At 29.6% G+C, this 57,671-nt stretch carries 59 protein-coding genes (2 of these 59 running past the window's edge); 37 read left to right on the top strand and 22 right to left on the bottom strand.

Translation table 11 applies throughout. The features are described 5' to 3' along the window. Both DIS07_RS06975 and DIS07_RS06970 read right to left on the bottom strand, forming a co-directional pair. Nucleotides 1–1,168 carry the 5' portion of a hypothetical protein gene (locus tag DIS07_RS06975; RefSeq protein WP_109404496.1) on the bottom strand. Its footprint begins 116 nt before the window's first position, so 1,168 of the gene's 1,284 nt are visible here — the first part of the coding sequence; it begins with the start codon at nt 1,166–1,168; the stop codon falls past the left edge of the window. An 80-nt stretch (nt 1,169–1,248) separates the two neighbouring features. Then, nucleotides 1,249–2,238, bottom strand: coding sequence for an FAD:protein FMN transferase (locus DIS07_RS06970; protein WP_109404495.1), 990 nt, complete (start codon nt 2,236–2,238; stop codon nt 1,249–1,251). A gap of 116 nt (nt 2,239–2,354) precedes the next feature. On the opposite strand from DIS07_RS06970, the gene DIS07_RS06965 reads away from it, so the two are divergent. Beyond that, nucleotides 2,355–3,200, top strand: coding sequence for an OmpA/MotB family protein (locus DIS07_RS06965; protein WP_109404494.1), 846 nt, complete (start codon nt 2,355–2,357; stop codon nt 3,198–3,200). A gap of 196 nt (nt 3,201–3,396) precedes the next feature. Then, complete coding sequence (locus tag DIS07_RS06960; protein ID WP_109404493.1) at nt 3,397–4,158, top strand: RDD family protein; 762 nt, start codon at nt 3,397–3,399, stop codon at nt 4,156–4,158. A gap of 40 nt (nt 4,159–4,198) precedes the next feature. Here DIS07_RS06960 and DIS07_RS06955 read toward each other — a convergent pair whose 3' ends face one another. Then, a complete protein-coding gene (locus tag DIS07_RS06955; protein ID WP_109404492.1) occupies nt 4,199–4,564 on the bottom strand; it encodes a Na(+)-translocating NADH-quinone reductase subunit F in 366 nt (121 codons plus the stop codon). 3 nt (nt 4,565–4,567) lie between these two features. Further along, entirely contained in the window at nt 4,568–5,920 is a 1,353-nt protein-coding gene (locus DIS07_RS06950) for a DEAD/DEAH box helicase (RefSeq protein WP_109404491.1), read from the bottom strand. Between the two features lie 112 nt (nt 5,921–6,032). On the opposite strand from DIS07_RS06950, the gene DIS07_RS06945 reads away from it, so the two are divergent. After that, the gene (locus DIS07_RS06945) at nt 6,033–6,797 is read left to right on the top strand and encodes a TatD family hydrolase (RefSeq protein ID WP_109404490.1); all 765 of its coding nucleotides are present in this window, start codon (nt 6,033–6,035) and stop codon (nt 6,795–6,797) included. 4 nt (nt 6,798–6,801) lie between these two features. Next, nucleotides 6,802–7,896 (top strand): hypothetical protein, encoded by a 1,095-nt coding sequence (locus tag DIS07_RS06940; RefSeq protein ID WP_146190715.1) that lies wholly within the window; start codon nt 6,802–6,804, stop codon nt 7,894–7,896. A 109-nt stretch (nt 7,897–8,005) separates the two neighbouring features. On the opposite strand, the gene DIS07_RS06935 is transcribed toward DIS07_RS06940, so the two are convergent. Further along, nucleotides 8,006–8,947 carry a DUF4382 domain-containing protein gene (locus tag DIS07_RS06935; RefSeq protein WP_109404488.1) on the bottom strand — a complete coding sequence of 314 codons (942 nt, stop codon included), beginning with the start codon at nt 8,945–8,947 and terminating at the stop codon, nt 8,006–8,008. Nucleotides 8,948–9,145: 198 nt separating this feature from the next. Here DIS07_RS06935 and DIS07_RS06930 point away from each other — a divergent pair, with 198 nt between their 5' ends. The 4 genes from DIS07_RS06930 (at nt 9,146) to DIS07_RS06915 (ending at nt 14,232) form a co-directional block, all read left to right on the top strand. Continuing rightward, nucleotides 9,146–9,637, top strand: a complete 492-nt coding sequence (locus DIS07_RS06930) for a methylated-DNA--[protein]-cysteine S-methyltransferase (RefSeq protein ID WP_109404487.1) — start codon at nt 9,146–9,148, stop codon at nt 9,635–9,637. Nucleotides 9,638–9,699: 62 nt separating this feature from the next. Further along, on the top strand, nt 9,700–13,077 hold the full coding sequence (locus DIS07_RS06925; RefSeq protein WP_109404486.1) for a hypothetical protein: 3,378 nt from the start codon (nt 9,700–9,702) through the stop codon (nt 13,075–13,077). Between the two features lie 57 nt (nt 13,078–13,134). Beyond that, nucleotides 13,135–13,659: a DUF3575 domain-containing protein gene (locus DIS07_RS06920; protein WP_109404578.1), complete on the top strand. Its 525-nt coding sequence runs from the start codon at nt 13,135–13,137 to the stop codon at nt 13,657–13,659. A 75-nt stretch (nt 13,660–13,734) separates the two neighbouring features. Then, entirely contained in the window at nt 13,735–14,232 is a 498-nt protein-coding gene (locus tag DIS07_RS06915) for a DUF3575 domain-containing protein (RefSeq protein ID WP_109404485.1), read from the top strand. A gap of 78 nt (nt 14,233–14,310) precedes the next feature. On the opposite strand, the gene DIS07_RS06910 is transcribed toward DIS07_RS06915, so the two are convergent. Then, nucleotides 14,311–15,852 (bottom strand): glycine--tRNA ligase, encoded by a 1,542-nt coding sequence (locus DIS07_RS06910; RefSeq protein ID WP_109404484.1) that lies wholly within the window; start codon nt 15,850–15,852, stop codon nt 14,311–14,313. A 127-nt stretch (nt 15,853–15,979) separates the two neighbouring features. Here DIS07_RS06910 and DIS07_RS06905 point away from each other — a divergent pair, with 127 nt between their 5' ends. The 3 genes from DIS07_RS06905 to DIS07_RS06895 all read left to right on the top strand — a co-directional run bounded on the left by DIS07_RS06905 (nt 15,980) and on the right by DIS07_RS06895 (nt 19,193). Then, entirely contained in the window at nt 15,980–16,666 is a 687-nt protein-coding gene (locus tag DIS07_RS06905) for a ComF family protein (protein ID WP_109404483.1), read from the top strand. Between the two features lie 56 nt (nt 16,667–16,722). Further along, a complete protein-coding gene (locus DIS07_RS06900; protein ID WP_109404482.1) occupies nt 16,723–18,336 on the top strand; it encodes an Ig-like domain-containing protein in 1,614 nt (537 codons plus the stop codon). Nucleotides 18,337–18,401: 65 nt separating this feature from the next. Beyond that, nucleotides 18,402–19,193 carry a THC0290_0291 family protein gene (locus tag DIS07_RS06895; RefSeq protein ID WP_109404481.1) on the top strand — a complete coding sequence of 264 codons (792 nt, stop codon included), beginning with the start codon at nt 18,402–18,404 and terminating at the stop codon, nt 19,191–19,193. A 78-nt stretch (nt 19,194–19,271) separates the two neighbouring features. On the opposite strand, the gene DIS07_RS06890 is transcribed toward DIS07_RS06895, so the two are convergent. From DIS07_RS06890 to DIS07_RS06880, 3 genes are all read right to left on the bottom strand, one after another. Next, a complete protein-coding gene (locus tag DIS07_RS06890) occupies nt 19,272–20,450 on the bottom strand; it encodes a cystathionine gamma-synthase (RefSeq protein ID WP_262503125.1) in 1,179 nt (392 codons plus the stop codon). Between the two features lie 110 nt (nt 20,451–20,560). Further along, on the bottom strand, nt 20,561–21,016 hold the full coding sequence (locus DIS07_RS06885) for a DinB family protein (protein ID WP_109404479.1): 456 nt from the start codon (nt 21,014–21,016) through the stop codon (nt 20,561–20,563). 15 nt (nt 21,017–21,031) lie between these two features. Then, nucleotides 21,032–21,463: a hypothetical protein gene (locus tag DIS07_RS06880; RefSeq protein WP_109404577.1), complete on the bottom strand. Its 432-nt coding sequence runs from the start codon at nt 21,461–21,463 to the stop codon at nt 21,032–21,034. Nucleotides 21,464–21,520: 57 nt separating this feature from the next. Here DIS07_RS06880 and DIS07_RS06875 point away from each other — a divergent pair, with 57 nt between their 5' ends. Beyond that, nucleotides 21,521–21,868, top strand: a complete 348-nt coding sequence (locus tag DIS07_RS06875; RefSeq protein WP_109404478.1) for an arsenate reductase family protein — start codon at nt 21,521–21,523, stop codon at nt 21,866–21,868. Nucleotides 21,869–21,886: 18 nt separating this feature from the next. Here the strand turns inward: DIS07_RS06875 and DIS07_RS06870 are convergent, their stop codons facing one another. From DIS07_RS06870 to DIS07_RS06855, 4 genes are read right to left on the bottom strand one after another with little or no spacing between them, the layout of a single operon-like run. Further along, nucleotides 21,887–22,363, bottom strand: a complete 477-nt coding sequence (locus DIS07_RS06870) for a DUF4252 domain-containing protein (protein ID WP_109404477.1) — start codon at nt 22,361–22,363, stop codon at nt 21,887–21,889. Between the two features lie 53 nt (nt 22,364–22,416). Next, nucleotides 22,417–22,890 carry a hypothetical protein gene (locus tag DIS07_RS06865; RefSeq protein WP_109404476.1) on the bottom strand — a complete coding sequence of 158 codons (474 nt, stop codon included), beginning with the start codon at nt 22,888–22,890 and terminating at the stop codon, nt 22,417–22,419. A gap of 25 nt (nt 22,891–22,915) precedes the next feature. Then, the gene (locus tag DIS07_RS06860; protein WP_109404475.1) at nt 22,916–23,896 is read right to left on the bottom strand and encodes a glycosyltransferase family 4 protein; all 981 of its coding nucleotides are present in this window, start codon (nt 23,894–23,896) and stop codon (nt 22,916–22,918) included. A gap of 17 nt (nt 23,897–23,913) precedes the next feature. Further along, nucleotides 23,914–24,699 (bottom strand): hypothetical protein, encoded by a 786-nt coding sequence (locus tag DIS07_RS06855; RefSeq protein WP_109404474.1) that lies wholly within the window; start codon nt 24,697–24,699, stop codon nt 23,914–23,916. A 100-nt stretch (nt 24,700–24,799) separates the two neighbouring features. On the opposite strand from DIS07_RS06855, the gene DIS07_RS06850 reads away from it, so the two are divergent. The 10 genes from DIS07_RS06850 to DIS07_RS06805 all read left to right on the top strand — a co-directional run bounded on the left by DIS07_RS06850 (nt 24,800) and on the right by DIS07_RS06805 (nt 32,107). Further along, the gene (locus tag DIS07_RS06850) at nt 24,800–25,423 is read left to right on the top strand and encodes a thymidine kinase (RefSeq protein ID WP_109404473.1); all 624 of its coding nucleotides are present in this window, start codon (nt 24,800–24,802) and stop codon (nt 25,421–25,423) included. Continuing rightward, the gene (alr, locus tag DIS07_RS06845) at nt 25,416–26,525 is read left to right on the top strand and encodes an alanine racemase (RefSeq protein WP_109404472.1); all 1,110 of its coding nucleotides are present in this window, start codon (nt 25,416–25,418) and stop codon (nt 26,523–26,525) included. The genes DIS07_RS06850 and alr overlap by 8 nt, the downstream gene beginning before the upstream one ends. Nucleotides 26,526–26,655: 130 nt before the next feature. Next, nucleotides 26,656–27,063, top strand: coding sequence for a large conductance mechanosensitive channel protein MscL (gene mscL, locus DIS07_RS06840; protein WP_109404576.1), 408 nt, complete (start codon nt 26,656–26,658; stop codon nt 27,061–27,063). 135 nt (nt 27,064–27,198) lie between these two features. Beyond that, a complete protein-coding gene (locus DIS07_RS06835; protein WP_146190714.1) occupies nt 27,199–27,735 on the top strand; it encodes an RNA polymerase sigma factor in 537 nt (178 codons plus the stop codon). Then, nucleotides 27,735–28,496: a HEAT repeat domain-containing protein gene (locus DIS07_RS06830; protein ID WP_181374555.1), complete on the top strand. Its 762-nt coding sequence runs from the start codon at nt 27,735–27,737 to the stop codon at nt 28,494–28,496. Before DIS07_RS06835 ends, DIS07_RS06830 begins: the two co-directional genes overlap by 1 nt. Nucleotides 28,497–28,514: 18 nt before the next feature. Further along, nucleotides 28,515–29,309 (top strand): DUF4097 family beta strand repeat-containing protein, encoded by a 795-nt coding sequence (locus tag DIS07_RS06825; RefSeq protein ID WP_109404469.1) that lies wholly within the window; start codon nt 28,515–28,517, stop codon nt 29,307–29,309. 97 nt (nt 29,310–29,406) lie between these two features. After that, nucleotides 29,407–30,159, top strand: a complete 753-nt coding sequence (locus DIS07_RS06820) for a DUF4097 family beta strand repeat-containing protein (RefSeq protein ID WP_109404468.1) — start codon at nt 29,407–29,409, stop codon at nt 30,157–30,159. 171 nt (nt 30,160–30,330) lie between these two features. Continuing rightward, a complete protein-coding gene (locus tag DIS07_RS06815; protein ID WP_109404467.1) occupies nt 30,331–31,200 on the top strand; it encodes a cation diffusion facilitator family transporter in 870 nt (289 codons plus the stop codon). 3 nt (nt 31,201–31,203) lie between these two features. Next, complete coding sequence (locus tag DIS07_RS06810) at nt 31,204–31,830, top strand: Crp/Fnr family transcriptional regulator (protein WP_109404466.1); 627 nt, start codon at nt 31,204–31,206, stop codon at nt 31,828–31,830. 79 nt (nt 31,831–31,909) lie between these two features. Next, the gene (locus DIS07_RS06805) at nt 31,910–32,107 is read left to right on the top strand and encodes a YgaP family membrane protein (RefSeq protein WP_394340965.1); all 198 of its coding nucleotides are present in this window, start codon (nt 31,910–31,912) and stop codon (nt 32,105–32,107) included. Nucleotides 32,108–32,399: 292 nt separating this feature from the next. Here the strand turns inward: DIS07_RS06805 and aat are convergent, their stop codons facing one another. Continuing rightward, nucleotides 32,400–33,026, bottom strand: coding sequence for a leucyl/phenylalanyl-tRNA--protein transferase (aat, locus tag DIS07_RS06800; RefSeq protein ID WP_109404464.1), 627 nt, complete (start codon nt 33,024–33,026; stop codon nt 32,400–32,402). Between the two features lie 122 nt (nt 33,027–33,148). On the opposite strand from aat, the gene DIS07_RS06795 reads away from it, so the two are divergent. Both DIS07_RS06795 and DIS07_RS06790 read left to right on the top strand, forming a co-directional pair. Next, nucleotides 33,149–33,772, top strand: coding sequence for a YqaA family protein (locus DIS07_RS06795; RefSeq protein WP_109404463.1), 624 nt, complete (start codon nt 33,149–33,151; stop codon nt 33,770–33,772). Nucleotides 33,773–33,790: 18 nt separating this feature from the next. Continuing rightward, complete coding sequence (locus tag DIS07_RS06790) at nt 33,791–34,030, top strand: DUF1456 family protein (RefSeq protein ID WP_109404462.1); 240 nt, start codon at nt 33,791–33,793, stop codon at nt 34,028–34,030. Nucleotides 34,031–34,164: 134 nt separating this feature from the next. On the opposite strand, the gene DIS07_RS06785 is transcribed toward DIS07_RS06790, so the two are convergent. Together DIS07_RS06785 and DIS07_RS06780 are read right to left on the bottom strand one after the other, a co-directional pair. Further along, nucleotides 34,165–34,533, bottom strand: a complete 369-nt coding sequence (locus DIS07_RS06785) for a DUF3127 domain-containing protein (RefSeq protein WP_109404575.1) — start codon at nt 34,531–34,533, stop codon at nt 34,165–34,167. Between the two features lie 5 nt (nt 34,534–34,538). Then, nucleotides 34,539–35,399 carry a flavin reductase family protein gene (locus DIS07_RS06780; RefSeq protein ID WP_109404461.1) on the bottom strand — a complete coding sequence of 287 codons (861 nt, stop codon included), beginning with the start codon at nt 35,397–35,399 and terminating at the stop codon, nt 34,539–34,541. Between the two features lie 78 nt (nt 35,400–35,477). On the opposite strand from DIS07_RS06780, the gene DIS07_RS06775 reads away from it, so the two are divergent. Continuing rightward, nucleotides 35,478–36,629, top strand: coding sequence for a sensor histidine kinase (locus tag DIS07_RS06775; protein WP_109404460.1), 1,152 nt, complete (start codon nt 35,478–35,480; stop codon nt 36,627–36,629). On the opposite strand, the gene DIS07_RS06770 is transcribed toward DIS07_RS06775, so the two are convergent. From DIS07_RS06770 to greA, 3 genes are all read right to left on the bottom strand, one after another. After that, a complete protein-coding gene (locus DIS07_RS06770) occupies nt 36,626–36,808 on the bottom strand; it encodes a hypothetical protein (protein ID WP_109404459.1) in 183 nt (60 codons plus the stop codon). The two genes, DIS07_RS06775 and DIS07_RS06770, sit on opposite strands and share 4 nt — an antisense overlap. 5 nt (nt 36,809–36,813) lie before the next feature. Then, nucleotides 36,814–37,200: an HIT family protein gene (locus DIS07_RS06765; RefSeq protein WP_109404458.1), complete on the bottom strand. Its 387-nt coding sequence runs from the start codon at nt 37,198–37,200 to the stop codon at nt 36,814–36,816. Between the two features lie 162 nt (nt 37,201–37,362). Beyond that, nucleotides 37,363–37,836 (bottom strand): transcription elongation factor GreA, encoded by a 474-nt coding sequence (gene greA / locus DIS07_RS06760; RefSeq protein WP_181374554.1) that lies wholly within the window; start codon nt 37,834–37,836, stop codon nt 37,363–37,365. 113 nt (nt 37,837–37,949) lie between these two features. On the opposite strand from greA, the gene DIS07_RS06755 reads away from it, so the two are divergent. Genes DIS07_RS06755 through purE form a run of 3 tightly spaced genes read left to right on the top strand, consistent with a single transcriptional unit; the run spans nt 37,950 to nt 40,114 of the window. Next, nucleotides 37,950–38,363: a Rieske 2Fe-2S domain-containing protein gene (locus DIS07_RS06755; protein ID WP_109404456.1), complete on the top strand. Its 414-nt coding sequence runs from the start codon at nt 37,950–37,952 to the stop codon at nt 38,361–38,363. 55 nt (nt 38,364–38,418) lie between these two features. Next, on the top strand, nt 38,419–39,582 hold the full coding sequence (locus tag DIS07_RS06750) for a 5-(carboxyamino)imidazole ribonucleotide synthase (protein ID WP_109404455.1): 1,164 nt from the start codon (nt 38,419–38,421) through the stop codon (nt 39,580–39,582). A 52-nt stretch (nt 39,583–39,634) separates the two neighbouring features. Further along, on the top strand, nt 39,635–40,114 hold the full coding sequence (gene purE, locus DIS07_RS06745) for a 5-(carboxyamino)imidazole ribonucleotide mutase (RefSeq protein ID WP_109404454.1): 480 nt from the start codon (nt 39,635–39,637) through the stop codon (nt 40,112–40,114). A 62-nt stretch (nt 40,115–40,176) separates the two neighbouring features. On the opposite strand, the gene DIS07_RS06740 is transcribed toward purE, so the two are convergent. Further along, nucleotides 40,177–42,651 carry a LamG-like jellyroll fold domain-containing protein gene (locus tag DIS07_RS06740; protein WP_109404453.1) on the bottom strand — a complete coding sequence of 825 codons (2,475 nt, stop codon included), beginning with the start codon at nt 42,649–42,651 and terminating at the stop codon, nt 40,177–40,179. Nucleotides 42,652–42,849: 198 nt separating this feature from the next. Here DIS07_RS06740 and DIS07_RS06735 point away from each other — a divergent pair, with 198 nt between their 5' ends. Next, nucleotides 42,850–44,865: a M3 family metallopeptidase gene (locus DIS07_RS06735; RefSeq protein WP_109404452.1), complete on the top strand. Its 2,016-nt coding sequence runs from the start codon at nt 42,850–42,852 to the stop codon at nt 44,863–44,865. Between the two features lie 80 nt (nt 44,866–44,945). Next, nucleotides 44,946–46,154, top strand: coding sequence for a carboxypeptidase-like regulatory domain-containing protein (locus tag DIS07_RS06730; RefSeq protein ID WP_109404451.1), 1,209 nt, complete (start codon nt 44,946–44,948; stop codon nt 46,152–46,154). On the opposite strand, the gene DIS07_RS06725 is transcribed toward DIS07_RS06730, so the two are convergent. Both DIS07_RS06725 and DIS07_RS06720 read right to left on the bottom strand, forming a co-directional pair. Further along, nucleotides 46,151–47,395 (bottom strand): glycosyltransferase, encoded by a 1,245-nt coding sequence (locus DIS07_RS06725; protein ID WP_109404450.1) that lies wholly within the window; start codon nt 47,393–47,395, stop codon nt 46,151–46,153. The genes DIS07_RS06730 and DIS07_RS06725 overlap by 4 nt on opposite strands. Further along, nucleotides 47,396–47,869: a heme-binding domain-containing protein gene (locus tag DIS07_RS06720; protein ID WP_109404449.1), complete on the bottom strand. Its 474-nt coding sequence runs from the start codon at nt 47,867–47,869 to the stop codon at nt 47,396–47,398. Between the two features lie 98 nt (nt 47,870–47,967). Between DIS07_RS06720 and lpdA the strand changes: the two genes are divergently transcribed. The 7 genes from lpdA to DIS07_RS06685 all read left to right on the top strand — a co-directional run. Further along, nucleotides 47,968–49,368 carry a dihydrolipoyl dehydrogenase gene (lpdA, locus tag DIS07_RS06715; protein WP_109404448.1) on the top strand — a complete coding sequence of 467 codons (1,401 nt, stop codon included), beginning with the start codon at nt 47,968–47,970 and terminating at the stop codon, nt 49,366–49,368. Nucleotides 49,369–49,478: 110 nt separating this feature from the next. Next, entirely contained in the window at nt 49,479–50,663 is a 1,185-nt protein-coding gene (locus DIS07_RS06710) for a hypothetical protein (RefSeq protein WP_109404447.1), read from the top strand. Nucleotides 50,664–50,683: 20 nt separating this feature from the next. Beyond that, on the top strand, nt 50,684–51,988 hold the full coding sequence (locus DIS07_RS06705; RefSeq protein WP_109404446.1) for an anthranilate synthase component I family protein: 1,305 nt from the start codon (nt 50,684–50,686) through the stop codon (nt 51,986–51,988). A gap of 123 nt (nt 51,989–52,111) precedes the next feature. Further along, nucleotides 52,112–52,348, top strand: coding sequence for a hypothetical protein (locus DIS07_RS06700; protein WP_109404445.1), 237 nt, complete (start codon nt 52,112–52,114; stop codon nt 52,346–52,348). A 22-nt stretch (nt 52,349–52,370) separates the two neighbouring features. Next, entirely contained in the window at nt 52,371–53,696 is a 1,326-nt protein-coding gene (gene tilS / locus DIS07_RS06695) for a tRNA lysidine(34) synthetase TilS (RefSeq protein WP_109404444.1), read from the top strand. A gap of 183 nt (nt 53,697–53,879) precedes the next feature. Next, the gene (locus DIS07_RS06690; RefSeq protein WP_109404443.1) at nt 53,880–56,459 is read left to right on the top strand and encodes a phosphoenolpyruvate carboxylase; all 2,580 of its coding nucleotides are present in this window, start codon (nt 53,880–53,882) and stop codon (nt 56,457–56,459) included. An 89-nt stretch (nt 56,460–56,548) separates the two neighbouring features. Next, nucleotides 56,549–57,671: the 5' portion of a YifB family Mg chelatase-like AAA ATPase gene (locus DIS07_RS06685; protein WP_109404574.1), read on the top strand. Its footprint extends 413 nt past the window's final position; the window shows 1,123 of its 1,536 coding nt (coding positions 1–1,123); it begins with the start codon at nt 56,549–56,551; its stop codon lies off the right edge, out of view.

Below are 57,671 nucleotides of genomic sequence, written 5' to 3'. Positions count from 1 at the left end.
TTAAACCACTATATTTTCCAGATTCATCTTTTGGAGCATTGGTTTTAGTTCCATTTTGATTAATCCAAGTAATTTCATTTCCTTTTAGAGCTTGTAACTTATTGTTATGGAATGCCCCTATGTATTGATAAGTAGAATTGGTATTTAATAAACTACCATCTATAGAACAAAGAAAAACTTTTAATGTATAGTTTTCTATAGAATATAAAGGATGAACTCCACCACCTAAATGACCTCCAAAGTTATACCAAACTTTGTTGATTTTCACTTCCCCTTCTTTATTATACTTATCGATTCTATCTGTTTTCTTTAAAGATTTTAATAAGTTTTCTGTATTAGCTATGTTTACAATTCTTTTAAGATTTAAATCATAAACTAATGGTTTATGTGAATTATTTGGATATGTAACTAATCTTCCATTACCCCTTGGCAACATTACTTCTCCGTAATGAGTAGACAATGGATTAAAATCTGAAGGACTTGGAAGTAAAAAACCGTTTTGACTATTTGTATTAAAACTATAAATTTTAGTAGGCTCAACAGATTTATTCATTAATAAAATATAACCATCATAAGAAACAGCATGCTTGTATTCTTCAGCACTTACAATAATTTCTCCTCTATCGTTTATAATTCCAAAATTACCATTATTTTTAAATAGCGCTAAACTGTTTTTATTAAAATCATAAATACTATCTAATTTTAATGAGAGGTCATCCGACTTATTTTTCCATAATGTTTTTAAAGAATCTATTCTCCTTAATTCTTTTTCTTTTTTGATACGTTCTACTTCGAGTCTTCTTTCTTCAGCTTCTTCCAATTCTATTTCCTCATCTATCGTAACGGCAAGTTCCAATTGGTTTAAGTAATCTTCAGATTTTTTATTTTTTACCACTAAAAAATACTGTTTCGAATATTTTTTTGCCTCTTTAAAATCACTTAATTCAAAATAAATTATAGTACCTAATTTAGCAATTCTGTAATCAGTTACCGTATCAAGATATTTCATCGCTTTCTCAAAAAGCACCCTTGCTTCTTTGTAATCGATACTTTCTTCTATAACATTCTGAGCTCTCTTAATGTAAACATTCGCGATTTCTTTTTTAGATTGCGAATTAGTAACAGTAAAGGCTAACACACACAAAAGTGTTAGTAAAATTTTTTTCATAGTTAAATAAATTTATCCCCAATTTATAAAGTTCTGCAATATAGTAAAAATAGTACTTAAACTAGTCATAAAAATCGCTACTAATAGGTATAATTACTAAATTCTTCAATTTCTCCTTGATTATTTGAATACAATAAAATTACCTTTAGATTATTTTGATTATTAATAAATTTTAACGTTTTTTCTAACCCCATTGCCATAAAAGCTGTTGCATAAGCATCTACATCAGCACAATCTAAAGGAGCTATTACAGAAGCGCTTAATAAATTACTTTCTAAAGCATAACCTGTTTTAGGGTTAATGGTGTGTACAAATTTTTTTCCATTAGAAGCTATTCTAAACTTTCTATAGTTGCCGGAAGTTGCCATAGATTTATTTGATAAATTTATCACTTTAAAACCTGTATCAAAATCTTTTTTTATAGGATCAATTAATTTTATAGTCCAAGGTTTATCTTTAGCTTTTTTACCTTTAGTTCGAATTTCTCCACCGATTTCAATTAAATAATTCTTTATTTTTTTGGAATCGAAAAAACGTGCAACAATATCAATACCGAAACCTTTAGCAATAGAATTAAAATCTAAATATATCTGTGAATTTTGTTTACTAACAATTTTATTCTTTAGTGTAACCTTATCTAAACCTACCAGTTTCATCTCTTTATCTACCTGATCTTTGGTTAAGTTTTTTCTTTCTTTTTTAGGTCCAAAACCCCATGCATTTACAAGATTTCCTACTGTAGGATCAAAATAACCATTAGTTTCTAAATATATTTTTTTTGATTTTTGAAAAACTTCTACAAATAAATCATCGACAACCACTTTAGAATTTCCATTGTTAATTTTAGAAATATCTGAATTTGGAATGTAGGTAGAAAGTGATTGATTCATCAATAAGAAGAGACTATCTATAGATTTTTGATAATTCTTAGCAGCTTGTAAATAAACTATTTTATAAGTTGTTCCAAAAACTGCTCCTTTTAAAGTATAGTCTTGATAATTTTTATCATCAGTACAACTTAAAAATAATCCTAAAGTCGCAAGAAAAACAAGTATTTTTTTAGATATCATTAACTTTAGATTGATTGAACAAAAATAGTATATAAAATTTTCATAAAATATCATTAATACTACTTTTTGTAGATTCATTTTTATAAATTTGTTAACTGAATTTAATCGTTAAAAAAATGAAAAAATTATCAGTAGTACTAGTAGCTATAATTCTAGTAAGTTCTTGTGTTTCTAAAAAAGAACATGTGGCTTTACAATTAAAGTATAAAGAAACAGAAGACAAACTTGCAACTGTTAAAACTAACCTGCAAAAATGTTTAATCGAAAAAGAAAGAGAAGGAACAAAAGTATTTGTTCTATCTGAGCAAGTTAAATCTTTAAAAGAAGATAAAAAAACAGCGCTTAAACAAGTAGAAAATTTAACGGTTTTAACTCAGTCTTCTTCTGATAATATTAAAAGTGTTATTTCTCAATTAAGTGAAAAAGATAAATACATTAATGGAGTAAGAAAAGCAATGACTCGAAAAGATTCATTAAACTTAGCCATTAAATATCATTTAACTAGAAATTTAACAGACGGAATTCAAGATAAAGATATAGAAGTAAATGTTGAAAAAACTGTTGTATTTATTTCTATTTCAGATAAATTACTATTTAAAAGTGGTAGTTATAATGTAACAGATAAAGCATACACTGTTTTAGAAAAAATTGCCAAAGTAATTAACGACCAACCAAAAATGGAAGTTATGATTGAGGGTCATACAGATTCTAAATCTATTAAAACAGATTTCTTACAGGACAACTGGGATTTATCTGCAATGAGAGCTACTTCAATAACTCGAATTTTACAATATAAATATGGTGTAAAACCAGACAGATTAATTGCAGCTGGTAGAAGCCAATATGTACCTTTAGCACCTAATGATACTGATGCTAACAGAGCAAAAAACAGAAGAACAAAAATTATTATTATGCCTAAGTTAAACCAATTCTTTGAGTTGTTAGAACAAGACGCTGACTAAATTTTTCTATTCTAAAAAAACAATAAAAACCATCTAATTTTCAGGTGGTTTTTTTGTTTATAAACAAGTGTGGTTTTAACTATTGATTATCTCTAACCTTTAAAGCTCAACTTAGCTAATTAAAAATAGTTCTCATTGACACAACAAATATTCGTGTTTACTTTAGCAGCAACATAAGCCAACCAAACATCAACCAATGCACCAAAACTTAGAAAAAGAGCATATTTTGTCAAGTAAAAAAAGACGAATAGCAGCATTTTTAATTGACCATTTTACATTTATTTTTCTGATAATAGGAATTATGTTCTTGTTACTTGGAACAGGTTTTATGGACGAAAATAACTTCAATAATCTGACAAATAAAATGTTACCGACAATGTTGATTGGCTTTCTAATATACTTTGCAAAAGACTCAATAAAGGGTATTAGTCCTGGAAAGTGGGTTATGGGAATTATGGTTCGAGATGAAAATAATCTGAATAGAGCTCCTTCTTTTGGAAAATTGTTCTTTCGAAATCTATTTTTAATAATTTGGCCAGTAGAGTTTATACTACTTGTATCAAGTCAAGAGAAAAAAAGACTTGGAGACAAAACTACAAAGGCAATTGTAGTTAAGAACCCAAACAAACCGAAAAAGCTTCCACGAATTTTAGTATTAATTGGAATTGGTATTGTCTTTTTCACTTTTATATTCTTGTTTGCTGGTGCTGCAATAAAAAATTCGGGTGCTTATAAAGTAGCAATATCTGAAATAGAAAAAAACGAAGAAATAACGTCAGAAATTGGTGGTATAAAAGAATATGGGTTAATGCCTATGGGAAGTGTAAATATTTCGAATGGATATGGAGAGGCTCAATTAAATATAAAAGTAATAGGAAACAAAAGAGATTTAAACGTTGGTGTATATCTAACTAAAGAACCAAATGGAGAATGGAAATTAATAGAACTGAACAAATAATCACTTAGGCTAACAAACCTTATAACAACACGTTAGCTAACTATTCCAAAATTCTTATAAAATCTTCAAAAGCTACATAGTAAGGTTGATCTTTAAATATTGGGCTTTCTACACTTTCTGCATTGGCAATACCTACACCTGCAAACCAAACTTTAGCATTTTGTTTTTTTGCATGATTTTTAAAGGTTTCCATCCAAATAGCATCATAATCATTTGGGTTTTGTAAATTATTCGTAGCTTTTACCAAAACAAAAATGGTAGGTTCTCCTTTTTTAAAAAGTACAAACTGAGGATGTCTTTTTAACTTACTGTTAATAGCTTGAAACTCATACCCCATTTTGGTTAATTTCTCGCCTACTATATTCATTGCCAAATTATGCAACTCTTGTTCGGTTAAAATCTGCATGATTTATTTCTTTTTATTCCTTCTATTGTAGTTCTTATCTCCTCTTGTTTTAGGCTTCTTGTATTTCTTCGCAATTTCTCTTCGGTAAGAACCGCCTAAATTTACTTTACTGTTCTTTTCACTCTTCTCATGAAAAGCAGGCCCAGGTACATATTCTAATGCTGTTCTGTTTTTAGACTGCTCTCTATCTTCTCTTGGGCGTTCATCTTCTGTCAATAATTTAGAAATCTCAACATCTTCTGGGAGCTCTAAAACAGGAATTGTATAATCCATTAAAGTCTCTATACTTTCTTTTGCTTTTTGTTCTTTTTCAGTTGAGAATAAAATGGTTTTTCCTGCTTTTTCTGCACGACCAGTTCTACCAATTCTATGCATATAATTTTCTGGAAAATCTGGTGTATCAAAATTAATAACGTGAGAAACTTCATCAAAATCCAAACCACGCGCCATCACATCTGTAGCCACTAATATTCGATTATTCCCTTCATCAAATTGCCTGATAGAACGAATTCTGTAATTCTGAGTTTTATTTGAGTGAATGACACAGGTTTCACTTCCAAATACTTCTTCTAAATGTTTAAACAACAAATCTGCACTTCTTTTAAACGCTACAAAAATCAAAACTTTAGAAAAGGTTTGTTTGTCGCTTAACAAATGATTCAATAAATTAACTTTGGTAAAAAAGTTGGGCACATTATAAGAAACTTGCTCAATATTATCTAAGGGAGTTCCACTAACCGCTACAGAAATCTTTCTCGGATTTTTAAAAAAATCGTAAATTAATGCATCTACATCTTGCGTCATGGTTGCAGAAAACAATACATTCTGACGTCTAGCAGGAATCACATCAAAAATATTCATCAACTGAAAACGGAAACCTAAATCTAACATTACATCTACTTCATCAATCACCAATTTCTGAATCGACTTTAATTTTAAAGCATTACTTAAAGCTAAATCATATAAACGTCCTGGAGTGGCTACAATAATATCTTGCCCTTGTAAAATAGCTTGTTTTTGAGTGTTGATGTTTGTACCACCGTAAACTCCTAAAACACGCGTATTAATGTATTTTGATAATTTTTCAATCTCGTCAACCACCTGAATTACCAATTCACGAGTTGGTACTAAAACCAAAACTCTTGGGTGTTGCTGTTTAGAAAACTTTAAATCTTGCAAAATTGGCATCATATAGGCAAAAGTTTTCCCTGTTCCAGTTTGTGCAATTCCCACAACATCTTTTCCAGATCTAACTACAGAAAATGCTTGTTGCTGAATAGGTGTTGGATTCAAAAAACCCAAGTCGTCAATTGCATATTGTAGCTGTTTAGAAATTTCTAAATCTTCAAAAGTCATTCTAAATAATTTTGTGCAAAGGTACAGCTAAAGTTTTGAGTTACGAATTTTGGGTTTTAAGTTTTAATTGAAACCTATTTAGTAGTTTTGCTATCGATTTTAATTGATTTTAATGATTACAGATACACATACACATTTATATTCTAGTCAGTTTGATGAAGATCAATCCGCAATGATACAACGCGCCAAAGATGCTGGGGTTTCTCGTTTTTTTATTCCAGCAATAGACGCTTCTTATACAGAAAGAATGATGAATTTAGAAGCGAATTACCCAAATGATGTGTTTTTAATGATGGGTTTACACCCAACATCGGTAAAAGAAAATTATTTAGAAGAATTAAGTCACGTAAAAAAATGGATTGATAAAAGAGATTTTTATGCCATTGGTGAAATTGGTATTGATTTGTATTGGGATACATCTTTTTTAAAACAGCAACAAGATGCATTTCGAACTCAAATACAATGGGCAAAAGAAAAAAAACTACCTATTGTAATACATTGCAGAGAGGCTTTTGATGAAATTTTTGAAGTCTTAGAAACAGAAAAAGGGGATGATTTGTTCGGAATTTTTCATTGTTTTACAGGCACAAAAGAACAAGCTGAACAAGCCATTTCTTACAATATGAAATTAGGAATTGGTGGTGTTGCTACTTTTAAAAATGGGAAGATTGATAAATTTCTGAATGAAATTGACATCAAACACATTGTTTTAGAAACCGATGCGCCTTATTTAGCACCAACTCCATATAGAGGCAAAAGAAACGAATCTGCTTACATTACCAATATTATTGATAAATTAGTAGATATTTATGGACTTTCATTTAAAGAAATTGCTAAAATTACCACACATAATTCTAAAACTATTTTTAATATTTAATGTTATGAGAAAAAACTTAACACTCTTAATTGTTCTTGTAATTACATTTACAATTAATTCTCAAGAATATCGAAAATATTGGAGTGATGGAAAATTAACTTGGAATGATTTTCAAGCAAAACCAACAAAAAATAGCACAATTAACTTAGCCTATGTTTTAATGTATAAAACAGATAAGAAAGTAATAGATGATATTACTTATTATGGTGTTTTTGCTGATGCTTATATAGACAAATCATTATCATTTGTTCATAATAACTTAAAAGACAAACATCAATTAAACTATAATCAAGTAATTTTTAATTTAATAGAAATTCATAAAAGAAAATTCCAAGAAACTATTTACAGAATAGATGATACATTTTCTATAAGCTCTTTATTAGGAGATGCTAAAAATCAGTTAGAACGTGAGATTTTAGATTTTCAAGAGGAAAGTAATTATGGAATTCAAAAAGATATTACAAAAAAATGGTTGTTAAAAACTACCCAGAAATTAACCAATAGTGCTTCTTTTAAAGTCCCAAACTTTAGAAAAAGTAGTTGGACTTACGGCATGTATAGTGGAATAGATTTTAGCGCCTATGGTAATACATACAATGAAATTTTTAACAATACTATTGCGCTAGGTCTTGGCTTTGAATTTTCATACAAAAAAGTATTTATGGGGTTAAACATGAGCTTTACAAACAGTAAATTAAATAAAGATTTAACTAACAACTCTTTTAAGGTTTCTAAAGGAGAAAAAAGTACAATTGGGTTATTAAATACGTATTTTGGATATCCTGTCTATGATGCCAAAAAGATTAGGGTTATGCCTTTTGTTGGTTATGGTGTTCGGTTTTTTGGAGAATCGGGAAATAAAGATAATAAGAAAGAAACCTCAGCTGGCACTTCCATATTTGGTTTTAATTTCGATTTTAAAAATAAAAAAACTGTAAATTTTACGCCCACTGTTTTTGGCTTAAGAGAAGAAGGTTATAGCTATTTTAGAGCTCGTATTTTTATGAGCAATTCTAATTTTAATCCAAATTTAAAAGGTTATACCCTTAACATAGGTTTATCTATTGGAATCGAAGGAAAACTATTATCTAAAAAATAATTGAACTTAGAAATTACATATTTACACATAGAATTCTTTGTTTTATTCTTACCATAAATAAAGTCCGATTAAAAATCGGACTTTATTACTCGAAATAATTTATACTGTTTTATTTTACTCCTTTTACATTTACTAGTAAATTTAAGTTTGTTTTAGAAGATACGTTTACACTATTTAAATTTATACCCAATGTACTTTCTACATCTAACATTCCCTTAAATTCTAATTCACCGTCTTGATCTTCATCAGTAAAAGAAGCAAACTTTATTTCATAATCACCTTCTTTTAAGAAACTTAGACTATAAGTTGAATTAGAAGAAACAACTGCACTAGTTTCTGCATTTGCAAATCTTACATTACTTGCTCCTTGTCCTCTTGTTTCAGCTTCTGTATATGCACCAACCTTGTATGCAAAGACTAAAATTTTATCTGATGTATTTTTAGAATCTGATACAGATCCAGAAACTGTACCAGCTTCATCATTGTTTACCAATCTTAATCCATTAGACAACTCAAAATCAGTTACAAAATCAAACTTATGGTTGTTATCATTAGAAGCAATTATTGTTTTTCTTAAGTCGAAATCAATGATAATTTCATTAGCGCTACTAGCTAATACTTCTACTCTATCAGCAATTTTAATTTCTTTTGTACTCGCCTCTAATTTATGTTTTACACCATCTGTTGTTTTAATGAATGATCCAGGAGAATTTCCATCTTCATCAAAATCGTAATCTAAAACTAAACTTACCTCAGACATAGATCCTACTTTTAGGTCTAAATCTCCTAATATTTCTTTTTTCCCATTTTGCAGAGTCATTAAATCGATGGTTGTCGTATTAAATCCTTCAACAGAGACTCCATTTACTTTAACATCTGTAATTGTAACAAAAGCTCCACTTACTTCGGCATTATCAATTGGTGCATCTGTAATAGACACTTTTGTGTTTCTTGTTTGTGTATCATCTGGTAAACTTTCTGCTTGTTCTGAACAAGATGCAAATGATACTAATACAGCTAACATTCCGATTTTAAAAATTGATTTTTTCATAATTATTGATTTTAAATTTATAATTCGTTCGTTTGTATATTGAGGTATTTATTTTGAATTTACCCTACCTAAAATTTAAAATAATTGTAAAATAATTTTTATTTAACTGATTTTCAAACTATTAAAAACAAATTGATTATAATTATTTTTTTTACAAAACATTATTTTGTTATATTTTTATAAAAGAAATAAAAACTATTGACTACAAAAACTACATACCACCAAACACCTTTAGGAATTGCAGAAATCGTTGGTGACGAAAATGGAATTCAATCGGTTTCTGTTCTAAATAATGATGCTATAGCAAATTCAATTCTATATCAAAAAACACCAGGCTGTTTGCAAGATTGTGTTAATCAATTAGAAGAATATTTTATTGGTAAAAGAAGAAGTTTTGATTTAACATTAAATCCTAAAGGAACCCCCTTTCAAAAAAAAGTTTGGGAAGCCTTATTAAATATTCCTTACGGAAAAACAAGAACCTATTTACAACAAAGTAAAGCTTTAGGTGATGTAAAAGCTATAAGAGCTGTAGCTTCTGCTAATGGTAAAAATCCAATTTGGATAATTGTTCCTTGCCATAGAGTTATTGGATCTGACGGTTCATTAACAGGTTATGCAGGCGGAATTTGGCGTAAAAAATGGTTATTGGCTCACGAAAATCCTGTAAAACAACAATCGCTTTTCTAAATTTTAACCATCATTCATAGATTAAAAAAGTTATTTTTACGTTAGTTACGTATAGTTTATCAATGTTAAAAAAATATCTTTTTTTTCTCTTTTTGATTGTTGGATTTTCAATTCAATCTCAAACCAAATCTAAAGATTTTAAGGTTAAAAAAATCTTGGTTAAAAAAGATACCATTCTATTAGATTCCGTAGCATTAAATCCTAAGATATTTAAAGTTTTTGATGCCTCTTTACAAATAATACCCAATACATCTTATACAATTGATTTTAGCAATGCGGTATTAATCCTCAGTGCTAAAAAACATAAAGAAATTACAGTTGAATATTTTAGACTTCCTGATTTTATTACCAAAGTATATACACCTTTTGATGAAAAATTGATACTCCCTAACGAAACCAATACCGGTAAATTGTATAGTTTAACTACCAATAAAAAAACTGCTGATATAAAATTATTTGAAGGTTTACAAACTCGTGGTTTTATTACAAGAGGACTTACTTCGGGAAACAATCAAAATGCTGTTACCAACTCGTCTTTAGATTTAGAAATCTCAGGAAAACTATCAAAAAATGTAACACTAAAAGCTAATATTTTTGACACTAATATTCCTATTCAACAAAATGGATATTCTCAAAACTTAAGCGATTTTGATCGTGTTTATGTAGAAATGTTTACAGACAACTGGCGGGTAAGAGCTGGTGATATATCACTTAAAAATGAAGAAAGTTATTTTATGCCAATAGGCAAACAAATTGCTGGCTTACGAGTTGAGGCCAACGTTAATAAAAATTTAAAAGTGGCTGCTTCTGGAGCTGTTGTTCGTGGTAAATTTAATACTTACTATGTTAATGGTAAAGAAGGAAATCAAGGTCCATATAAAATTTTTGGAGTTAATAATGAACCTGCAATTTTAATTATAGAAGGTAGCGAAGTTGTATTTATAAATGGGGTTCCAATAGAAGAAGGAGAAGATAAAGATTATACCATAAATTATAATTTAGCAGAAATTACATTTAATACAACTTTTCCTATTACAAATGATATGAGAATTGCGATTGATTTTCAATATGCAGATAGAAACTACACTCGATTTTTAACTTACGAAGAAGTCGAATATAAAAGTAATAAATGGAATATTAGTGGGTATTTTTACAGTGAAAACGATGCTAAAAACCAACCAATTCAACAAAGTTTAACAGATGCTCAAAAACAAATTTTAGCTGATGCTGGTGACAATACTGATGCAATGGTGACACCGAGTGCTTTTGTAGATGCTTTTGATGAAAACAAAGTTTTATATAAAAAAGTGATTAATGGAGTATTTGAAACTTTTGAATATTCTCAAAACCCAAATGATGAATTATACTTTGTAACTTTTACCAATGTTGGCCAAAATAGAGGTGATTATAATTTAGACAGAAGTACAGCTGTAGGTAATATTTTTGTCTATGCTGGTGTAAATCAAGGAAGTTACAATCCAATAATTCGTTTAACTGCTCCAAATAAATACCAAGCTTTTGTTTTTAAAACGAATTATGATTCTCAAAAAAAAACCAAAATTAATTTAGAAGTTGCTGTTAGTAACAATGATGCCAATTTATTTTCTGTTAAAGATGATGCTAATAATGTTGCACCTGCTATTAAAGTAGATTGGCAACAAATTTTGATAGATAAAAAATGGCAATTAAAAAGTACCATTTCTCACGAGTTTGTACAAAATAACTTTAATACAGAACAAGGTTGGGAAACTGTAGAATTTAACAGAGATTGGAATATTTTAACAAATAATGCCACAAAAAATTATTTTCAATCAGAAATATCTTTACAAAGTAAAAAAAACGATTTTGTTTTATACAGATTCAATCATTTAAATTATCCCAACACATTCAATGGGAATAAACACGAATTTCAATCTAAAATGATCCTAAAAAAAACCACATTTTATCTAAATGGAAGTTTTTTAGAGAATACTTCTACTTCAGAAGACAATTCCTTTTTTATTGCCAAGGCAAAAGCTGAGCATGATTTCAATAAAAAATGGTTGGGGGCATTTATCAATTTTGAAACTAATAGCAGGCAAAACATCAACACTAAAGAATTTATCAATACAAGTCATCGATTTAAAGAATATGAAGGGTATTTTGGTATTGGAGATACCACCAAAGTTTTTGCAAAACTCGGTTTCAATTATAGAAATAACGATAGTATAAAATCGAATGCTTTTACCGAAATCAACAATCGTAAAACGCTCTATTTGAATAGTAAATTGATTCAAAATAAAAAAACGAACCTGAGTCTTTATGCTAATTATAGATTGACAGAAAATCAATTTTCTGAAGATGAAAAAACTTTAAATTCCAAGGTAGTTTTCAACCAAAAACTATTTAAAAATTTTATAAACATAAATACTGTTTATGAAACTTCTTCTGGAAATGTTGCTCAACAAGAATATATTTATGTAAAAACAGAACCCGGTTTAGGATACTATACATGGATTGATTACAACAATAATGGAATTCAAGATTTTGATGAGTTCGAAATTGCAGAATTTCAAGACCAGGCATCGTATTTACGTTTACCAAAACCTAATTTGCGTTTTATTGCTACCCAAAGAGCCAAATTTACTCAATCATTAACCTTAAACCCAAGAGTTTGGACATATAAAAAAGGAATTCATAAAATACTTTCTAAGTTTTACAATCAGAGTTTTTTGAGTGTAGAAAACGAACAAAAAAGAATTGGAAATAGTTTTAATTTTAATCCTTTTAATTTTGATGAAAACAAATTAATTGGACTTAATTTTAATCTAAGAAATAGCCTATATTTTAATAGAGGTCTTCAAGATTACAGTGTAACATACACTTATGGAAAAAACAGAAATAAACAACAATTTTTAATTGGTAATCAAGAGAATAACCTGCAATTACATCAAATAGATTTTGCGCACAAATTTAAAACCTTTTGGTTATTTGAGTTGATTGGAAAAGTATCTGAAAACGATTTACAAACTGAAAATTTTAATAATAGAAACTATCTTATAAAAACAAATGAAATACAACCAAAAATAAGTTTCTTATACAATCAAAACAATCGCTTTACAGCCTTTTATCACTTAAAAAACAAAAAAAATAAGTTGCAAGATTTTGAAACATTGAGTCAACAAAAATTTGGAGTAGAATATTTTTATATCAGTAAAAATAAAAATCAAATTTCTGCTAATGCAAATGTATTTTTAAATGATTTTAATGGAAACACAAATTCTCCTGTTGCATATCAAATGTTAGAAGGGTTGCAATCGGGTAAAAACTACACTTGGAACGTTCTTTTCAATCAAAAATTAAGCAATTTTTTGAATTTGAATTTAAGTTATCTGGGGAGAAAAAGTGAAAATTCAAAAACAATTCATACAGGAAGCGTGCAATTAAAAGCTATTTTTTAGTTTATTGGCTTGTTTTTTGATAGGTTTGTATCAACAACTCAAAAAAAAATGAAAAAAATGAAAAAAACAGCATTTTTAATTTTGATATTTATTAGTTCATGTATTTACGCTCAAGAAAAGGAAGGAAAACCTCTACAAGATATTAACAAAAAACATGAGGTTAAAATTAATGCACTTACTTTACTTGCTGCAAAATGGCTAGATGTATCTTACGAAAAATTAATTGATGAAGAATCTTCTTTAGGAGTATCTGCCACTTTAAATACAGACACCGCTGAGACAGATTTAAACTTTGCTCTGACACCTTATTATCGACGCTATTTTTCTGGTAAATTTGCTAGAGGTTTTTTTGTTGAAGGTTTTGGTGCTTTATTCTCTAGAAGAGATAGTGATTTTCTTTTTAATTCTAAAAATGAATCTTTCGAAACTGGTTTTGCTTTGGGGGTTTCTGTTGGAGGTAAATTCGTTTCTAAAAAAGGGTTTACAACAGAATTACTTTTAGGAGTTGGAAGAAATTTGATAAAATCTGATTATGATGAACCATTTGGTAGAATTGCAATTTCTGTTGGATATAGGTTTTGATGAAGCCTCAAAAAATCACTATTTTTATCAAATAATTTTGTGTAAAGGTATACGTTATCAATAAAAAATAATATTATGAAAAAAATACTTTTGGCTTTTGGACTTTTAATAAGCTCTCTAAGTTATTCCCAACAAGAAATAAAATTAGATATTGGAGATGCTTTGGTAATAAGAAGTTTAGAGTTTTCTTATGAAAGTTACCTTTCTGATGAATCTTCTTTTGGTTTATCTGCCCTTTTTAATTTAGCAAAACAAGATGTTTCATTTCGATACAATGAAAACATTATGATAACACCTTATTATCGTCATTATTTTACATCCGATTACAAGTGGAACTTTTTTGGAGAAGGTTTTATAGGAATCAATGCTGGAAAATCAGAATCTGTAAAAAATTCTGGGAACTTCAATAAAAAATATACTGATGGCGCCTTAGGTATCGCTATTGGAACTAAATATGTTTCTGATGGTGGCTTAGTTATTGATATTTATGGAGGGGTAGGAAGAAATTTATTTGGAACAGATTCTCCTATTTTAGTACCTAGATTAGGTTTAAATGTTGGATGGAGATTTTAAAATAAACTTTACGCAAAAATAAAAAATCCGTTAGAAATAAATTCTAACGGATTTTTTTGTTTAATAATGCTGTAAAAATTACATTTTCTGTAACCAAGTTTTTATAGCTACCTCAGCTTTAATAATTTCTCTTAAATCAGCAATTGCAACTCTTTTTTGCTCCATAGTATCTCTATGTCTAATTGTTACACAATTATCTTCTAAAGTGTTATGATCTACTGTAATACAAAATGGAGTTCCTGCTGCATCTTGTCTTCTATAACGTTTACCAACTGCATCCTTTTCATCATAAAAAACGTTGAAATCCCATTTTAAATCGTCCATAATTTTACGGGCAACTTCTGGCAAACCATCTTTTTTAACCAAAGGTAAAACTGCTGCTTTAAAAGGTGCTAATACTGCTGGTAATTTTAAAACTGTTCTTGTAGTTCCATTATCTAAAGTTTCTTCTTGTAAAGAATTTGAGAAAACAGCCAAAAACATTCTGTCTAAACCAATAGAAGTTTCTACCACATATGGCACGTAACTTTTATTTTCTTCATGATCGAAATATTGTAATTTCTTACCAGAATATTCTTCATGTGCTTTTAAATCGAAGTCTGTTCTTGAGTGAATTCCTTCTAATTCTTTAAATCCGAAAGGAAAATTAAACTCAATATCTGCTGCTGCATCTGCATAGTGTGCTAATTTATCATGGTCATGAAAACGATAATTTTCTTCTCCCATTCCTAAAGAAAGGTGCCATTTTAAACGCGTTTCTTTCCATGCTTCATACCACTCTTTTTGAGTTCCTGGTTTTACAAAAAACTGCATTTCCATTTGCTCAAACTCACGCATTCTAAAAATAAATTGTCTTGCAACAATTTCATTTCTAAAGGCTTTACCTGTTTGTGCAATTCCGAAGGGAATTTTCATACGTCCAGTTTTCTGAACATTTAAAAAGTTTACAAAAATACCTTGGGCAGTTTCTGGTCTTAAATAAACCTGAGTAGAACTTTCTGCAGAAGCACCAATTTGAGTTCCAAACATTAGATTAAATTGCTTTACTTCTGTCCAGTTTTTAGAACCTGTTAAAGGATCTGCAATCTCTAATTCTTCTATTAACAATTTAACATCTGCTAAATCTTCATTCTCTAAAGATTTACCCATTCTCGCTAAAATTGTATTGATTTTTTCTTGGTAACCTGAAACTCTACCGTTTGTAGAAAGGAATTCCTCTTTATTAAAAGCATCTCCAAAACGTTTTGCTGCTTTTGTAACTTCTTTATTTATTTTACCTTCTATTTTGGCACAATAATCTTCAATTAAAACATCTGCTCTATAACGCTTCTTTGAATCTTTATTATCAATTAATGGATCATTAAAAGCATCTACGTGACCAGATGCTTTCCAAGTGGTTGGATGCATTAAAATTGCAGCATCTATACCTACAATATTTTCATGCATTTGCACCATTGCTTTCCACCAATACTCTCTAATATTTTTCTTTAACTCAACTCCGTTTTGAGCATAATCATAAACCGCACTTAAACCATCATAAATTTCAGAAGACTGAAATACATAACCATACTCTTTTGCGTGCGATAACACTTTTTTAAACTGATCTTCTTGTTTTGCCATAATGAGCGCAAAGATAAACGTTTGCATAAATTTTTCAATAAAAAAATGAATCAAGTTTATCGATTGATTTCTAATTCTTGGATATTTATATTTTTACTTATCTTTAATCAGAATTGCTAAGAAAAATATGAAAATTTTTAAAAACCTTTTTAAGATATTTTATCCTGAACTCTGCATAAATTGTGATACAAATTTATTACAAAACGAAGATTTTCTGTGTACATTTTGCAGACATGACTTACCTCTAACTAACTTTATTGATTTCGAAAACAATAAAGTAAAAAGAATTTTTGATGGAAGAGTATCTATTGATAAAGCAAATTCCTTATTTTACTTTAGAAAAGAGGGAATTACACAAAAGTTAATTCATCAACTTAAATATAAAGAAAATGAAAAAGTAGGGGTTTTCTTTGGAGATTGGCAAGGAGAGATTTTAAAAGAAACTAAAGAGTTTAACCATATAGATATTATCATTCCTGTTCCTCTTCATCCCATAAAATTAAAAAAAAGAGGTTATAATCAAGTTTCTAAATACGGTTACCGATTAAGTTATTATTTAAATAAACCTTTTGTACAAGATGTTTTAATAAGAATATCTACTTCTAAAACACAAACCTTTAAATCTAGATTTGAACGTTTTAATAATAATGAAACTAAGTTTTTATTAAAAAACACGAAAACTTTAGCTTACAAAAACATACTGTTAATCGATGATGTAGTTACCACAGGTGCAACATTAGAAGCCTGTATCAAAGAATTACAAAAAAGCAAAGGAATAAAAATTAGTATTTTAACTATGGCCTACACCGAGTAAAATTTATGATTTTTAAATCAAAAATATATTGTTAATTTGTAGAAAATTTACTTTTTGTGAAACCATTTTTTAGATTTCTTTTTTTAAGCGTTATTATTGTAGTATTTTCCAATTGCGCAAGAACTGGAAGACCAGAAGGAGGACCAAAAGATGAAGAAGCTCCTCTTTTTGTTACCTCTAAACCTCCATATGAATCTATCAATTTTGATAAAAAAGAAATAAAACTTTATTTTAATGAATTTATTAAATTAAAAGATCTAAACAAACAATTAATTGTATCTCCTCCTCTAAAAAACCCACTTGTAATTTCTCCTCAGGGATCTGCTAGTAAATTTTTAAATATCGAGATTTTAGATACACTAAAAAAAAATACCACTTATATTTTTAATTTTGGTAATGCTGTTGAAGATAATAATGAAAGTAATACTCTTGAAGGCTTTAAATATGTATTTTCAACTGGGACTTATATAGATTCTCTTGAAACTAAAGGAAGTATTAAAGATGCTTACAATAAAGAAACTCCAAGAAATGTAAATGTGTTGTTATACAGAATAGATAGTAATTATAACGATTCTATTATATATAAGAAGAAACCAAACTATGTAACAAATACATCAGACACTACACTTTTCAATTTTACCAACCTAAGAAAAGGAAAATACTTTATGTTTGCTTTAAAAGAAAGTTCTAGTGACTATCTTTTTGATCCAAAAATTGATAAAATAGGTTTTTTAAAAGACACTATAAACCTACCTCAAGACAGTATTGTAAGCAAACCTATAATACTTTTTAAAGAAACTCAAGCGTATAAATTTAGAAAAGCAAAAGAAGTTTCTAAAGGAAAAATATTATTTGGTTTTAATGGTAAAAGAACAGATTTTAAAGTAAAACTATTATCTAAAGTTCCTGAAAAATACAGAAGTATTTCAAAAGTAGAGATTAACAGAGATACTTTAAATTATTGGTTTACTCCTATAGAAGTAGATTCTTTAAATTTTATAGTATCTAATAATGAATTTATAGATACAGTAACAGTTAAACTCAGAAAGAAAAAAATTGATTCTCTATCAATTAGTTCTTCGATTAAAAATACACTGCACTTAAGAGATACTTTTTTCTTAACCTATAACAACCCTATTGTTAAAATTGATACCAGCAAAATTTCATTAACTGATAAGGATACAATTGCTGTACCTTTTAAAACAATAGTTTCTGAAAAAGAAAACAAATTGGCTTTACTTTTTGAAAAAAAACCTCAACAAAAATATAAACTTAAGATTTTACCTAATGCAATTTTTGACATTTATGCTTGTAAAAATGATACCCTTAAATTTAATTTTAGAACCAAAGAAATTGAAGATTACGGGAGAATTACTTTAAATGTTTTAAATCCAAATTCTGAAAATTTAATCGTTGAATTACTTAAGAAATCTAATAAAGAATTATTAGTTAAAAGAAGATTTGTAAAAGGTAATGCTACTCTTGTTTTCGATTTACTGAGACCTCAGAAATATATAATAAGAGCAATTATAGATAAGAATAATAATAATAAATGGGATACTGGTAATTACCTAAAAAAAGAAGCTCCAGAAAAAATAATTTACTTTCCAGAAGAACTAGAATTAAGAGCTAATTACTATTTAAATGAGGTCTTTAACATTAAAAATTAACTCTTTTTTTTGTTGGTAAACTAATTTTACCATATATTTGACCAAATACTTTAAGACCCCTAATCTTGAAAACCCCTATAACAATTCTTTTTGTAATTGTTTTTATTCTAGATTTACAGGCTCAACATTTTACCCATGACATTGGTGCTTTTGTTGGTTCTACTAGTTTACAAAGCGATTACGGACAAAGAGGAAATTTTGCAAGCGATTGGAGCAACAATGGAACAACATATTCCATTGCACACTACCTTAGTTTTTACAATAAAACTTTGCGTTGGGACCCCAACAATGTACTTCACAACCATTTAATGGTTAAATCTGAAATACACTACATTAGTAATACAGAACTACTTCATCATGGAAAATGGGCGAAAAAAAAATCTGCAGCTGGAGTTAAACTAAAGTCCATGAAAGGCTCACTAAGAATGTTAAGCCTTGGAGTAAATTTAGAGTATTTTCTAAATCCATTAGAAGAGTTTGTTTACCCATATTCAGAAATGTATTTTAATCCTTTTCTAACTTTTGGTATAAAATACTCTAGTTATACAACTGGTTTAAGTTCTGATTTAGGTGATTGGCAGCAAGATATAAACATTCTTCCCCAAAAGTACACGTTAGAAAATGCACTAGAAATTGGCTCAAATCAAGCTTTTTCAGTTCAATTAGGACTTGGTACAAGGTTTAAATTAGCTCCTAAAATCGATTTAGTTACTCAATTTGCTTATCAATACTTCTTTTCTGATACTATTGATGGTTTACAAGCAAGTGTAATAGAAAATAAAAATAATGATTGGTTACTCAATATACAATTTGGACTAGTTTACCATCTTAACTTTAGTACTCCATTGTTATATTAACCCAAAAAAAGCATTTGAATAATCCCCTAATTTAATTATTCAAATACAAAAAAAGAGTGCCGATTGGCACTCTTTTTTTTATGTATTTAATGCGAATTCTAAATCAGCAAGTAAATCTTCTATATCTTCAATACCAACACTTAAGCGAATTAAAGAATCTGTTATACCAACTTTTAGGCGTTCTTTTTCGGGTATAGATCCATGAGACATTGTTACTGGATGATTTACCAAACTTTCTACGCCTCCTAAAGATTCAGCCAAAGTAAAAATTTGCGTGTTTTCTAGAAATTGAAACGCCACTTCTTTGCTTTGATCTTTTAATCGAAAAGAAACCATACCACCAAAATCTTTCATTTGTTTTGTGGCTACTTCGTGATTTGGATGATCTTTAAACCCGGGATAATAGACTTCACCAACTTTTGGATGGTTTTTTAAAAATTTAGCGACAGCTTTACCATTTTCGCAATGACGTTGCATTCTAATGTGTAGCGTTTTTATACCTCTTAAGGCTAAAAAAGAATCCATAGGTGCAGCAATTGCCCCTGCAGCAAATTGAATAAAATGTATTTCTTTGGCTAATTTTTCATCTTTTACCATTAATGCACCCATTAACAAATCTGAATGTCCGCCTAAATATTTTGTAGCAGAATGCATAACTATATCCGCACCTAAATCTAATGGTTTCTGCAAATAAGGAGTTGCAAACGTATTATCTACAGCAACTATGATATTAGAATTAACCTCTTTTACTGATGATGAAATCGATTCGATATCTGCAATTTTCATTAACGGATTTGTAGGAGTTTCTATCCAAATTAATTTTGTTTTTTGAGTAATTGCATCAGATACATTCTTAACATCATCCATATCTACATAAGAAAACTCTAATCCGTATTTTTGGAATAGTTGTGTAAACATTCTATACGTTCCTCCATACAAATCATCTCCTGCAATCACCTCATCTCCTGGTTTTAATAAGCGTAAAACACAATCTATAGCAGCCATTCCTGAGGCAAATGCAAAACCGTGAGTTCCGTTTTCTATGGCTGCAAAACTATTTTCTAAAGCAGTTCTTGTTGGGTTTGTACCTCTTCCGTAAGCATAACCTTTATGATTTCCTGGACTAGATTGCGCAAATGTTGATGTTAAAAAAACGGGTGGCATTACAGAACCTGTTGCTTCTTCTGGCTTTTGACCTCCGTGAATGGTTTTTGTATTGAATTTCATTTTTTTAGTTTTCTTATAGTTAGCAAACAAGTTTAGCCCAGATTGAGCGGTTTGTCTAAGCTCTTTTTGAGTTACTGAAATAAAAATATATTTTTATTGAAAGTATCAAAAAAGCGAGTAGCGAAAGCTGGAAAAAGCTTCTATAAAAACTTTTTAATAGACCTTATAATTCCGTAGTGAATCCCTTCGTGAAAATTGTTAAAAGGAATCGCATTTTCTATGGAAGTCAACACAAAACCTGTGCTTGTAGGATATTCTTGATAATTCTCGAAAATACCCGCTTCGAAGTCTTCTTGTAAAGCATTTGGCAACCCAACTAACAATTCTTTTACTTCTTCAAACTCTTCTGCTGTAAAAGTTTTTGTTGGTGAAGTTCCTTTTCTGTGTTCCTCAATTAAATCGTCTGGACACAAAGGGCTTAAGCCTGATAATTTATAGTGCAACAATTGCTGAGTAACTACTAAATGGGCAACATTCCAAGCAATATTGTTTTTAAATCCGGTTGGAATTTTATGAATTTGCTCTATAGTTAAACCTTCTAACTCTTTTATAACGAGTTCACGAGATTTTCTTAAAACATCGAATTGATTCTTCATTTTTTATATCATTATTTATTTAAATTCTTCTTCAAATGAATCATCCCACTTAAAAGCATTTATAATCCATCCTTTGTTATTCTTATAATAAGTAAATATTAAACGAATTGCACTATTTGTATATTGAATAATATAGGTTTCTCTAATTGCAATATCTGAAATAGTTTCATTTTTAACTTTTAAAAAGTTTATAGATTTACCAAATCTACTTTCGATAATATTTATATATTTTATTGTTTTTTCTTCTAAAGATTCCAATTCGTTACTGGGTAAAGGCCAATAAGGCTTTAATTCATTAAAAGCTAAAGTGATTTTGTTTTCTTTAAATAAATTTGCAACTCTTTTTGATATTTTTTGAGTTTCAGAAACATTTTTTAAATTTTCAGTTTGAGCAGAAAAGCCATAACTTGATAATAAAAAAGCTAATAGAATAATTATTTGTCTCATAGCATTCACTTGTTTTTTTATATGTAATTTTGATAGTGTAAATATAATTTATTAAAAATGAAGAAAGTCTATTTTTTACAAACTTGTGACACTTGCAGAAGAATTTTAAAAGAGGTAAATACAGAGAGTTTTGAGCGACAAGAAATAAAGGCAAATAATATTACTGTTGCTCAGTTGGAAGAAATGTATGTGCTTTCTGGGAGTTATGAAGCGTTATTTAACAAACGTGCAAAACTCTACAAGGCAATGGATTTGAAAAATCAGGAATTATCTGAAGCAGATTATAGACAATATTTGCTAGATGAATATACTTTTTTAAAGCGTCCTGTATTTATTATTAACGATGAAATTTTTATTGGAAATAGTAAGAAAGAAGTAGAAAAAGTAAAAGAGAAGATTGGTTAAATCTTCTCTTTTATTTTATTAATCTGTGGTGATATTAATATTGGAATTTGACATCATTTCTGCTAGTTCGTCTGTTGTTAAATTTGTTTTTAATCCGAATAAAACTAACTTATCATCATCGCTATTTGCTTTTAAAATAATTTCTTTTACAATATCGTTTTTCTTCAAAATATAAAACGATGCTTTGCCATCATCACCTTTAAAACGTACCATTGTTTTTAACTTATACTTTCTTATGTATCTTTTAAAATCTTTAGATACAGAGGCATCTTCATTATTAAACACCATTAATTTAAAATCTCCTGATTTTTTTAATAGTTTTTGCAAGTCTTCATTATCATCATCACTTAAAAAAGAACCTGCAAAAGACGCTGATAAATTCAATGAAAAAGCTGACTTCTCTTTGTGGGTTTTATAAAATTTCTTAAAAGTAGTTTCTTGTGCTACAGCGCTTACCATAAAAAGTGCGCATATTACTGTTACTAATTGTCTCATAATATTTGGTTTTCCTTTCAGACGATTATGAAAACAAATTGTTACAATTTGGTTTAAAAACTCATTGTAATTCCTAAACCTGTTCCTTTTAAATTTAGGTTAAACTCTGGTTTAAAATGATAAGCACTAGAAGAAATTTCGTTATTGTATAAATTTACAGCTTTTTTGGAGTGTTTATTATAGGCAGAGTTTAATGGAATTGCAGCCACTATTAAACCTGCTCCAACTGCTGCTAACTCCCATTTTGCATCTCCACCTCCAATTGATGTTCCTATTGGAAATCCTACTAAAAAACCTCCTGCTCCTCCTAAAACTGTAGCCCAAGTATTATTAGTTTTGGCTTTTTTTATGGCTGATAAAGCTTTCTCATTACCTTTCATTAAATCTGTTAATTGTTTTGCATTCAACCTTTTTCCATCTTGCATATACATATTGGTTCCAAAAGATTTTTTCATTTCAATTTTTTGAGCATTTATATTAGAAAATGCTACTAAACATAAAATAATTGTAAAGAATAATTTTTTCATTTTTTAATTTGTTTTAGGGTTTTTATTAAGATTTATATACTTTTATTAAACCTTCTGCTTCTTTTTGGGCACTCCAATTTTCAAGAATTTCTGCTCTTGCTTCTTGTCCTAAAAGTGGAATTTGATTGGTGATTGATTTTTCTAATAAATCTTCTAATTCAGAAATATTACCAACTTCAAATAAATAGCCATTTTTTTGGTGAGTGATTAATTCTGAATGCACTCCAACATTTTTTGTAGCAATAACAGAACATTCACAAGCCATAGCTTCTGCTGTTACTAAAGAAAATCCTTCTGAAAAACTAGGAACCAATGCAATCTTTGATGCTTGATAATAAGAAACAATATCTGAAGTTTCATCTATAAAATACACTTGGTTTTCTATTTGATATTTCTTTGCAATCGTTTTTAATTCTTCTAGAAAATCAGGTTTATCTACTTTTCCAACAATTACCAAAGCCCAATTTTCATGATTTTTTAGCACTTTTGCAGCTTCTAACAAGATTACTTGTCCTTTGGGTTTTCTTACTCTTCCTGCACAAAGAATTATATTCTCTTGTGAGATATTAGAAAGTTTTTTAGAATTACTGGGTTTGAATTTCTCGATATCAATTCCGTGACCAACAACAGTATTTTCTATCCCTAAATTGTCACTCATGCTTTTTATAAGCGTAACAACTTTATCGGCTTTTTTTAGCAGTTTCATCGTTAAACCAGAAGGAACCGTTTCTGCGTGACGTGTAGCAATCAACTTAAATTTAGCGCCTAAAAAACGCAAAAACAACATTCTCATTATCTCGTTATTTCGATGACAATGCACAACAACTTCTCGATTGGAAAACAATAGTTTTTTTAATTCAGAAAAAGAAATTTTCTTTCCTTCTACATTATAACCGTAGATATAAGTTTCGTATTTATCCTCAAAAAAAGGTAGTACGTTTTCTATACTTCTGGTTACTCCTGTTCTGCGTCTGTGAAAATGAGTATGAATTAAAATAGGTTTCAATAATTGAAGTTTGAATATTAAGTAAATTTGCGTTCTACAATTTCCATAAAACGAGTTTCTAATTCTTCTTGATTAGACCAATCGTAATCTGGCTTTACCATTTTATCTATGAATTTTTTAGCTTCTTTTTCAGACGAATAAGTATTTAACTGAGAAACAACTCTATTAAAATCTTCTTGACTTCCATCAAACAAATTCTTTACAAAAGCAATTCTATCATTTAAACCAATTTGAATGTTGGTTGACAATTTATCATTTAAAGATTTTGCTGGCGCTGGAGCATCAAATAAATCGGCAATTTCATCCACAGGAATGGTGTCTTGCAATTCTTCTTCTAAAGTTGCCGTTTTTCTTTCTCCAACATCTTTTACATCATTCTTAAAAGACATTTCTGGTTGTTCTGGCTCAAACATTAGTGATTCTAATTCATCAAAAGGTTGCTCTATAATTTCTTCAACTTTAATTGCCACCTTTTCCTCAATTACCTTTTTAGGTTCTTCTGTAATTTCTTGAATTTCTTCTACCAATTGATGCACTACTTTTTCTTCATCCTTTTTTTCTTCAACAACTTCATCAATAATCTCTTTTAATTCCAGAGCTTTGTCAACTTTTGCAACTAATTCTTCTTTAGTTTCATCTAGATCAGGAGTTGTTGCTATGTATTCTTCAACAAAAGCTAATAAAGATAATTTCTCATAAATTTCTTTTGCCTTTTCTTTTAGTGCAAATACATCATCTTTATCTTTCATTTGTAAAATCTCGTGAGCAAGAGACATTAAATCGTTTTCTAATCTTTTGTGCATAAGTTGTAAGTTGATTTTATTTTTTACTCGTAAATATTCATAAATTTGCTAAAACTCAAAGTAACAGGAAATCTATAACTCTAACGCCTAAAATTACAAAATGTTTCTTGAAAATACCGTAAATCATACAGAACAATTTGGATGGATTGAAGTAATTTGTGGCTCAATGTTTTCTGGTAAAACAGAAGAACTGATTAGACGCCTAAAACGCGCACAATTTGCCAAACAACGTGTAGAGATTTTTAAACCTGCGGTTGATGTTCGTTATGATGATGAGGAAGTGGTTTCTCATAATGACAATAGAATTCGCTCAACTCCTGTTCCTGTTTCTTCAAATATTAGATTATTAGCCAATGATGTTGATGTAGTTGGCATTGATGAAGCGCAATTTTTTGATGATGAAATTGTTGCTGTTTGTAACGATTTGGCAAATAGAGGAATTCGTGTAATTGTTGCTGGTTTAGATATGGATTTTAAAGGAAATCCTTTTGGCCCAATGCCAGCTTTAATGGCAACTGCAGAATATGTAACAAAAGTGCACGCAGTTTGTACCCACACAGGAAATTTAGCACATTACAGTTTTAGAAAGGCACAAAATGATGATTTGGTTTTATTAGGCGAAACACAAGAATACGAACCTTTAAGTAGAGCAGCTTATTACAAAGCAGTAAGAAATCAGAAAGAAGAAAAAAATTCCCAAAAAGAAAGTTCTGCAAATGAATAATCACGTTACGGTTTTAGAGATAGATGGAAATGCGTTACAACATAACCTAGAGTATTTCAAAAAAAAGCTACAACCTGAAACCAAAATTTTGGCTGTGGTAAAAGCTTTTGGATATGGTTCTGATGGAGTTCAAATAGCTCAATTTTTAGCAGATAAGGTAGATTATTTTGCTGTTGCTTATGCAGTTGAAGGAATTGCCTTGAGAGAAGCAGGTATTAAAACGCCTATATTGGTTTTGCATCCGCAAACACCAAACCTAAAATCTATTATAGATTATAAACTAGAACCTAATTTATACAATTTTAAAATTTTTAATGCTTTTTTAAAACTGGCAGATGAAATTCCGTTGATGAATTATCCTATTCATATAAAATTCAATACTGGGTTAAATAGATTAGGATTTTGGCATACAGATATTCCTAAAATTATTACTAGTTTAAAAGAAACAAATCACGTTAAAGTACAATCTTTATTTTCTCATTTAGCTGCAAGTGAAGATGTTGAAGAACAAGATTTTACCGTTAATCAAATTAACAACTTTGCTTACACCGCGCAACAGTTCTACAAACATTTAGGTTATGAACCTATGTTGCATATTTTAAATACTTCTGGTGTAGTAAATTATGCCAAAGCACAATTTGATATGGTGAGAGTTGGTATAGGTTTATATGGTTTTGGAAACGATGAAAAAGAAACTGCTCAACTTAAAAACACACATAATTTAAAATCGATTATTTCTCAAATTCATTTGATAGAACCAGGAGAAACTGTGGGTTACAATAGAGCTTTTGTAGCCAAAAAACCTACAAAATCTGCTACAATTCCTGTTGGTCACGCAGATGGTTTGTCTAGAAAATTAGGAAATAAAAAAGGTTTTGTAATCATCAACAATCAAAAAGCAAAAATTATTGGTAATGTTTGCATGGATATGATTATGGTTGATGTTACTAAAATTGATTGTAAAGAAGGTGATGAAGTTATCATTTTTAACTCTCAAGACATGCTTCAACATATTGCTGATGTTTCTGAAACTATTGTTTATGAAACCTTAACTGCCATTTCGCAACGAGTATCAAAAATTTTAAAACAAGGAAAAGACTAAACTTTTCTATTTTGAAAAAAAAGAACCTTTAAAAGCCTAAATTATACTTCTCATCGAATAAAAAACACCAAAAAAAACATTTTTTATATCTTAGCATAGATAAACTAATTAAAAACAACAAATAATGGGAATGCTTAAAGAATTCAAAGACTTTGCAATGAAGGGGAACCTTGTAGACATTGCAGTAGGTTTTGTTATGGGTGCAGCTTTTAAACAAGTTGTAACTTCTTTTACCGGAGGAATTGTTTCTCCTTTAATCGGATTATTATTCGATACCGACTTTAAAAGCCTTAAATGGATTGTTAAAGAAGGTGTTGCAGATGCAGCAGGAAAAGTTTCGGGAGAAGTCGCAGTTTTATACGGAGATTTCTTAACCAATGTAATCGACTTTATTATTGTTGCTTTTGTAATGTTCTTAATTGTAAAAGGTGTTAATGCCACTAAAAAGAAAGAAGAACCTAAACCAGAAGCTCCAAAAGGACCAAGTCAAGAAGATTTATTAGCAGAAATAAGAGACTTATTAGCTAATAAAAAATAAATTTCACAATTTATATCTTTCCAAATCCCAAGCAATAGCTTGGGATTTTTTTTTATTTCTATACTTTTTTAAATTAAAAATGTAACCTTTTTGTAAATTGATGGTTTTAAGAATAGAAACTAACCAAAATCAACCTTGAAACATTTAACTGACGAGGAACTCATGTTGCAAATTGCCAATGGCAAATTAGAATTGTTATCAATTCTGTTTGATAGGTACAATGTGCGTATTTATAACTTTTTCAACAAAATGATTCAAAATAAAATGGTTAGTGAAGATTTAACTCAAGATGTTTTCTTAAAAGTAATTAAGTACAAAACGTCTTACAAAAACGGAAATTTTGCTGCTTGGATATATACAATTGCTCGCAATATATTTTCAACTCATTATCAAAAAACAAAAAAAGAACGTTCTAATGTTATTGATGATGATAAATTGGAAGCCAATGAAACTTTAGTTTCTGAGAGTAGGCAAGAAGAGTTAGATCATTTACAGAAAGCATTGTTAAAACTTTCTAATTCTGATAGAGAATTGATTGTAATGCATCGTTTTCAAGAAATTAAATACGAGCAAATAGCTCAAATTGTAGGCAGCAATGAAAATGCCGTAAAAGTAAAAGTGCATAGAGCTCTTAAGAAATTAAAAGACATCTATTTTCAAACAACAGTATGATGAAATGTAACGAAATACAGGAAAACTTATCACAATTCATAGAAGATGATTTATCAGAAGTTGTAAATTCTGATGTAAAAAAACACTTATCTACTTGTAATGCTTGTCAAAAAGAATTCGAGGAAATCATCTCTTTTTTATCAGCTTTTGATACTAAAGAAATGGAAATTCCTTCATCTAATTTAAAAGCAAGTTTTGAAGAAATGCTGGCGCAAGAAATTGAAAACAGCAAACCAAAAGTTGTACAATTACAGCCAAAACAAGACTGGAAATCGTTTTTAAAAATAGCTGCAAGTATCGCTATAGTAATTAGTGCTTTTCTGTTTGGAAAACATCAATCTGACATTACCAAAATTGCGAATATAAAAGAAGAAAACAAACAAGAAGTGTTAGCTATGTTAGAAAACAATTCTGCAAGTAAGCGAATTTTAGCAGTTACCAACGCAGAGGAATTTACACAAGAAGACACCAAAATTATTGAAGCTTTAATCAACAGATTATTTTTTGATAAAAATACAAATGTACGTTTGGCTGCTGCAGAAGTTTTGTCTAAATTTTCATCAAGAGAGATGGTTCGAGAAGCTTTAATAAAATCACTAGCAACCGAGAAAAACTCATCTGTACAAATAGAGTTAATTCACATTTTGGCAAAAATTCAAGAAAAAAGAGCTATCAAACCTATGGAAAAAATGCTATCAAACGAAGAAACACCTGAGTTTGTAAAACAAGAAATACAAATTAATTTACCCACATTATTATAAAAGAAACATCTAGAAATTATGAAAAAAATATGTATAGTTATACTATTTATTAGTGCTATTGTCACCGCCCAAAAAAAGGAATTTAAATACGCTTTATCAGGAATTACCAAGGTAGTATTAAGTAGCAATACAAGAATTGTATTAAACGCAGTAAACTCATCTCAATTAGTTATACAAGACAATGCAAATGACCATCAAAGACACAGTCGTTGGCATACAAGCGATAAGACAAAAGAAGAAAAAAGAAAAGGCTTAACTGCTATTTATCCTGGAGGAAAAGATAATACAAATGGATTTGGCTTTTCAATCAAAAAAGAAGGTAACGTTTTGTATGTTACCGATTTAAAATCGATGCATCAACGACATGGACTTAAGTTTGCATTACCCAAAAATATGAATGTATCTATAGATGCTGGTAATTTAGGAGGAATAGAAGTTTATGGTTTTACTGGTGAAGTAGAAGCAGAGACAAATGTTGGTAAAATAATTATGAAAAATGTAACCGGACCAATTACAGCTAATACTAGTGTTGGTAAAATTGATATCGATTTTGATAAAGTAAATCAGAAATCTCCTATAACCATTAGTTCTTCAGTCTCAGAAATTGATGTTGCTTTACCAGGAAACACCAAAGCTAATTTAGAATTAAAAACACAAGGAACTGTGTACACAAATTTCGATTTTGAGATTCCAACTAAAAAAGGAATGCCTAATGTAAGTGGTCGAAAAAGCATTGTTTCTAAATTGAATAATGGTGGTGTAAAAATCTACATTAAATCTTCTATGGGTAACATTTATCTTAGAAAGAAATAAATTTCCTTTACTCATTTCGAGCGTAATTTAATCGTTTTTAACTGTGCTCTAAATGAAATAAAGACACTAATTCACATTAATTTAAAATACTAAAAAAATGAAAAGACATCTCTTCTTCATAGGATTACTATTGACTTTTAGTAACCTAACGGCACAAAAAAAAGTAACAAAAAATGTAAAAAGCAATAACGTTGAAAACGTTTATGTTCACTTAAAATTCGCAAATAACATCATTATTAAAAACTGGAATAAAAACGAAATTTCTGTTGAAGCTACTGTTAATTTGGATGACAACGAACACAATGATTACTTTTCTCTAAAAACAGATAACATTGGCGGAATGTTAAAAATAAACTCAGATTATGGAGATTATTTTAAGAAATACAGAAGCTATTACAGTCATAAACATTCGCATAAAGGCGATGATAAAGACAGCAAAAAAGATGATGATAATTGCCACAGCCATAAGCACAGTAATATTGTAAACTACGTAATTTATGTTCCTAAAAAAATGGAATTAAAAGTAAAAAGCATTTCTGGAAGTGTGGTGGCAGAAAATTATGCAGGCGTCTTAAATTTAGATCTAATTAGCGGTAATATTACCGTAAAAAAACACTCTAAAGAAATGCGATTAAAAACCATTAGTGGTGATATTGACATTTTTGTTGCTGATGCTAAATTTGAAGCAAAAACTCTAACAGGTGGCATTTATTCTGATTTAGATATCGATTTTAATGAAAATAAAAAGAAAAGAAGTTATGGCTCTAAAATAGTAGCAACGATTAAAAAAGGAACCGCTTCTTTAAAATTAAATACTATAAGCGGAGATATTTACTTGCGAAAAATATAACATCAACCCAAGCTTTGTTTAAACAACCAACTTCTATTTTTTTTGAAGTTGGTTGTTTTTTAATTTAGTTTGTTTCTAAACTCAAAAAAATATAACTTAGCTAACGCCGAATATAAGTCATTAAAAACGACCTCATATTCGTCTTAAGTTGTTTACAATCTGAAAAACTGAATGAATAACGAACAAACTGCAATACGAACTGCATATTTTAGCATAATTGGAAACACCAGTTTAGCTTTGATTAAAGGGCTTTCAGGATTCTTTGGTAATTCATATGCGCTCATCGCTGATGCAATAGAATCAACAACTGATATATTCTCTTCTCTACTTGTACTATTTGGTTTAAAATATGCCAAACGACCAGCAGACAAAAATCATCCATACGGTCACGGAAAAATTGAACCGCTAATAACATTCTTAGTAGTAGCTTTTCTTGTAACATCAGCAACTATTATTGCCTATGAAAGCATTCAAAATATTCAGATACCTCATAAGGTTCCAAAATCTTGGACTTTGATTGTTCTTGGTGCAATTATCATATGGAAAGAAGTGTCCTTTAGAATAGTAATTAAAAAAAGTAAGGAGACAAATAGTACTTCACTCAAGGCAGATGCTTGGCACCATAGAAGTGATGCAATTACTTCAATTATGGCATTCATAGGAATTTCTATCGCTTTAATTTTCGGAAAAGGATATGAAACTGCTGACGATTGGGCAGCTTTATTAGCTTCTGCTTTTATTTTATACAATAGTTATTTGATTTTTAGACCTGCTTTAGGAGAAGTTATGGATGAGCATTTATATGATGACCTATTGGAAGAAATTCGAGAAGAATCTTTAAAAGTGAAAGGTATAGTTGGTACAGAGAAATGTTTTATTCGAAAAGCAGGGATGAAATACCACGTTGATTTACACGCAATAGTTAATGGGGTAATTTCTGTTAAGGATGGGCACGATATTGCACATAAATTAAAGGACCATTTACGAAATGAAATACCAAGTTTAGGACACGTCTTAATCCACATTGAACCAGATAAATAAAGAATGGAACTTGACAGAAGAATATTATCTTTTTTAAAACCTGATCTGATTGAAAAAATACTGCAAGAATCCACCCTCAAGGAATTCCCAAAAGGAACTGAAATTTTAAGGGAACATCAGTATGTCAAAGTTTTACCTATTGTCGTTAATGGTCTTATAAATGTTTATTCTAGATTTGATGAGAAAGAATTACTACTCTACTACATTGAACCTGCCCAAAGCTGTGTAATGTCTTTTTATGCGGCTTTAAAAAACACACCAAGCAAAGTATTTGCAAAAACGGAAGAAGATTCAACCATCCTTTTATTACCTGTTCATTTTTTACCTACCTGGTTAAAAGAATATCCTGACTTTAACGAACTTTTCTACAATCAGTTTAATCTGAGATATTCGGAGCTTTTAGACACAATAGGTAGCTTATTATTGGACAAAATGGATAAAAGACTTTTCGACCATTTAAAAAAGAAAACTGAATTAAGTCATAACAATTCTGTAAATATGAGTCATTCCCAAATAGCGAATGAATTAGGAACTGCTCGTGAAGTAGTTACTAGAGTATTAAAAAAGCTTGAAACAGATGGGAAAGTTGAACAGAATTCAGGTAAAATAAGAATTATTGACGAATGGTGACTATAGTCACTGCATAGCTGTAAACGACTATTTATCTTTGTAAGGTAATCTTTTAAAAATTAAAATTATGACAAAAAATATGGGTTCAGCAGACAGAATTATAAGAGTTATAATCGCTGCAATAGTTTGTATTCTTTATTTTACAGGAACAATATCAGGTACATTAGGTATCATTTTATTGGTACTTGCAGGAGTATTCGTTTTAACAAGTGTGATTAACTTTTGTCCACTTTATGCACCATTTGGAATTAAAACTAGTAAAATCAAAGAAAAATAAATGCAGCACACAACAAAGAACTGAACGTGTTTAAAAGTAGAAAAGAGAGAGGATTACCAATGTTGTCGAAGTCTAAAGCTTCACCGTGTATATTAACCTTAATTCTCTCTTTTATTCTTTCTGATTATATATCAAAATTAGTAAAAGACAAACTTAAGACGTGTATAAGCAATAGCGGTTTGAGTGCATACTTGAACCGTTTTTGCGTTTAAATAAGTATCTTGCTATCTGAAAACATAGCGGTTAAAAATCCGCTACTGCTCATACACAAACCGTTAGCTAATTTTAAAAATCAACCCTTTAAAATCTTCAAAAACAGATCTCTGTCTACTTCATTAGCTCCTAAACTTGCCAAATGCTCATTATACACTTGGCAATCTATCAATTTGTAATTTTTCTTTTTTACCAAATGAATAAAAGCTAATTTAGAAGCATTAGACACTTTGCTAAACATACTTTCTCCGCAAAAAATATTGTTTATTTCTAATCCGTATAAACCACCAACCAATTCATTATCTAACCAAACTTCAATGGATTTTGCAATTCCTTTTTGGTGTAAATTAATGTAAGCTTGCTGCATATCATTTGTAATCCAAGTACCAAAACCATCATTTCTATCGATGCTTTTGCAATTGTAAATCACTTCATTAAAAACTGAGTTTTCTGTAATAACAAATTGGTTTCTATTGATGATATTTCGCATCGATTTAGATACTTTTAAATCATCAGGAAACAAAACCATTCTATCATGTGGGCAATACCAAACAATTGGTTCGCCTTCAGAATACCAAGGGAAAATTCCGTTTTTGTAGGCATAAATTAGGCGTTCTTCAGATAAATCTCCACCTAGAGCAATAATACCATCATCTGTGGTAAACTCATAAGGAGGAAAAGCAATGTTATCTGACAACCAAATCATACTATTTTTTTATCACGAAAGTACTAAATTCATAAAAAATCGTTAATCTGATTTTATTTTAACATTTATACGGCAGAAGTCGTTATTTTTGCAGACTGTTTGTAAAAACAATAAAAAATACAATGACCAAGAAAAAAAGAATAAAAACTAAAAAGGAAAGAGCAAAATTAATGCACTTTTACTACTCTAGAACTGGTTTTTATATGTTTATATGGGAAAGTGTAAAAAAAGCTTTTATTCCCATTCTTTCGGTTGTTGTAGGTCTTTTTCTTATTAATAGATACGTTTATAATATTAACGAAGGCTTAGAATCGATTACAGAAACATTTTCTAGACCAGGAATATTTACATTCTTTTTTACCTCGGAAACTTTATTAGGGTTAGTTCCGCCAGAGATTTTCATAGCCTGGACAAAAAAAACTCCTGAACCAATTTTAAATTTATCCATTTTAGCAACACTATCTTATGTAGGTGGTTTATTATCTTATTTTATTGGAAAACTGGCATTAAAAATCGAGGCAGTTAAAAACTATTTAGAAGTTAAAATGGCAAAACATCTAAAAAATTCTAAAAAATGGGGTGGCTTTCTAATTTTGGTTGGTGCTTTATTACCTGTTCCTTTTTCTATTTCTTGTATGGCTGCAGGTATGATTAAATATCCTTTTAAAAATGTAGTTTTATTTGGATTGTTTCGTTTTGCAAGGTTTGCAATTTATGCTTGGGCAATTTTTAAAGTAGTCACTTAAAATAGTTACATTTACAAAATGGGATTAACAAATAACGACGTTTTTAAAAAATTACGAGTAGCGCATAAACTTCGTGATACAGATATTATAGATATTTGTGCTTTAGTAGATTTTAAAGTTACTAAAGGAGAATTAGGAGCAATTTTTAGAAAAGAAGATCACCCTAAGTATATGGAATGCGGAGATCAGTTTTTGCGAAACTTTTTAAACGGATTAATTATTCACTTGCGTGGGCCAATGCCTGAAAAAAAGAAGTAAACTTCTTTTTTTATATTTTAAGACCACTTCATTTTTATAAAATAGATAAAAGACAACAAATAAAAAAGAGTATAAACTACATTTAGTTTATACTCTTTTATCTTTATTCTTGCTTCTAACAGTCTTACCTCTAATTAGAATGGTAAATCATCTGGTTCTTCGTTAGAAACGTTAGATGCTGGCTGAAATTGATCTACAGGCGGTAAATTACTTGGAGCTGCCGCTTGACCTATGTTTTCAATTCTCCATCCTTGAATAGAGTTAAAGTATTTAGCTTCTCCTTGTGGATTAATCCACTCTCTACCTCTTAAATTAATAGAAACTTTTACATCTTGTCCAACTGAGTAATTGTTTAACAAATCTGTTTTGTCTTGTACAAACTCAATCATTATCATTTGTGGATATTGTTCATCAGTTGTAACTACTAATTCTCTTTTTCTAAATCCGTTAGATCCAAACGTTTGAACGTCTCCAATAATTTTTATTTTACCAATAACTTCCATAATTTCTAATTTAATAAAAGTACTTTCCAAGCACTTTCTACATCATTCTTTTTTAAATACTCTTGAGCAAATGTATGTTTTTTTGTGGGTTCTAATCCAATAAATTCAGGATGTTCTTTCCCAAAGTTATTAACAGTTTCTGTTGATGGTAATTGCTCTACATTACCCAACATCCCTAAATTATTTCCTGTTAAAATAGTACTATTTCTAATTTCTGATGGAATTTGATCAACGCCAATTCCTAAAGTTGAAATGGGTTTTGGAATTTCAAAAAATCCATCTCTAGCTCTCGAATAATAGCTTCCTCCTGCCCTTGCTACCAAATCAATTTTATGTTGATCTATGCTTCCGTTTTCATCTAAAATAGCCTCATTAATATGGATTTTTACCACTTCACAAACAATTAAATTTCCTGCTCCACCTTCATCACCTGTAAAAATTACATCATTTACCTTACACTCAAATTGTACTGGAGATTCTGCCACTCTAAAAGGTTTAATTTTATCTGAAGGCAACATTTTAAATCCTGCTTTTTCAAATTCATTCACCCCTTCAGGATATTCTGTAGAACTCAAAGACATTTGTTGCACAATATCATAATTCACCACATTTATTACTACTTCTTTTGTAGCCAAAGCATTCTCTAAAGTATGTTTTGTTGTATTATCTCTAACTCTTCTTGCCGGTGAAAATATTAGTATTGGGGGATTAGAACCAAACACATTAAAAAACGAAAATGGTGATAAATTCGGATTTCCATCAGCATCTATAGTGCTAGCAAAAGCAATGGGTCTTGGTGCAATTGCTCCTAATAAATAACCATGTAATTTTTGGGTAGAAATCTCTTTTGGATGAATCGAAAGCATAAATAAATTTTTACATAGGTAAAGATACTATCAAATCTTTAAACGAGTTATATACAGGAAAACTTTATATTTGTTTTAATGAACTTTTTAACAAACAGTACTTTATACAAGCGATTAGCTATCTTTATTTCGTTGATAATTGTTTCTTTAATTTTATGGAATACTTACATTTTTTTCCAAAAATTCAAGATTGATGAGCGGGCTAAAATGGAAATTTTTGCATCTGCCATTAAAGAATTTGCTATAAATGATGATTTAAATGCCGATTTTAATCTTGAAACCAAAGTTTTTGAAAAAATTAAAAATATTCCAATGATTTTAACTGATAAAAACGGTATAATCATAGATTCAAGAAATTTAGATAGTATCAAAGCAAAAAATGAAGCTTATCTTAAAAGGCAATTAGTTTTGATGAAAGATGAAAATAAACCCATCGAAATAAATTATTTACAAAACGAAAAACAATTTGTATACTATGGTAATTCTGATTTGTTAAACAAACTTACTTATTACCCACTTGCATTAGTCTTAATTTTAATACTTTTCTTATCGGTAGTTTACTTATTTTACAGTTCTAACAAAGCTTCTGAGACAAACAAACTATGGACAGGAATGGCAAAAGAAACTGCACATCAAATTGGTACTCCTTTGTCTTCTTTGTTGGGTTGGATTGCTATTTTAAAAACCGAAAATGTTGATGAAACTTACATAGAAGAAATCGAAAAAGATGTAAATAGATTAAATACCATTGCCAATCGTTTTTCTAAAATTGGTTCTGTTCCGGAATTGAAAAAAGAAAATATTGTTAGCATTTCTAAACAAGCTTTTGATTATCTAGAATCTCGTAGTTCTAAACAAATTTCGTTTACTTTTCTAACTACTAATAATGAAATTCACACAAAGCTAAACACAGAACTGTTTGGTTGGGTGATAGAAAATCTTATCAAAAACGCTATTGATGCAATGTTAGGAAAAGGAGAACTCAAATTAAATATTGAAAATACTCCTAAAAAAGTAAAAATTACAGTTACTGACACAGGAAAAGGAATGCCAAAGAAACTATTCAAACAAATTTTTAAACCAGGTTTTACCACTAAAAAGCGTGGTTGGGGCTTAGGTTTATCACTATCTAAAAGAATTGTAGAAGATTACCACAATGGTAAAATATTTGTACAAAAATCTGAGATTGGAAAAGGAACTACTTTTGAAATTTTGTTAAATAAGATTTAGCGCTTAAAATTTTTTCTCATTGAAAAACCAAAGAATAATCCTGCAATAGTCCATATTATAATTCCTAATAATATTCTTTTTGTTGTTATTTCTTCTTTATCAAAATAAGGAAAAATAAATGTCATTATTACAAACATAATTATACCCCAAATCAAACCTACTTTTACCCACTTTTTCATTTATATTAAAAATTGCTTCCAATTTTATTAGCCAAAGCAACAAACTCTTCATTGGTTAATTTTTCCTTCTTCATAAATTGCATATCTGCCATATTATTTATCGGAATTAAATGTACATGTACATGAGGAACTTCTAAGCCAATAACGCTCATTCCAATTCTATCACAAGAAACCGTCTTTTCTAATGCTTTAGCTACTTTATATGAGAAACCCATTAGTGTCAAATATTCATCTCTTGGCAAGTCAAAAATTTTGTTTTCTTCTTTTTTGGGAACAACTAAAGTGTGGCCTTTTGCATTTGGATTAATATCTAAAAAAGCAATAAAATCATCATTTTCTGCCACTTTGTAACAAGGGATTTCTCCATTAATTATTTTAGTAAATATGCTCATTTTTTAAGTTCTAAATTCGAATTTTAAGTAATTAAGTAAATATAAAAAAGAATTCGGGTTTTGGCGATGCCAAAACCCGAATTTATAAATAATACTATTTATGATTGCGAATATAATAAAGTAATCCTATTAATTTGAAAAAAGATTACTACTGGTAAAAACTTATCGAGAGATATCTATAATTTCAAATTTCATAATTCCACTTGGAACCTGAATTTCTGCAATTTCTCCAACTTTTTTTCCCAACAAACCTTTACCAATTGGAGAATTTACAGATAACTTTCCATTTCTAACATCAGTTTCTGAATCTGCTACCAATCTGTATTTAAACTCCATTCCGTTAATAGTATTTTTAATAATTACGTTAGAATGGATTAATATTTTAGAAGTATCTAATTGAGATTCATCTAAAATACGTGCATTGGCTACCACATTTTTCAACTTAGCAATCTTAGTTTCTAAATGCGATTGTTCTTCTTTTGCTGCGTGATATTCTGCGTTTTCACTCAAATCACCTTTATCTCTTGCGTCTGCAATTTCTTGTGTTACTCTTGGTCTTTCAACTTGTTCCAATTGCGCCAATTCGTCTTTCAATTTCTTTAATCCTTCTGCAGAATAATACGATACATTGCTCATACTCTTATTTTTAAAATTTAAAAATCCCATTACCAAAATAGGAATGAGATTAGAATGCAAATGTACAAAATATTTGTAACTTGTCATCGTTTTTATTGAAACGAAGGTATATTATGATTAAAAAAATATTGGTTTTTTGGTTTTTAGTTATGAGTTTTTCTTGTTCAGACAATACTCAAATAAATGATTGTTTTACAGGAATAAATATTTTTGAAATCTTAAATCTTAGGTTACCAGCTTATCAAAATCTTAATATAGATGGATTAAGTGTAACAGCTACAATAAATGGTAGAAATATACATATTATTCGTAATAATGCATCAAACTTTATAGCATTTGATTTGGAATGCCCTGAAAGAAATTGTAACAAACCTTTAAAATTAAATCTTCCAAAAATCATATGTGAATGTCACAATATTGAATACAATTATTTAGAAGGCGGAAGACCCATTAATCAAGAAGGTTGTAGTATGCTTATGTATTCAGTTTCCTTAAAAGGAAATGAAGCACTTGAAATAAGGAATTAAATTAGATTACTTAAATCCTGTTCTGTATTTTTGCCAAAACACAACTTTATCAATCGTGAAAAACTACTTTTCTTCAGATTTTAAATTAGGCGTATTGGGTGGTGGTCAATTAGGAAGAATGCTATTGGCTGAAACTCAAAAATTTGATATTCATACTTCAATTTTAGACGGCAACAAAAATGCACCTTGTGCAGAAATTTGCAACACTTTTGTTGTTGGAGATTTATTAGATTTTGATGCTGTTTACAATTTTGGAAAAACCGTAGATCTATTAACCATAGAAATCGAAAATGTTAATCTTGATGCTTTAGATAAATTAGAAAGTGAAGGTTTAACTATCTTCCCAAAACCAAAAGATTTAAGAGTAATTCAAAGTAAAGCAAGACAGAAAAATTTTTATGTCGACCATCAAATTCCAACTGCTCCTTTTTCTCATTATGCATATTTAGAAGAGTTAAGACATACATTAGAAAATGATATAATTGATTTTCCTTTTGTTTGGAAAGCAGCTCGTTTTGGATATGATGGAAATGGTGTGAAAATTGTAAGAAATCTTGACGATTTAAATAGTTTGCCTAATGTAGAATGTATTACAGAAAAACTGATTCCTTTTAAAAACGAATTGGCGGTAATTGTAGCAAGAAATTCTGATGGTGAGACTACCACCTATCCAGTTGTAGAAATGGAATTTCACCCAGAGGCAAATCAAGTAGAATATGTTATTTGTCCTGCAAGAATAGATTCTAAAGTTGCAGATAAAGCAAGAGCAGTTGCATTAAAAGTAGTAAAAGAATTAGATTTTGTTGGTTTATTGGCGGTAGAGATGTTTCAAACCAAGAATAATGATATTTTAGTCAACGAAGTTGCACCCAGACCTCACAACTCTGGACATTATTCAATTGAAGCAAGTTATACCAATCAATTTGAACAACATTTACGAAGTATTTTAAATCTTCCTTTAGGAAACACTGATAGTAAAGTTGCAGGAATTATGGTAAACTTAGTAGGTGCAGAAGGTTTTTCTGGCGATGTAATCTACGAAAATTTAAATGATATTTTAAAAATAGACGGAGTTACACCTCATATTTATGGAAAAAAAGAAACGCGTCCTTTTAGAAAAATGGGACATGTTACTATAGTAAATAAAGATATTGATAAAGCAAGAGAAATTGCTCAAGAAGTTAAAGAAACTATTAAGGTAATTAGTAAAAACAATTAACAGCTACACTAATAAGTTATCAATGGTGATTGATTAGTGACAATTAAAAAATATGGTAGGAATAATAATGGGAAGTGATTCAGATCTTCCAATCATGCAAGAAGCAATTGATGTTTTAGAAAGTATGGACATTCAAATTGAAGTAGATATTGTATCTGCTCATAGAACTCCAGAAAAATTATTTGACTATTCTAAAAATGCACATACTAGAGGTATAAAAGTTATTATTGCCGGTGCAGGAGGTGCAGCTCATTTACCAGGCATGGTTGCATCTATGAGTCCCTTACCAGTAATTGGAGTTCCTGTAAAAAGCAGAAATTCTATTGATGGTTGGGATTCAGTTTTATCAATTTTGCAAATGCCTGGTGGTGTTCCAGTAGCTACTGTTGCTTTAGACGGTGCAAAAAATGCGGGTATTTTAGCTGCGCAAATTATTGGTGCTTCAGATAAATGTGTTTTAGATAAAATTATTGCTTTTAAAGAAGGATTAAAGCTAAAAGTTGAAAAAGCTTCTGAACGGGTGAGAAAATAGTTACTAAAACAAAAAACTCATGAGTATACTCATGAGTTTTTTGTTTTGAGATTTCTTGTATATTAATTAGAAATCACCATTTTTTTATTTAATACTCTATTGTCTATTAAAATGGCATTCACTATATAAATTCCAGATTTTAAATTAGAAATATTTTTTGCCTGTTGACCACTAAAAGTAGCTACTTTTCTTCCTTGAATGTTATAGAGAGAGACTTCTTTTACATTATCTACGTCAAAATCGTACTCTACTATTAATTCTTTTGCTCCATCAACATATACAGTAAAATCTTTAGAATCAACTTCTTCAACAAAAACGGATTGTTTTCCTGTTGATTTTAAATTTGATGCCTTTCTTCTCTTTTTAGTATATACTAATTTAAATCTTGTATTATTTTCTCCAATAGAATCTATATTAAATATATACTTTCTTTTTCTTAAATCTGTAGTAATTTTTTTCTCAGTATCTCTTAAATAAATATAATAATCTTCATCGATATGCTCTTCTTGAATTCCTATTGAATATTCCCCAACCTGATCTACTACATATCCTATTTTTACTACTTTTTTAGCTCTTCTTAATTTGGGTAAACCTTGAATAGATGCTTTTTTACCATCTCTTACTACCGAATAAAATCCTAATGATTTCTGATTGATGTCAAAGGGTGCATCAAATGTTCTATCGTATCTATTTGTTGCTCCTTCTAAAAAACCTACCAACAATGTATTTGTTTTATCTCCTCTATTAAAAGTAAACCAAGACCTTCCTTCTTTTTTTGGAGTGGTATTTTTTGATACACCTTTAAAGAATTGGTTATTGTTAGCAGCAATTTGATGAGTTGTTTTAAAAGTAATAGTACTGTTTGCAGTTGTTCTTACAAAAAACCCTTGACCAGTACCTATTTTACCTGTAACTCCGGGTGATGCTCCACCAGTACTATTATATTGTAGATAATCAGAAACATTATTGTCTCCTGTTTCTACAGTATTTTGATTCCAGAAGTAAATTGTACCTTCTATATTAGAATTATCGGTATCAGCAATAACTAAATCCCAATCTATTGCAGATGCATAAGGATTACCTACTAAATTATCTCCTGCAGTTGACCAAACATTATTTGGGTCTTCGCTTTCGAAATTAGAGCTGTAAAAAACATTTACTTTTACATCTCCTTCATTTATTTTACCAGAAAAAGTTCTTAACTGACCTCCATTGTTTTCGCTTCTTATAGCATAACCTACTCCAGGTTTAAAATTTGCAGCTCCGTTGTATGCCCAATCAGAATCTTCTGAACTTGCGGCAAAAGAATAAATTACTGGAGCATCTGAAAAAATTGTGCTTGGAGATGCATTTGCTTCGACAATTGGTGAACTCCAATATGAATAAAAATATTGACTATTATAAGTTGGAGTAACTCTTTTAATATCAAAAGTCCCAGATCCAGCAATTGCTGCATCACAAGCGTGATAAATTAACGCTCCTCCATCTTCAACTGTAATTTTTCCATTATTGGTTAGCTCATAAAACACGTTTAAAGTTGCCCCATTTTGAACAATTACTTCTGCACCAGCATCAACTGTTAACCTACCAATATTTATCTCTGATGTAATACTTGGATTGTTAGAACCATTATTTATTGTTACCGTTTGTGTTTTAGTTACATCAGGTGCGTTTCCAACCCAATTGGCATTATTCCCAAAATCTGTAGAAGTTGTTCCAGACCAAGTATAAGTTGTTCCACTTCCTGTGGCTGTTGCAGTTCCTCCAATTGTTGATGTATTATTAGCCTCATACCTCATTTGGTCTCCTTCTTGATATGCTACTAAACTTATTCCGGTTGTTAAAAGTGTTGATTTATTGGTGTCTATTTGAGTTTGAGTTCTAGCAACATTCCAAATTCTTAGTAAAGAAATATTTCCATCAAAATTATAATCGGTATTCGTTTGACCAGTAAATCCTGAATTGTAGGTTTGAGATGTTGAACTACCAATAGAACTTGAAGTCCAATTATTGGTAAGACTAGAAGGAAATCTAATATTTCCACCATTTCTTCCTATTGCAATATCTCCAGAGTGTGTATTTACTTGTAATCCATTCTGTGAATCTTTTTCTACCCCATCTAAAAACCATTTGAGTGTTAAAGAAGGAGAATCTGTTAACGTTAGTGCGATATGACTCCATTTTCCAACTTCGATATCTCCAATAGCTGATCTAAAAAAACGTCTATTAGCATTAGAAGTTGCGTTATTTCTGTAGGCTCCTGCATAAACTCTTCCGTTTTCTATAAAAAACATGATTACATTTACTTGTGCTCCTTCTTCATACAATACTTGTCTTGTATTTATATCATCAGGTTTAAACCAAAATTCTACAGTTCTATTTCTTGTATTTTGTAAGTTAATGGCATCTGTATTTGGTATAGTAATATAATCGTTTGTACCATTTGCATTAAACCCAGAACTACAAGGTATTTGAGCTACTACTAATTGTGAAACTAATAATATTAAAATAGATAAACTTCTTTTTATAAACTTCATAATCTTTTCTTTTATACTATTGTTTTTTTTAATATCGACAATAGTCTATTTAACGTTACAAAATTAGCGTTATACTATGCGTGCATAATATTTTTTAGACTAAACAAGTGAATTTGTCGATAAATGGATAATTATTTTAGTTAAACTTAAATCTGTTCTATTAATAATTATATTTGACCTTTTTTATATATAAAAAATATGAACCCACTTTTAAACGACTTTAATACAGCACCTTTTTCTAAGATTTCTAATAATGATTACAAGCCAGCTATCCATAAAGCAATTGAACATGCTAAAAATGAAATAGATGAAATCGTAAATAATTTAGAAGCACCAACATTCGATAACACAACAGTAGCTTTAGATTTTACAGGAGAAAAACTGAATAGGATTTCGTCAATCTTTTTCAATTTAAACTCAGCTGAAACTAATGATGAAATTCAGAAAATAGCACAAGAAATTTCTCCTTGGTTAAGCGAATTTAGAAATGATATTACTTTAAATGAAAAATTGTTTCAGCGCGTAAAATCAGTTTATGACAACGGTAAAAACTTAGATTTAACACCAGAACAACAAATGTTGCTAGAAAAACAATACAAAGGTTTTGCTAGAAATGGAGCTAATTTAAATGAGAATGATAAAATTCAACTTCGTGAAATTGATGCAAAACTTTCTAAGCTTTCTCTAAAATTTGGTGAAAATGTTTTAGCAGAAACCAATGCTTTTGAATTACATTTAACTGACATAAAAGATTTATCTGGCTTACCAGGAAGTGTAAAAGAAGCTGCTAAAGAAGTGGCCAAATCAAAAGAAAAAGAGGGTTGGGTTTTTACTTTAGATTACCCAAGTTATATTCCTTTTTTAACCTATGCTGACAATAGAGAATTGCGCAAAAAAATGGCAATTGCTGCTGGTAAAAAGGCATTTCAAGACAATGATTTTAATAATGAGCAAATTGTTTTAGATATAGTTAACCTACGTCATCAAAGAGCTAATCTATTAGGCTATAAAACTCATTCTCACTTTGTCTTGGAAGAAAGAATGGCAGAAACACCAGAAACTGTTTTTAAGTTTTCTAATGATTTATTAGCAAAAGCAAAACCTGCTGCACTTAGAGAGTTTAAAAAATTAGAGAATTACGCTAAAAAATTAGATGGAATTGATCGGCTTCAAAAATGGGATGGCGCTTATTATTCAGAAAAATTAAAGAAAGAAATTTTTGATTTAGACCAAGAATTATTAAAGCCCTATTTTAAATTAGAGAATGTAATTAATGGTGTTTTTGAAATAGCAAATCGCTTATTTGATTTAAATTTTGAAGAAATTTTAAATATTGATAAATATCACAAAGACGTTAAAACATATAATGTAACTGATTCTGAAAATAATTTTATTGCTATTTTTTATGCAGATTTTCATCCAAGAAAAGGTAAACGTAATGGAGCGTGGATGACCTCTTATAAACCTCAGCAAATTAAAAACGGAATAAACGAAAGACCTCACGTTTCTATTGTGTGTAATTTTACCAAACCAACCGAAACAAAACCTTCTTTATTAACTTTTAATGAGGTTACCACATTGTTTCACGAGTTTGGTCATGCGTTACATGGAATGTTAGCAAATACAACATACAACAGTTTATCAGGGACATCCGTTTCTTGGGATTTTGTGGAATTACCAAGTCAGGTTTTAGAAAACTGGTGTTACGAAAAAGAAGCTTTAGAAATCTTTGCAAAACATTACAAAACAGGAGAAGTTATCCCTATGAAATATGTAGAGAAAATAAAAGAATCAGCAAGTTTTCACGAAGGAATGCAAACCTTACGACAATTAAGTTTTGGTCTGTTAGATATGCAGTGGCATGCTCAAAATCCTTCGGAAATAAAATCTGTAAAAGAGTTTGAAAATAAAGCTTTTGCAGACACAAAATTATATCCTGATGTTTTAGAAAACTGTATGAGCACTGCATTTTCTCATATTTTTCAGGGTGGATATTCTTCTGGGTATTATTCTTACAAATGGGCAGAAGTTTTAGATGCTGATGCTTTTGAGTACTTTTTAAAAGAAGGAATTTTTAATAAAGAAATTGCAACAAAATTTAAAGAAAATATACTCTCAAAAGGTGGAACAGAAAAACCGATGACGTTATACAAACGCTTTAGAGGACAAGAACCAAAACCAGATGCTTTATTAAAACGTGCTGGGTTAATTTAGTTTACAGTTTTCAACTAAGCTTAATACTAGATTAACATACTTTTTTATAAAATCGAATTTTCATTTATTATTTTTATCAAATGAAAATTCGATTTTTATTTTTCTTAGTTTTTCATTGTTCTTTTTCTCAAGTTAATATTAAAGGTAAAGTTTATGACAGTAAAGGCCCACTTGAAGGCGCTGCTATTTATTTTAACAGTACAATGGTGGGAACAACTACAAATTCTGAAGGTGAATTTTCAATAAAAACAGAAGAAGGTCATTTTGAGTTAATCATTTCTTATTTAGGCTACAAGACTATTCGTTACAATTTATATACAAATGAGTATAAGAAACCTCTTGTTTTTGCATTAGAAGAGAATAGATATACTCTTGATGAAGTGGTCTTAAAAAAAATCAAATATGATAAAAAATGGAAGGCTAACCTAAAAAGGTTTTATAGAGAATTCTTTGGGAATACTAAACTTTCCAAGGATTGTAAAATAATAAATCCTAAGACATTATTTTTTTATTACAATTCAAAGGATAATATTTTTAATGCATTTACAAAAGCACCTTTAATCATTAGACATAATGGTCTTGGGTACTCAATTACTTATGATTTGGTGTATTTTTCTGTCGAAAAAGACTTTGTGAAATCTTTAGGGTATTCTCAATTTAAAAACCTACAAGGAAGTAAGCATAAAAAAAGAACTTGGAAAAAAAATAGATTAGTAACTTACAACGGTTCAGTAAATCATTTTTTAAAATCTATTCTTGCAAACAGAGTTAAAAGAGAAGGTTTTGTTATAGAACAGTTTATAAGGTTACCAAACAAAGAAAGACCATCGGATACTGAAATTAAAAAAGCGCGAAAAAAAATCACTTCATACAAAAAAACAATAAATTTCAGTAGAAAAATTGAAAATCCAGTCACTGATATTGACTCTGCTCTTGTAACCATAAGAAAAAGTAACTTACCTAAACTAAAAGATTCTATTTATAAAAAAGACTTAAAATCTAAAGATATTCTAGTAAAAAAGGAAGGTAAACTTAGGTTAGATTTTAAAAATAATCTATTGGTAATTTACAAAAAAGAAAAAGAAGAAAAGAACTATAGAAGAAGAGGCTTAGAGTCTTCTTTAAAATTCCGTCCACAAATGTCTACTATAATTCCGACAACTAGACCTATATTAATTGATAAAAATGGAATATTAGACAATCCTTTAGATTTAGTCTACGAAGGTTATTGGGCTTTTGAAAGATTTGCTAATTTTTTACCATTAGATTATAACCCTAAAAAAGATTAATTCACTTTGTTTTTAAACTCAATCCATTTACTCATATACTTTGTAGCTTGTAATGTTTGATGTTGTAACAAGCTTCCAAAAAAATTATGGGTTCTATGAGCATCTAAATTATCAAGAAGATTTTTAATGTGATTGATAAAAGGTTGACTCAATTTTTTTTTATTATAAATCGTATTGATAATTTCTACACCCGCCAATTGTGCATTTTTCCATTGTGACTTATTCTTATACAATCGCGATGCAGACAAAGCAAAATTATAAAAATCATCTTCAATACAACCATTCCATGTTAACGCTCCAGACATCCCTTCTGCTCCAATTGAAGTCGTAACACTTGGCGTTCCGCAAATCATAGCTTCTGTAAGTTTTCCTTTTATACCTGCACCAAATCTTAACGGAGCTAAAACAACTTTTGCATTTCCTACAACATCTTTTGCATTATCTGCAAAACCTTTAATAATAAACCCTTCTTTAGGATTTTGTAATTGTTCTATTTGTTGGTTAATGTAAGCTCCATAAATATGGATTTCTGCTTTTGGGAGCAATTTTTTAATTGACGGCCAGATATGTTTTTTTAAAGTAAGAACTGCATTTACATTTGGCTTGTGAAAGAAATTGCCGATAAAAACAAAGTTTTTTCTTTCTTCAAAAGGTTTCCATTTTTTAGTTTGATGCTCGTCTATTGTTTCCAATAAAAAAGGTAAATAATATAGAATTTCTTCATCAATTTTAAATACATTCTTTAGCAAGTCCATTTCAAAAGTAGAGATGATTAAAGACAAATCGCATCTTAAAATAGAAGCAATTTCTCTTTTTGTATCATCAGATTTCAAAAGAGTTTCAGTTGTAAATTCTTCTCTTTTTTTTAATTGTTGATGACGTGTTTTTCTTAAAAAATGTAAATCTTCTGTATCTAAGATTCGTAAAGCATTTGGACAATTTTCTGCAACTCTCCAGCCAAATTGTTCTTCCATCATAAAACGATCGAATACTACAATTGTTGGTTGCAACTTTTTTATAAAATCATCAAAAGATGGGTTATTCAATTCAATAGAAACTTCATCAACTCCTAAAGAATTCAAATCACTTGCATTTTCGCTTTTATGTGATGGTGAAACAAAAGTAATCTTCCAATTTTGATTTAAAAACTGGTTGATTAACTGCATCATTCTACTTCCTGCTGCAGAAGAATTAGGTTCTACCCAAACATAACCGATAATTAAAACAGACTGTTTTGTCAACTATTTTGCTTTCAGTTGCTGCTTATATTCTGCTTGAACCTTTTTTCCCCAAGCTACAATAGCATTAATTTGTTCTTGAGATAGATTTGCTTCAGCATGTGTCCATGTGTAAGAATTTAAAGGCATTTCACCTTTTTCTACCTCTTCATATAACTCATCCATCTTATGCTCTTTCTTTTTTAAAGAGTAAGAACTCCATTTCGAAAAATTTAAATGTTTTTTACCGTCTTTTACATGATCTGCTAACCAGTAATTAATTGGTGTAATTGAATTATACCAAGGGTATTTTGTTTTTGCTGAATGGCAATCAAAACAACTTTCCTTTAAAATTTTATGAACTTCTGATGGCGGGTTTGTCTCAGCAATAAACGCGTTAACAGTTTCTATACTTCCTTCATTTTTCTCTGGTCCAAAAAATTGCGCGATAATTAGTATAATCAATAAAAACCAGCCGATTTTTTTAATAATTTTCATAAATAAAAGTTTTAAATTTCAATAACGTAAAACTAATCAATTCTCCTTTAAGTCTATAAAAATATACTTATTTTTGTTTTTCAAAATTTAAATCACTTATGAAATACGATATCATTGTTATTGGTTCTGGTCCTGGAGGATATATTGCTGCAGTTAGAGCATCTCAATTAGGGAAAAAAGTTGCTATTATAGAAAAGTATGCAACCTTGGGAGGAACTTGTTTAAATGTTGGATGTATTCCTTCTAAAGCTTTGTTAGATTCTTCTCACCATTATTATGATGCAATTCATCATTTTGAAGAGCATGGTATTTCTGTAGAAAAACCAACTTTTGATTTTGGAAAGATGGTCGAAAGAAAAGCAAAAGTTGTTGAAACTACTACTGGAGGAATCAAATACTTAATGGACAAAAATAACATTGATGTATATGAAGGTTTAGGGTCTTTTGAAGATGCAACACACGTTAAAATCACTAAAAATGATGGATCATCAGAAGTAATCGAAGGAGTAAATATCATTATTGCAACCGGTTCAAAACCATCAACTTTACCTTTTATTTCTATTGATAAAGAACGTATTATCACCTCTACAGAAGCTTTAAAATTAAAAGAAGTTCCAAAACACTTAATTGTAATTGGAGGTGGTGTAATTGGCTTAGAATTAGGTTCTGTATATAAACGTCTGGGTGCAGATGTTACTGTTGTAGAATATGCACCAAAAATAACACCAACTATGGATGCAGATGTTTCTAAAGAATTGCAAAAAGTTCTAAAAAAACAAGGAATTAAATTTGCAGTGAGTCATGGAGTTTCTGCTGTTGAGAGAAATGGTGATGAAGTTGTTGTAAAAGCAACAAATAAAAAGGGTGTCGAGGTAGAGTTTACAGGAGACTATTGTTTAGTTGCTGTTGGTAGAAAAGCGTATACAGCTGGTTTAGGTTTAGAAAAAGTTGGTGTTGAAGTAAATGAACGCGGACAAATAGCTGTAAACAATCATTTACAAACTAATGTTAGTAATATTTATGCAATTGGAGATGTGGTTAAAGGTGCTATGTTAGCTCATAAAGCAGAAGAAGAAGGGGTTGTTGTAGCTGAATATTTAGCCGGTGAAAAACCTCATATCAATTATAATTTAATTCCAGGAATTGTATATACATGGCCAGAAGTTGCTGCTGTTGGTAAAACAGAAGATGAACTAAAAGAAGCTGGAGTTGCATACAAAGCAGGTAAGTTCTCTATGAGAGCTTTAGGTAGGTCTCGTGCAAGTGGGGATATTGATGGTTTTGTAAAAGTTTTGGCTGATAAAAACACAGATGAAGTTTTAGGAGTTCATATGGTAGGTGCAAGAGTTGCAGACTTAATCATGGAAGCTGCTGTTGCTATGGAATACAGAGCCTCTGCAGAAGATTTAGCAAGAATTTGTCACGGTCATCCTACATACTCAGAAGCCGTTAAAGAAGCTGCAAAAGCCGCTTGGGATGGTAAGCCATTAAATGCGTAGTTTTAAAAAAATAAATAAAAAAGCAACCCAATAGGGTTGCTTTTTTTTATTCTTAATCATTGATGTATTTTTACAAAATGCAGAAAAAGATGTTTCTTCTTTTCATTATTATGATTTCAAGTTCCATTTCTGGACAAAAAAAAGATTCTCTTAATTTAAAAAATGGGATAGACAAACCTAGTCTACTCCCAACACATCACTTTGGAATATTTTCTGCAAGAATCAATCAAAATTTTAAAATTAAACCACCCAAAAATGCCGCTTTAAACTTCTCTTATGCAAGCGGCAATACGTTTCACCCTTTTGTAGAAATGTACATTCCAAAAGATAAAACTACCCGACAACTTATGAGTGGTCAAGTATGGTTTAATAGGCACTTTTGGAAAGATCAACAAACCACTCCTGCTGAATATGAAAATATTATCATAGACGCTGTTTTTAAAGAATTTAGAATTGATTTTAATACAAAAATTGCTAAAAATCATGAATTAGGAATTACATTTCGTTCCTATTTAGTTACTAAAGGTAAATATCCTTTTTCTTTTTTTTCAAGTGATGAATCTATAGAATGGTTTCACTCTAATATTGCAGGAGGAGAAGATCCTTTTGGTAGAAGATATTATGGATTAAATCAAGTAAACATTAGTTATCAAGACAGAAATGGGCGTAAATTAGAATTAACTGACGGGCAATTTTTACTAGCCGGAATAGAATTTAATTATTTTTATTATCCAGATTTTAAAGCTCTAAAAAGTAAAAAAATTCAGTTAAATTTTGGTTCGCATTTAGGGGTAAATACTTCGAAACATAATCCTTCAATAGATTTAGGTTTATCATCAAACATTATAAAAAAATGGAGCCTTAAAAACACAAATGAAATTAGGACTGCATTCGGAGCGAGTGTATTAAGAAAAAATGCAATAAAATTTAAAAAATCAGTAATTCTAGGTAATAATAATTTTTTGGGTAGTTTAGAAGCCATGTTTGAATTTACCAAATACACCAAAAAAGGAAATTACAACTCGATTGCGGTAAACTACAACTATCAAACTCGTTTTAACAAAAAGCAAGAATATAGTTTTGTTCAATTTGTTGGTAAATGGCAAGAAATTAATGCAGGATGGCAAAACGGTTTTCAGCAATTGTATTTTCAGCAATCTGCTTGGACTTGGGTGTACACTTATGGAAGAGAGAACTTTAAATTATCACTCTATTTAAAAGAAGATTTAGCCGTAAATAATGCTCCAGACGTACAGACAGGAATCAGTCTTAAAATTCCTATATTTAAAAATTAACCTTTGTATTTTTGTGCTTTATGCAAAGAACTGTAAAAACTTTTTCTATTGATGGTCTCGATGATTTTAAAAACAATCTCTTGTCTTGGTCTCAGCAATTTCAAACTCTAATTTGGCTAGATTCTAACAAATATGACCAGCAATATTCAAATTTTGATTGCGCTTTAGCTGTCGATGATTTTACTTCTATAAAAACAGATTTTTACAATGCTTTTGATAAATTAAAAGAATATCAATCTTTAGTAAAGGATTATATTTTCGGATACATTACCTACGATGTTAAAAATGATGTTGAACAACTTTCTTCAGAGAATATAGATGAATTAAATTTTGCAGATTTATATTTTTTTCAACCAAAAAAAATAATTTTTATCAAAGATAATTCTATCGAGTTCCAGTATTTACATTTGGTTGATGATGAAATTGAAAAGGATTTTAAGGAAATCCAAAGAACTAAAAATTTTAAAATCAAAGAATCTATAACTGATATCAAAATAAAACTAAGAATTCATAAAGATGAATATCATACTAAGGTTACAAAAGTATTAGATCACATTCATAGAGGAGACATATATGAAGCCAATTTTTGTCAGGAATTTTATGCTGAGAACAGTACCATAGACCCTGTAGAAGTTTATAAGCATTTGAATCAAATTTCTGAACCCCCTTTTGCTTCTTTTTTTAAAAATGATGACCAATTTGCTTTGTGTGCTTCTCCTGAAAGATATATTCGAAAAGAAGGATCAAAAATAATTTCTCAACCTATTAAAGGAACTGCAAAAAGATTAGTAAGTGAAATAGATGATAAACAAATTGCTAATGATTTGGGGCGTGATGAAAAAGAACGTGCAGAAAATGTAATGATTGTAGATTTGGTTAGAAACGATTTATCTAAATCTGCCAAAAAAGGAAGTGTAAAAGTAGAAGAACTTTGTAAAGTATATTCTTTTAAACAAGTTCATCAAATGATTTCTACTGTAGTTTCAGAAATTAATATAACAGAAACTCATCCAGTTGATGTAATTAAAGATACTTTTCCGATGGGAAGTATGACTGGTGCTCCTAAAGTTTCTGCCATGAAAATCATCGAAAATTTAGAAGAAACCAAACGTGGTTTGTATTCTGGAACTATTGGATATTTTACACCTAATAATGATTTTGATTTTAACGTAATTATTCGAAGTATTCTCTATAATCAATCTAAAAAATATATTTCTTATTCTGTTGGAGGTGCTATCACTGCTAAATCTATCCCAGAAAAAGAATATGAAGAATGCTTACTGAAAGCCAAAGCAATGAAATATGTTTTACTAAATTCTAAATAGAATTCTAAATTGTATATATAAGCTTTATAATGAGTCTATCTTTATACCTTTTTACAAAATCAGATAATTCTAAAAAGTACAAGAATGATTATGAAACTAAAGATTATAACCATATAGATTTCGATGATTTTTAACAAAAACCAAAAGTTCCAAAAAATAGTAGAAAGTTTAAATGAAAAACCAGCCGAACAAAATATATTCAATGGTTTTTTAAAACTTTATCCAGAGGAATGGAAACAATTAAAAACTACATTTACTAAGTTTAACAGAAGTAAACAATTTGGAAAAACAATTCCGTTACCAAAACCAGAAGTTTCTCTTAGAAAAGAGATTCGAATATGGCTAAAATCTCAAAAATAAAAATGGTATTTTTGGACTGTAAATGCAGCAAAAATTCTTACATCACATCGATAATAAATTTCCTTTTTTAAAGGGTAAAAAACTATTGATTGCTATTTCTGGAGGAGTTGATTCTGTAGTGTTAACTCATCTTTTATCAAAATTAAATTTTACTATTGCTTTAGCGCACTGCAACTTTAAACTAAGAGATACAGAAAGTAATTTAGATGAAGAATTTGTTAAAAAAATAGGAAAACTATTAAATATTAAAACATTTACAACTCGATTTGAAACTGAAAAATTTGCTGCTAAAAACAAACAATCTACTCAAATTGCTGCAAGAAATTTACGTTATTCTTGGTTTAAAGAAATCGCTGAAAAACATCAATTTAATTATGTTTTAACTGCGCATCATGCTGATGATAATTTAGAGACTTTTTTAATCAATTTAAGTCGTGGCACTGGTTTAGAGGGTTTAACAGGAATTCCAGATGTAAATGGTAATATTGTTCGTCCGTTATTAACATTTTCTCGTGATGAAATTATTTCTTTTGCTAAAAAAAATAATATTTATTGGAGAGAAGATAAAAGTAATGCTTCAATCAAATATATTAGGAATAAAATTAGACATAAAGTTGTACCAGTTTTAAAAGAAATTAACCCTAGTTTACTAGAATCTTTTGCAAAAACGACAGCTCATTTGGAAGAAAGTCAGCAAATTCTTGAAGATAGAATCTCAGAGGTTTCTAAAAACATAATTCAGAAAGATTTCTCTTGCGGACAAGATTTGGTGAAATTTAATATTAAAAAAATCAATCAACTTTCTAATCCAAAAGCTTACTTATACCGATTTTTAAAAGAATATAACTTTACAGAGTGGAATGATGTTTACAATTTACTTTCTGCACAGTCTGGTAAACAAGTTTTCTCTAAAACTCATATTTTACTTAAAGATCGAGATTTTTTAATACTCTCTAAAAAAACTGATAATACCAATTTAAAAGAAGTTGAAATCATTGAGAATCAACTAGAAATTAAATATCCAATTCATATAACATTTAAAATAGTTAAAGATTGTTCTTTAAAAAATAAGGCAACAATTTATGTAAATAGAGAAGCCATTTCTTTTCCATTGAAGCTCAGAAAATGGGTAGAAGGAGATGTTTTTTATCCATCGAATATGAAAGGAAAAAAGAAACTAAGTAAGTATTTTAAAGATGAAAAACTATCTCTTTTTCAAAAAGAAAACACTTGGTTACTTTGTGATAAACACAATAATATTTTATGGATTGTTGGTTTAAGGCAAGACAATAGATACCTTGCTAAAAAAGATACAACAAAAATATTAAAAATCTCTTTTATACCTTAATTTAGGCTCCTTGTTTTGAGTTTAAACTAAAACAAAACCAACAAAGTAGATTAGAAAATAAACATTTCATTAAAAAAAGGATAAATTTATATCGTTTTCGTAATTATTTAAGTAATTATTGATAAAAAGGTAGCTTCTATCATTAGCCTTTTTTGTAATTTTATTCCGTAAAATCAATCAATTATGAGCAGTTTACCCAAGTTACAGAGATTTAATGAAAATGTACTTTCTAAGTATCAGATATACAATAGTATTTTTACTACACTTCCATTTGATACTATAGATGATACTGGAGTTTTACTTCCACTATTGCACAAAGTATGCGATAAAGGTTTTCAATTAGAGAAAAACCCTACAGAAATAATAGAACATTTCTTTAAAAAATATCAAGAAAATCCATCAGAAAAAGAAAAAACAGATTTACTATTTCGTTTTATTCAATTTATAGAGCGTCAAGTGGTTTTGTTTGATGCTATTGAAGATGCAGCTTTCCCTATTGTTAATAATATGGATGGTTTTGGTACTTTAAGAAGTTCTAAAGAATCTGCAACTTTAAGCAATAAAAAAGATCAACTTAAAGCTTATTTAGAAGATTTTAAAGTACGCATAGTATTAACTGCACATCCAACACAATTTTATCCTGGTTCTGTTTTAGGGATTATTACAGACTTGGACAAAGCAATACAAAAAGACGATTTATTATTGATTAAAAAATTGTTGGCGCAATTAGGGAAAACTCCTTTTTACAAAAAAGCTAAACCAACTCCTTTTGATGAAGCTGTAAGTTTAGTTTGGTATTTAGAACACGTATTTTATCATTCTGTTCCAAAAATCTATAATTATATACAACATCATATTTATGATGGAAAACCAATAGATAACGAAATTATTGATCTTGGTTTTTGGCCTGGTGGTGATAGAGATGGAAACCCTTTTGTAACAACACAAATTACTCTAGATGTTGCAGAAAGACTGCGTCAAACTGTATTAAGAAGTTATTACAGAGATGTTAGACGTTTAAAAAGACGTTTTACTTTTGATGGAGTTCAAGATATTTTAGCACGTGTAGAAAAAAGATTATACAAACACGTAGTAAGAAGTTATACTAAAGTTAATTTTTCTCAAAAAATTCTTTTAGAAGAATTATATGCAGCAAGAGAAATCATTGTAAATGATCATCAATCTTTATTTGTAGAAGAATTAAATGATTTTATCAATAAAGTAAGAATTTTTGGATTCCATTTTGCAACTTTAGACATCAGACAAGATAGTAGAGTGCATCATAAAGCATTTGTTCAAATCGTAAAAGATTTACAAGAAACAGGAGATAATACTTTTCCAAAAAACTACTTAAGTCTTTCTGAAGAAGAACAAATAAAAATTCTTTCTTCAGTTAAAGGAAGTGTAGATCCAGGTATTTTAACAGATGAGGTTTCTGTTAAAACTATTGAATCTATTTATGCCCTTAAAACCATTCAACAAAGAAATGGAGAGCGTGGTGCAAATCGTTACATTATTAGTAATAACCAAACTGCATTAAATGTAATGGAAACATTTGCAATGTTAAACCTTTGTGGTTTCGAAAGTGAATTACCAGTAGATGTAATTCCACTTTTCGAAACTGTAGAAGATTTGCAAAATGCAGAAGAAGTAATGCGTACTTTGTACTCTAATAAAGTGTATAGACATCATTTATCAAAAAGAAAAAACAAACAAACTATTATGTGTGGTTTTTCTGATGGAACTAAAGATGGTGGTTATTTAATGGCCAATTGGGGTATTTTTAAAGCAAAAGAGGCTTTAACAAAAGTTTCTAGAGAATTTGATATTGAAGTAATATTCTTCGACGGTCGTGGAGGTCCACCAGCACGTGGAGGAGGAAAAACACACCAGTTTTACGCTTCTTTAGGACCAACAATAGAGGATAAAGAAATTCAGTTAACCATACAAGGACAAACCATTAGTTCTAATTTTGGTACTATACAATCATCTCAATACAACTTAGAACAATTGTTGAGTTCTGGAATTAAAAATGATATTTTTAATAAAGATCAGCTAAATAAAGAACATAGAAAGTTAATGGATGATATGGCTAATACCAGTTACCAAGCCTATGTAGACTTTAAAAAACATCCTATGTTTTTACCGTATTTAGAGAGAATGAGTACTTTAAAATACTACGCAAAAACCAATATTGGAAGTAGACCAAGTAAACGTTCTAACTCAGATACTTTAGATTTCTCTCAACTAAGAGCCATACCTTTTGTTGGAAGTTGGAGTCAGTTAAAACAAAATGTTCCAGGTTTCTTTGGTGTTGGTACTGCTTTAAAAAAATATGAAGAAACTGATAGATTTGATGAAGTAGTAGATTTTTACAATTCTTCAGATTTCCTGAGAACTTTATTAGAGAATAGCGTTATGAGCTTAACAAAATCTTTCTTTGGTTTAACTTCTTATATGGCAGAAGATGAAGAGTTTGGAGAATTCTGGAAATTAATCTATGAAGAATATAAAACTACTAAAAGATTACTTTTAAAATTAACTGGTCATACTGAGTTAATGGAGAACTTCCCTGTAGGAAAAGCATCAATTGAGATTAGAGAGCAAATTGTATTGCCACTTTTAACCATTCAGCAATATGCGCTAAAGAAAATTCAGGAGCTTCAAAAATCCGATGCTAACTCAGAAGAGTTAGAAGTTTACGAAAAAATGGTTATGCGTTCTTTATTTGGTAATATTAATGCAAGTAGAAACTCTGCGTAACAGTTTTTGGAATAAATTTATAAAATGCAATCATTTTTTGATTGCATTTTTTTTATGCCTTATTTTTTTTTACTTTTAAAGAAAAAAGAATGCTTGTTAAAGTCTATGGTTCTGCCGTTTTTGGTATTGAAGCCACTACAATTACTGTTGAAGTAAATATTGATAAAGGAATTGGCTATCACCTAGTAGGTTTACCCGATAAAGCGGTTAGCGAAAGCTCTTACAGAATCTCAGCAGCACTAAACAATAACAATTATAAACTTCCTGGAAAGAAAATTATTATTAATATGGCTCCGGCTGATATTAGAAAAGAAGGCGCTTCTTATGATTTAACTTTAGCCACAGGAATTTTAGCAGCTTCTAACCAAATTAAATCCGAAAACATCAGTGATTATATTATTATGGGAGAACTTTCTTTAGACGGAAGTTTACAACCAATAAAAGGTGCTTTACCAATTGCCATAAAAGCTAGAGAAGAAGGATTTAAACATTTTATTTTACCAAAAGAAAATGCTAAAGAAGCTGCCATTGTAGACAATTTAGAAGTTTTAGGAGTGAACAACATTATGGAGGTCATCAATCATTTTAATGGTGATGTAAAAATTGAACCTACGATTGTTGATACCAGAGCAGAATTTTATAAAAACATCGATTTTCCTGAGTTTGATTTTTCTGATGTAAAAGGACAAGAATCTATAAAACGTTGTATGGAAATTGCTGCTGCTGGTGGGCACAATATTATTCTGATTGGACCTCCTGGGTCTGGAAAAACAATGTTGGCAAAACGATTACCTTCTATACTTCCACCAATGACTTTGCACGAAGCATTAGAGACTACTAAAATTCATTCTGTGGTTGGTAAAACTAAAAATGAGGGATTATTGTATGCAAGACCTTTTAGAAGTCCACATCACACGATTTCAAATGTTGCTCTTGTTGGAGGTGGACAATATCCAAGACCTGGAGAAATTTCTTTATCTCATAATGGGGTTTTGTTTTTAGACGAATTACCAGAATTTAAAAGAGAAGTTTTAGAAGTAATGCGTCAACCTTTAGAAGACAGAGAAGTAACTATTTCTAGAGCAAAATTTACAGTAACCTATCCAAGCAGTTTTATGTTGGTGGCAAGCATGAACCCTTCTCCGTCAGGTTTTTTTAATGATCCAAACTCGCCAATGACCTCTTCTCCACAAGAAATGCAACGTTATTTGA

The organism is Polaribacter aquimarinus, assembly GCF_003129485.1.
Classification (GTDB): Bacteria; Bacteroidota; Bacteroidia; order Flavobacteriales; family Flavobacteriaceae; genus Polaribacter; species Polaribacter aquimarinus.
This window is presented reverse-complemented; position numbering and strand designations above follow the sequence as displayed.

Coding starts and splice junctions, on each gene's coding strand:
- DIS07_RS06970 (WP_109404495.1), bottom strand. CDS start 2,238: ATGATATCTAAAAAAATACTTGTTTTTCTTGCGACTTTAGGATTATTT.
- DIS07_RS06965 (WP_109404494.1), top strand. CDS start 2,355: ATGAAAAAATTATCAGTAGTACTAGTAGCTATAATTCTAGTAAGTTCT.
- DIS07_RS06960 (WP_109404493.1), top strand. CDS start 3,397: ATGCACCAAAACTTAGAAAAAGAGCATATTTTGTCAAGTAAAAAAAGA.
- DIS07_RS06955 (WP_109404492.1), bottom strand. CDS start 4,564: ATGCAGATTTTAACCGAACAAGAGTTGCATAATTTGGCAATGAATATA.
- DIS07_RS06950 (WP_109404491.1), bottom strand. CDS start 5,920: ATGACTTTTGAAGATTTAGAAATTTCTAAACAGCTACAATATGCAATT.
- DIS07_RS06945 (WP_109404490.1), top strand. CDS start 6,033: ATGATTACAGATACACATACACATTTATATTCTAGTCAGTTTGATGAA.
- DIS07_RS06940 (WP_146190715.1), top strand. CDS start 6,802: ATGAGAAAAAACTTAACACTCTTAATTGTTCTTGTAATTACATTTACA.
- DIS07_RS06935 (WP_109404488.1), bottom strand. CDS start 8,947: ATGAAAAAATCAATTTTTAAAATCGGAATGTTAGCTGTATTAGTATCA.
- DIS07_RS06925 (WP_109404486.1), top strand. CDS start 9,700: ATGTTAAAAAAATATCTTTTTTTTCTCTTTTTGATTGTTGGATTTTCA.
- DIS07_RS06920 (WP_109404578.1), top strand. CDS start 13,135: ATGAAAAAAACAGCATTTTTAATTTTGATATTTATTAGTTCATGTATT.
- DIS07_RS06915 (WP_109404485.1), top strand. CDS start 13,735: ATGAAAAAAATACTTTTGGCTTTTGGACTTTTAATAAGCTCTCTAAGT.
- DIS07_RS06910 (WP_109404484.1), bottom strand. CDS start 15,852: ATGGCAAAACAAGAAGATCAGTTTAAAAAAGTGTTATCGCACGCAAAA.
- DIS07_RS06905 (WP_109404483.1), top strand. CDS start 15,980: ATGAAAATTTTTAAAAACCTTTTTAAGATATTTTATCCTGAACTCTGC.
- DIS07_RS06885 (WP_109404479.1), bottom strand. CDS start 21,016: ATGAAGAATCAATTCGATGTTTTAAGAAAATCTCGTGAACTCGTTATA.
- DIS07_RS06880 (WP_109404577.1), bottom strand. CDS start 21,463: ATGAGACAAATAATTATTCTATTAGCTTTTTTATTATCAAGTTATGGC.
- DIS07_RS06875 (WP_109404478.1), top strand. CDS start 21,521: ATGAAGAAAGTCTATTTTTTACAAACTTGTGACACTTGCAGAAGAATT.
- DIS07_RS06870 (WP_109404477.1), bottom strand. CDS start 22,363: ATGAGACAATTAGTAACAGTAATATGCGCACTTTTTATGGTAAGCGCT.
- DIS07_RS06865 (WP_109404476.1), bottom strand. CDS start 22,890: ATGAAAAAATTATTCTTTACAATTATTTTATGTTTAGTAGCATTTTCT.
- DIS07_RS06855 (WP_109404474.1), bottom strand. CDS start 24,699: ATGCACAAAAGATTAGAAAACGATTTAATGTCTCTTGCTCACGAGATT.
- DIS07_RS06850 (WP_109404473.1), top strand. CDS start 24,800: ATGTTTCTTGAAAATACCGTAAATCATACAGAACAATTTGGATGGATT.
- alr (WP_109404472.1), top strand. CDS start 25,416: ATGAATAATCACGTTACGGTTTTAGAGATAGATGGAAATGCGTTACAA.
- mscL (WP_109404576.1), top strand. CDS start 26,656: ATGCTTAAAGAATTCAAAGACTTTGCAATGAAGGGGAACCTTGTAGAC.
- DIS07_RS06830 (WP_181374555.1), top strand. CDS start 27,735: ATGAAATGTAACGAAATACAGGAAAACTTATCACAATTCATAGAAGAT.
- DIS07_RS06825 (WP_109404469.1), top strand. CDS start 28,515: ATGAAAAAAATATGTATAGTTATACTATTTATTAGTGCTATTGTCACC.
- DIS07_RS06820 (WP_109404468.1), top strand. CDS start 29,407: ATGAAAAGACATCTCTTCTTCATAGGATTACTATTGACTTTTAGTAAC.
- DIS07_RS06815 (WP_109404467.1), top strand. CDS start 30,331: ATGAATAACGAACAAACTGCAATACGAACTGCATATTTTAGCATAATT.
- DIS07_RS06810 (WP_109404466.1), top strand. CDS start 31,204: ATGGAACTTGACAGAAGAATATTATCTTTTTTAAAACCTGATCTGATT.
- DIS07_RS06805 (WP_394340965.1), top strand. CDS start 31,910: ATGGGTTCAGCAGACAGAATTATAAGAGTTATAATCGCTGCAATAGTT.
- aat (WP_109404464.1), bottom strand. CDS start 33,026: ATGATTTGGTTGTCAGATAACATTGCTTTTCCTCCTTATGAGTTTACC.
- DIS07_RS06795 (WP_109404463.1), top strand. CDS start 33,149: ATGACCAAGAAAAAAAGAATAAAAACTAAAAAGGAAAGAGCAAAATTA.
- DIS07_RS06790 (WP_109404462.1), top strand. CDS start 33,791: ATGGGATTAACAAATAACGACGTTTTTAAAAAATTACGAGTAGCGCAT.
- DIS07_RS06785 (WP_109404575.1), bottom strand. CDS start 34,533: ATGGAAGTTATTGGTAAAATAAAAATTATTGGAGACGTTCAAACGTTT.
- DIS07_RS06780 (WP_109404461.1), bottom strand. CDS start 35,399: ATGCTTTCGATTCATCCAAAAGAGATTTCTACCCAAAAATTACATGGT.
- DIS07_RS06775 (WP_109404460.1), top strand. CDS start 35,478: ATGAACTTTTTAACAAACAGTACTTTATACAAGCGATTAGCTATCTTT.
- DIS07_RS06770 (WP_109404459.1), bottom strand. CDS start 36,808: ATGAAAAAGTGGGTAAAAGTAGGTTTGATTTGGGGTATAATTATGTTT.
- DIS07_RS06765 (WP_109404458.1), bottom strand. CDS start 37,200: ATGAGCATATTTACTAAAATAATTAATGGAGAAATCCCTTGTTACAAA.
- greA (WP_181374554.1), bottom strand. CDS start 37,836: ATGAGCAATGTATCGTATTATTCTGCAGAAGGATTAAAGAAATTGAAA.
- DIS07_RS06755 (WP_109404456.1), top strand. CDS start 37,950: ATGATTAAAAAAATATTGGTTTTTTGGTTTTTAGTTATGAGTTTTTCT.
- purE (WP_109404454.1), top strand. CDS start 39,635: ATGGTAGGAATAATAATGGGAAGTGATTCAGATCTTCCAATCATGCAA.
- DIS07_RS06740 (WP_109404453.1), bottom strand. CDS start 42,651: ATGAAGTTTATAAAAAGAAGTTTATCTATTTTAATATTATTAGTTTCA.
- DIS07_RS06735 (WP_109404452.1), top strand. CDS start 42,850: ATGAACCCACTTTTAAACGACTTTAATACAGCACCTTTTTCTAAGATT.
- DIS07_RS06730 (WP_109404451.1), top strand. CDS start 44,946: ATGAAAATTCGATTTTTATTTTTCTTAGTTTTTCATTGTTCTTTTTCT.
- DIS07_RS06720 (WP_109404449.1), bottom strand. CDS start 47,869: ATGAAAATTATTAAAAAAATCGGCTGGTTTTTATTGATTATACTAATT.
- lpdA (WP_109404448.1), top strand. CDS start 47,968: ATGAAATACGATATCATTGTTATTGGTTCTGGTCCTGGAGGATATATT.
- DIS07_RS06710 (WP_109404447.1), top strand. CDS start 49,479: ATGATTTCAAGTTCCATTTCTGGACAAAAAAAAGATTCTCTTAATTTA.
- DIS07_RS06705 (WP_109404446.1), top strand. CDS start 50,684: ATGCAAAGAACTGTAAAAACTTTTTCTATTGATGGTCTCGATGATTTT.
- DIS07_RS06700 (WP_109404445.1), top strand. CDS start 52,112: ATGATTTTTAACAAAAACCAAAAGTTCCAAAAAATAGTAGAAAGTTTA.
- tilS (WP_109404444.1), top strand. CDS start 52,371: ATGCAGCAAAAATTCTTACATCACATCGATAATAAATTTCCTTTTTTA.
- DIS07_RS06690 (WP_109404443.1), top strand. CDS start 53,880: ATGAGCAGTTTACCCAAGTTACAGAGATTTAATGAAAATGTACTTTCT.